The organism is Yoonia maritima, assembly GCF_003003285.1.
Classification (GTDB): Bacteria; Pseudomonadota; Alphaproteobacteria; order Rhodobacterales; family Rhodobacteraceae; genus Yoonia; species Yoonia maritima.
The window spans coordinates 336,318-393,067 of record NZ_PVTP01000002.1 but is presented as its reverse complement, the minus strand read 5'-3'; the positions used below and the strand labels follow the sequence as shown (position 1 = coordinate 393,067).

Here is a 56,750-nt window from a genome sequence, read left to right as displayed (position 1 = left end):
TACACGCAATCGAAGCCCCGATATCGATCCCGGCGACATCATAGCCAGTGCCAATGCGCGCCCTTAGATCGCCGCGTTGTTCCAGTGTGATGATTTCACCGATATCTGTGACAATCCCTGTAAACATGCGTTATTCCTTTATTTGTCTTATCATGACCTAGCCCTTGGAATGACGACAGGCAAGCATTGGCGCTTTATCCTTTTCGTCTCCGTTTGATGCTTACCACGCAGTGCGCAACCCGCTATAACGCGGATGATGAATACACAGCGTAATTTTTTGTTTCTACAAGGGCCGCATGGGCCATTTTTCAGACAGCTGGGGCGCATGCTCGTCGCTGCGGGTGCTGGCGTTCAGCGGGTTGGCTTCAACGCCGGAGATCGTGCATTTTGGTGGCACGCGGACGGATACATTCCTTTCACCGGTGACTTAGCGGCTTGGCCGGATGCATTTGCTGATATTTTGATGAGCAACAGCATTACCGATATCGTTGTTTATGGCGACACCCGACCACCCCACGCAATTGCCATACGCCAAGCCAAAGATGCTGGCATACGCGTGCACGTCTTTGAGGAAGGCTACCTGCGTCCTTATTGGGTCACATACGAACGGAATGGTAGCAACGGGTATTCGCAGTTAATGGCGCTATCTATTGCAAACATTCGGTCACGTCTTGCGCGAACAGGTGCTGATATTCCAGTTCCACCTGCCCATTGGGGGGATATGCGCCAACACATTTTCTATGGCGCGCTTTATCATTGGTTTATTTTGTTTCGGAACGGAAAATACCCACATTTTCGCCCACACCGTGCGCTGGCCATTCGACGTGAGGCGCTTCTTTATTCGAAGCGGCTGGCGTTGATGCCATACTTCGCAGCAGAGCGCGAAATCGCAACCCGCAGAATCAAAAAATCGAGCTACCCCTTCCACATCGCGTTGCTCCAACTTGAACATGATGCAAGTTTCCAGGCGCATTCTGACTTTGATGACATGGAATCCTTCTTGCGCGTCGTCATTGATGGCTTTGCCGACGGCGCGCGGCCACACCACCACCTTGTCTTTAAGGCCCACCCATTGGAAAATGGGCAGTCTCCAATACGACAAATGATCAAAGAAATGGCAGAAGGGCGCGGCATCAGCGACCGCGTGCACTATGTACGCGGCGGTAAGCTTGCGGCGCTATTGGATCAAGCACGCAGCGCAGTGACCGTGAATTCAACTGCCGGCCAACAAGCATTGTGGCGCGGCATTCCGTTAAAGGCATTTGGGACCGCCGTGTATAGCAAGCCCGAATTCGTTTCGGATCAACCGATCGCGGAATTCTTTGCAAACCCGACCCGCCCCGACACAGCAGCCTACCGCGACTATCGCCGTTTCTTACTTGAGACCAGTCAGATACCCGGTGGTTTTTATTCAGTCACAGGACGACGACAATTAATGCGGCATGTGGTTGACGCAATGCTTTCACCAGATGGACCCTACGATCTGACTGTACTTTCATCGCTGCAATCACAGCCTGCTGTTACAAAGTGATTATGAACAATGCCTAAGATCTCTCGTCAAAATCTATATGTCTATAATGGCGGTTTATTAACCAAAGGGCGGGTGCGCCGCATTGTCGAACTTGCGGGTTACGACATTCGTGTTGGTGTGCCCAAAGATGGTGATCTTGTTGGGGTCTGGGGGCACAGCCCCACCTCTCCGCGCGGTGAAATCGTTGCACAACTGAAAGATGCGCCAGTCCTGCGCGTCGAAGACACATTCTTACGTTCAGCTCGGCTTGGGCGTGACGGGGATGACCCGATTGGGTTGAACATCGATCAACGCGGTGTACATTTTGACCCAAGCACACCATCCGATCTTGAGCATATCTTGTCAGAGCATCCGCTGGACAACACTGCATTACTCGATCGTGCTCGGACCGGAATTGACACCTTAAAGGACGAACATCTTTCGAAATACAACAGCTTTGACCCGGTGCACCCAGCGCCCGAACCCGGCTATGTCTTGGTCATTGATCAAACACGCAAAGATGCATCGATCAAAGCAAGCGGAGCCGATAGCAACACCTTTCGCGAGATGTTGTTTTACGCGCAAACCGAACATCCCACATCCAAGATCATCATTAAGACGCACCCAGAAACGACCGCAGGCCACCGCGATGGGTATTTTGGAGAAAAGGATACCAACTATCGCATCTCACTCAGCGACGATCCGATATCGCCATGGGCGCTGCTGGAAGGTGCCATCGCTGTTTACACGGTCACATCACAGCTTGGATTTGAGGCCATCATCGCAGGCCATCGCCCGGTTGTCTTTGGGCAACCATTTTATATGGGTTGGGGGCTAAGCGATGATCGCAAGCCATTGCAACGCCGCCAACGCAACCTGACGCGAGCGCAGCTATTTGCGGGGGCCATGCTGCTCTACCCAACTTGGTACGATCCGTTCCACGATAGGCTCTGCAGCTTTGAAGAAGCCACCGCCACACTTGCCGCAGCCGCACGCGCATGGCGCGAAGACAACAACGGCTGGGTTGCCGCAGACATGCGCCTTTGGAAACGCGCGCCACTTCAGAAAATATTTGGCGACCAAAAACGCGTCATATTTACACGCGGTAAAAACGCAGCACGCAAAGCGACGAATGCAAACCGTCCCTTGTTGCGATGGGCGAATACAGGCGCAACCGACGCGACATTGGTCGAAGATGGGTTCTTACGGTCTCGCGGGCTAGGCGCTGATCTTGTTGCGCCGCTTAGCCTCGTACTTGACGATCTGGGCATTTACTATGACGCAACACGGCCAAGCCGGTTGGAAGCATTGATCAATGCGTCAGAAAACCTGCGCGACACCGAACGTGCGCGTGCGGCAGCATTGATCCAACGGATCATCGACGCGCATCTATCAAAATACAATCTGACGCGACCCGCACCGATTGACCTACCAAAAGGGCGCCGAATTTTAGTCCCCGGTCAGGTCGAAGATGATGCATCTATCAGAAAGGGCTGCACAAACATCGCCAGCAATGCGGCGTTGCTACAAGCCGCTCGCGAAGCCAACCCTGCCGCCATCATCGCCTATAAACCGCATCCCGATGTCGAAACGGGCCTGCGCCCTGGCGCACTACCCGACGCTATGAAATGGGCCGACATTATCTTAGCCGATACCGATCCAATTGCGGCGCTTGATCACGTCGACGAAGTCTGGACCATGACATCGCTCATCGGGTTCGAGGCATTGATGCGCGGCAAAAAGGTAACCTGCCTTGGCATGCCATTTTACGCAGGTTGGGGGCTAACAGATGACCGGTCGTTACCAATCGCACGTCGTACCGCACATGTCGATATCGTCGCGTTGGTACATGCCACGCTTATTGCGTATCCACGTTATTTTGACCCGATCACCGGCTTACCTTGCCCGGTCGAGGTGATCGTTGATCGGCTTGAAAACAACGACATTCCGCCCCCCGGCAGAATGAACCGTATCCTTGCAAAGGCACAGGGACTATTGGCCAGCTATGCGTTTTTGTGGCGCCGCTAAATCCGACGCCAGCTATGCATGATATCGGCACCTAACGGCTGCACCGCTTCAAGTGAAAGCCGTGGGGCGCAGGCCAGCCTTTCAACGCCCATCGCAGCAAGCGATGGTGTGCCTTCAGCCCCGATCGCCATTCCCGCTGTGAACACCACCAGCCGATCAACCAATCCAGCGTTCAACAGCGATGCGGCCAACATTCCGCCACCTTCGCAAAACACACGCGTAATCCCCTGATCTGATAGTGCTGCCATTGCAGCCTGTGGATCCACCTGCCCAGACGACACATCACAAGGCAGACTGACGGCACCCAAATCGGTCCACGGCTTGGGGTCGCTATTCTTACCGTGGCAAAGCCAAACCGGCACCTCGCGCGCGGTTTGCGCCAAACCACAATCCGCCGAAATTTTCATTCCACGCGATACTATGACGCGCACTGGCTGCCGGGTAATTCCAAGCCCACGTACCGTAAGTGTCGGATCATCGGCACGCACTGTCCCCGCGCCAACCATCACTGCATCATGGCGCGCGCGCATCATATGCACAGTGCGGCGTGCCTCTGGTCCGGTGATCCATTGGCTTTCGCCTGTCGCTGTCGCAATACGCCCATCAAGTGTCCCGGCAAGCTTTAGCGTCACATAAGGCCGGTTTTGGGTCACACGCGACAGAAAGCCAGCATGGTCATCGCCCGCTTGATCCGCAAGCACATCAGTTGTGACCTCAATCCCAGCATCTTGTAGCATCGCAATACCGCGGCCAGATACACGCGGATCGGGATCACCCAAGGCGACCACCACACGCGACACGCCCGCGTCAATCAACGCATGTGCGCAAGGTGGCGTTTTTCCATGGTGTGAACAGGGCTCAAGCGTAACATATGCCGTCGCACCGCGTGCCTTTTCACCGGCCTGTACAAGCGCAACCGTTTCAGCATGAGGGCGACCACCGTCAGCGGTGCGCCCCCGCCCGACGATCACGCCATCCTTAACAATGACACAACCAACGGCTGGGTTCGGCCACACACGACCCATTCCACGCCGCCCAAGATTCAGGGCAAGCGCCATAAAGCGGGCATCCGTCTCTATAGTCACTCGTCTGAAATACTATCTGGGCGCAGTTCGCTAACGAATTTATCGAAATCATCCGCGGCTTGGAAGTTTTTGTAAACACTCGCAAAGCGCACATAAGCCACGGTATCGATCCGCGCGAGGCTCTCCATGACGATTTCACCGATCGTACCCGACGGAATATCGGTTTCACCCATGCTTTCAAGCCGGCGCACGATACCGCTAATCATCTGATCGATGCGGTCCGGTTCAACCGGGCGTTTTTGCAAAGCAATACGAATAGAGCGTTCCAGTTTAGGTCGATCAAAATCTTCACGGCGGCCATTCGTTTTAATCACCACCAAATCGCGCAACTGTACACGTTCATACGTCGTAAACCGTCCGCCACAAGCTGGGCACAAACGGCGACGGCGAATGGCCGAATGATCTTCGGCAGGTCGTGAATCTTTTACTTGAGTGTCAACATTTCCGCAAAAAGGGCAACGCATGTCCGGTCCTTGTCAGCTACTGCTGGGGTCACGCCCCAAGTTATCCACAGGCACTATAGGAACCTACGCAGGTTTTGGGTAGAGGGCAATTTACGACGCAAGATAGAGGGGAAAATCGTGACACATCAGACTCACTCTTGTGTCTTGAACCACAGCCGATTCCGATCGTCCCATTCATACCCTGCGGCCTCTTTCGCTTCGTAAATTTCAGGTGTCCAAGCAAACGCTGTACTTCCGCGTTCGCAGTTAAGGTTTACCAACGTTTCGCCATCGCGTTTCACTTGAACTTCACCAAAATGCGGCGTCGGGTGATCTTCCTCTGTTTCGTCGTCAAACATACGATCAAAACCTGCAACGACGGTATAGCTATATTCATCATTCCTAAACGTCAGACTTTCCCATATCGCGCGCCCGACACCCGGCCATGGGGTATAATTGATCGTTTCTATAGGTTCGGACAATGCTAAATCTGGCAAACGACCTTGCAGCCCAAAGCTGTAGTATGCGCTGGTGTCATCAAAACAAACCGACAGAACATTTTGACTATTTTCAATATTGCAGGACATAAATTCTTTCTGCCCGATTGGGCAGCCAGCAAAGACAGGGCCCGACACAACGATCAACACCGCAATAGATGAAACGCGCATATTCCCCCGCTTATGTAGATAAATGTGCAACCACACGCCGTAGATGCGGTCGGTCACGATGTTCAAATAAATAAATCCCCTGCCACGTTCCCAAGGCAAGTCGCCCGTCACTCACTGGAATACTTAACTGAACGGGTAACAACGCTGCTTTGATATGTGCTGGCATATCATCCGGCCCTTCATAGGTGTGGGTCAAATAAGCCATCGATGGATCAGAGGTCGGCGGCACCAATCGGTGGAAAAAGTTTTGCATATCCACCCGCACTTCGGGGTCCGCATTTTCCTGAATAAGCAGGCTGGCCGAAGTGTGTTGCACGAAAAGTGTAAGTAGCCCAGTGCCCTGCACCCATTTGCTTACGTTGTTTGTAAATTCATAAAGCCCAGGGCCGTGTGTCTGTATTTGAAACGTTGTCTGCATCCACTGACATTGCGCGCTCAACGCATTGGGCGCAAGTCAGCCACCGCTAAAATCCAGCTTCACCTTGAACTGCATGGCAGGTTTCAAGCACATCGGTCTCCGCGTTATCTGTATCTGGGGAAATCGGCATCGCACATACATCCGCTGGCAACGACGGGGTTATCTCACTCAACAACGATGGGCTAATCTGCGCAAGCATACCAGGCATGGGTTCAACCGCGTATCCGTGCAGCGCGGAAGCAACACCAAAGGCCATGACAACAGCAAGCGGCGGGGCGTAGAAATGTCGCATCAGAATATCCTCTTTGATACGACGCAAATAATTCTCCGCAGGGCGCATTCAATCTGCTCAAACGGCCTTTGGGCTGCGCGCAGATGCACATCACGATTTATCGTATCCAGATCGTGCCGCTAGAATTTGCGATTGGTTTTTCTCGGCCCAATCAAGCAGCTGAGAAAACGGTGCCATAAACGACAGCCCGACATCTGTTAGACTGTATTCAACGCTGGGCGGCTTGGTATCATACACCTTGCGACGAACCATGCCATCACGTTCAAGGTCACGTAAGGACTGCGTCAGCATACGCTTAGAAATATCAGGCAAAGCCCGTCCAAGTGCGTTAAACCGCTGTGGTTCTTTTTCAAGTTCCAACAAGATCAGAGATGTCCACTTCGCGGCCACATGATCCAAAACCATCCGCACCGGACAATTATTAGGGTCAAAGCCCCGCGCCTTCCATTGCTCGATACGATCCGTCATCAAATCCCGCATGAAGGTTCCCTTTTTGTTACCTAGGCATGAAAAACTGCCTCCTTTTCAGGCTCACACGCAGTCTCTAAGTGAGACCTATACACGAATCGAAACCAAAGGAAAATCCAATGAGCACATATCTTGTAACGGGCGCATCAGGGCAGCTTGGCCAGCTTGTCGTCGATCACTTAGCCACACGCGTGCCTGCCGCCGACATCATTGCATTGGTACGTTCAGACGATCAGGCCGCAGCATTCGCGGCAAAAGGGATCGCAACCAGACTGGGCGACTATGATAATGCTGACAGCCTTACGGCGGCGCTTAAAGGCGTTGATCGGCTACTCCTGATTTCATCATCTGCTGTCGGTGAACGCGCACGTCAGCATGGTAACGTGATTGATGCGGCAAAGACCGCCAATGTGGGCTTTATCGCATACACATCCATTCTGAACGCGCAAAACAGCCCGATGGCATTAGCGTCAGAGCACAAAGAAACTGAAGCCGCGATCATCGCAAGCGGCCTGCCACACACGTTCCTACGGAATGGTTGGTACTCGGAAAACATCACAATGACCTTGGCACAAGACATCGAACTTGGTCAGCACTTTGGCGCGGCAGGCACAGGTAAATTCGCGACTGCCACACGGAACGATTACGCCGAAGCAGCCGCAGTCGTCTTAGCCGGAAGTCACGACGGAAAGGTACTGGAGCTTGCTGGTGACAACGCCTTTACCCTTGAAGAATATGCCGCGGCCGCGTCATCCGCCACGGGCAAATCAATCGACTACACCAACATGCCAGAAAAGGCATTCACCCAAGCATTGGTCGGCGCAGGGCTTCCCGAAGGCTTTGCCGCAATTCTTGCCGACAGTGATGCAAAGGCTGCCGATGGGGCGCTGTTCAATGACAGTAAAACACTATCCGCTCTCATCGGGCGACCGACAACCGCGATTGATGTGACACTCAAATCCATCGCTTAAGAAAATCTGGAAACGGTGCATCCTGCTGCGCACCGTTTCCACCTTGGCCTGCAGCGCGATTGTTGGTTATCTTTGGCAACACACAAGGAGACCACAATGTTCGCAAAAGAAAAGATGTCCTATAACGCGGTCCCCCTGCCCGACCAGCAAAGCCTGACCGACGCCCAAGCGCAAGAAAAGGCGCAAGAGTTCCGCGCGTTCATGGCCAAGCGCCACTCCATCCGCGACTTTTCTGACCGTCCGGTGCCCCGCGACATCATTGAAAACTGTATCATGACGGCGGGAAGCGCCCCTTCCGGTGCAAACCATCAGCCTTGGTTCTTTGCCGCTGTGTCTGATCCTGCGCTCAAGGCCCGCATCAGGGTAGAAGCAGAAGAAGAAGAGCGCAAATTCTATGATGGCGGAGCCAGCGACGAATGGATCAAAGCGCTTGAACCGATCGGCACCAACGCGGACAAACCGCACCTGACCACCGCGCCATGGCACATCGTGATATTTGCCCAGCGGTGGGGAGAGTTCGACGATGGGACACGATACAAAAACTACTACGTCCCCGAAAGCGTCGGCATTACGACAGGTTTCCTGATCACCGCGCTGCACAATGCGGGGCTATCGTGCCTGACGCATACGCCGAACCCGATGAAATTCCTGAACGCGGCCTTAGATCGGCCGGCTTCAGAAAAGCCGGTAATGATCCTCACCGTCGGCCACGCCGCCGAAACAGCGACGGTGCCGGAAGTAGCTAAATATAAGAAGCCGCTGGATAAGATTGCGCGTTTCTATTGACACAGGTCAGCGCCCACCCGTGCGATGAAGGCGCTTACAGGTGTTTGCAATCAGTCACGCGTCGGTTCTACACGTTCCCACCTGAAGGCCCAAACTCTTCAAATATCCTAGCAAAACGGAGGCATCTTCATAGCTATGAAGATTAACCGCAACTTCCTTCTCCTGCACAACTTCTGCAGTTGGAAATCTATTTAGCACAGCCTGATGATCATGCGTTTTAAAAAAAGGATCTCGAAAATAAAATCTTAGATGAGATTTCGCACCTTTGAACGCAAAGTAATTCTCGCCATCAATGCGTATTTGCAAAACCGAAAACGCTCCTTGCGAGGCAGGCCGCAAGGCGTACCCGCTACCCGAATATAAAGCTGTGAGCATCAAGAAAAACGCATTTTTTACATCAGCGGTCTCGAGACGAGCAGCTATCCGGTCTAGATGAGATATCTGTTTTTGGTTATGCATAAACAAAACGCCCCCGTTTCCGGAGGCGCCTTTCTAATCACTGATCCAAGAAACTCCGTAGCTTCCGGCTCCGGCTTGGGTGCTTCAGCTTCCGCAGTGCTTTTGCTTCGATCTGTCGGATACGTTCGCGCGTAACGCTGAACTGTTGCCCGACTTCTTCGAGCGTGTGGTCGGTGTTCATTCCGATACCAAAACGCATGCGAAGAACGCGTTCTTCGCGTGGGGTCAGTGATGCCAGAACCCGCGTTGTGGTTTCCTTCAGGTTTTCCTGAATGGCAGAATCCAGCGGCAGGATCGCGTTCTTGTCTTCGATGAAATCGCCAAGCTGTGAATCTTCCTCGTCGCCGATTGGCGTCTCCAAAGAAATCGGCTCTTTCGCGATCTTCATGACCTTGCGGACTTTTTCCAAAGGCATCTGCAGCTTTTCTGCCAATTCCTCTGGGGTTGGTTCGCGGCCGATTTCGTGCAGCATCTGACGACCAGTCCGAACCAGCTTGTTGATCGTTTCGATCATGTGCACTGGAATACGGATCGTACGCGCCTGATCCGCGATAGAACGCGTGATCGCCTGACGGATCCACCATGTGGCGTAGGTCGAGAATTTATAACCGCGGCGGTATTCGAATTTATCGACCGCCTTCATCAGGCCGATGTTACCTTCCTGGATCAGATCGAGGAACTGTAGGCCACGGTTTGTGTATTTCTTAGCGATTGAGATCACGAGGCGCAGGTTGGCTTCGACCATTTCTTTCTTGGCCTGACGCGCCTCTTTCTCACCTTTTTGAACTTGCTGTACGATACGGCGGAATTCAGTGATATCGACGCCGACATACTGACCGACTTGGGCCATATCGCCACGCAGTTCTTCGATCTTATCTGTCGATTTCTCGATCATCATTTGCCAGCCGCGGCCAGCCTTTTCGCTCATTTCTTCAAGCCAGTTCGGATCAAGTTCACGACCACGGTAGGCATCAATGAATTCGCGACGGTTAATCCGCGCTTGGTCAGCCAGCTTTACCATCGCGCTATCGATCGACATGATACGGCGGTTGATGCCGTACAATTGGTCAATCAGCGCTTCGATACGGTTGTTGTGCAGGTGAAGCGAATTCACCATGAGCACGATTTCAGACCGTAGCTTTTGATATTTCTTTTCTTGTTTCTCAGTAAATGATGAATCTTCATTCAGGGTCGCTGACATACGTGCGTCTTGCATGTCTGAAAGCTCTGCAAAGTCATGCGCGATGACTTCCAACGTTTCCAGAACGCGTGGCTTTAGCGCAGCTTCCATCGCAGCAAGCGACATGTTTGCCTGATCGTCTTCATCGTCGTCATCGTCTTTGGCAATCGGATTGCCATCGGCATCAAGCTCTTGTGCTTTTTCAGCCTTTTCACCTGTGTCAGCGACAGGGGCCGCAACAACGGTTTCTTCCTCATCGCCCATTTGGTTGCCAAATGTGGTCTCAAGGTCGATGACATCGCGTAGCAAAATGTCTTCGGACAAAAGTTCGTCGCGCCAGATCGTAATCGCTTGGAAAGTCAGCGGGCTTTCGCATAGCCCGAGGATCATCGTGTTACGGCCAGCTTCGATCCGCTTTGCGATGGCGATCTCGCCTTCACGGCTTAGCAACTCAACACTGCCCATCTCGCGCAGGTACATGCGGACAGGGTCATCTGTCCGGTCGAGCTTTTCAGCTTCGGCGCCACCAAGAACAACATCGCGCGAACCGGCCACAGTCGCGACTTCGGTCCCGCCTTGGTTTTCGTCGGTCTCTTCTGATTCTTCTTCTTCGGTGACCTGAATGCCCATTTCGGACAGCATCGACATCACATCTTCGATTTGATCTGACGATACCTGCTCTGGGGGCAAGACAGCGTTCAACTGGTCGTAAGTGATATAGCCCCGCTCACGCGCGTCGGCGATCATTTTTTTGACCGCGGCTTGGCTCATATCAAGGCTGATATCACCATCTTGGTCAGCGTTTTTACGATCGTCGTTGTCTTTCGCAGCCATCAAGGGGCCCTTTCAAAGTCATCTTTTCCGGGCCGAAGTGATTCGGCCGATTCGGTTAGCGTCGAATCAACCCTGCATCGCAGTGATTCGCAAGCAGGTCACGCCTTGTTTTCAAAGTATGTTGCCATTCATGATTCTGGCGTGTCCGGTCCATCGGCATAACCAATCTGTTTCAGCAGCCGATCCAAGGCACTTAGCTCGTCTTTCTTAAGACGCGAACCATTTTTCCGCACGGCATATTCTGCCTTGTCATCATTGTCTCCTCGCTCTGCGCGCTCAACTGCTGCGGTCGCTTGCGCCAACCGCCAGGTCAGCCCTTCATCGGCAACACCAGAGAGATCCTCTACGGCATCTTCGATTTCACGCGCATGCCCTAACCGCGCATTCAGTTTTGCAAACTCCTCTGCCAGACAAAGGCGCGCTATCGCATCATCTCCCGCACGCCGAATTGCTGGGCTAATAGCCACATGGCTGTGGGTCATCAGGTTTTCAAGTACCATGGGGCCCAAAGCATCGACAATAACGCCACGCAAATCATCTGCACCAAGGTGCCGCAATAAGCAGCTCTGCACATCGCCATGTGTTTGATCGCGACAATCCAGTTCCTCCAATGCGCTCTCAAATTCGATCGCGACTTTCGGGTTTGCGACTAAGGTCGCGAGGATCACAGCTTCACGTAGGTATTCTTCTTTCGCCGCTCCTGTCCCAAGCGCCGAGTTTTTACTTGTTGAAACGGGGCTAATATCGCGCTTCCACGCTGCTTGATTTCCCGGGGCCCATTTACGTTGCTGCGGCCTGGCACCACCACCCGAACGCTTGCGTTTACTAAACAGCTCCCAGCGCATCTCTTTGATAGCTTCGCCGTAATGCGCGCGGATCGATGGGTCGGAGATCAGTTTGATCTTTTCGCGTAGCGCTTTATCCAACGCAGCCTTCCGTTCGGGACTGTCGTAGGTCTTCCCTTCGGTTTCGCGCTGCCACAATAGCTGCACCATAGGGATCGCTTGATCGATCAGCTTTTGCATTGCCCCTGCCCCTTGTGACTTGATCAGGTCATCGGGGTCCATTCCGTCAGGCATCAATGCAAAACGCAAAGATTGGCCCGCTTCGAGCAATGGCAGCGCAATATCGATCACACGCATTGCGGCACGCAACCCGGCAGTATCACCATCAAGCGCAATGATCGGCTCGGGCGCAATGCGCCACAGCATCTGCAATTGATTTTCGGTGATTGCTGTCCCTAACGGCGCGACCGTTGCTTCAAACCCTGCCTCTGACAGGGCGATAACATCCATATACCCCTCAGCCACGATCAACGGCTTGCCCTTGCCGGCAGCCTCGCGTGCGGGGCCGTGATTATACAGACTACGCCCCTTGTCGAACAAAGGCGTCTCGGGCGAGTTGTAGTATTTCGCGGGCTGGTTCGGGTCCATCGCCCGCCCGCCAAAGCCAATCGCACGCCCCCGCGCATCACGGATCGGGAACATGATCCGATCTCGGAACCGGTTATACAAACCATTCCCACGGTCACTTTTCGCAGCCAACCCAGCATCGATAATAAGCTTTTGCTCAATCCCCTTGCCGCTCAGATGCTCGAGCACCCCATTGTGCGCCGGCGCAAAACCAATATTCCAACGTGCCTGCGCCTCAACGCTTAGGCCGCGACGCTCAAGGTAGTCACGTGCAGCGGCGGCAACACCCGTCTGCAATTGCAAACGGTGAAACTGGACGGCTTGCTCCATGATATCCACCAGAATGGTGCGATGATCCGCCTTTTGCTGCGCTTGCGGATCGCGCTCTGGCATCGGCATACCGGCTTCGCCGGCAAGAATCCGTACAGCCTCCATAAAGTCGACATTCTCGGTCTCGCGCACAAACGAGATCGCGTCACCCTTTGCGTGACAACCAAAGCAGTAATAATACCCCTTACGATCATCGACGTGAAAGCTGGCAGATTTTTCTTGGTGAAACGGACACGGTGCCCAAAGATCACCCTTGCCCTGATTGGACTTGCGGGTGTCCCACATAACCTTACGCCCAACGACTTGCCCCAAGGACAGTCGCGTACGCAATTCATCAAGGAAACCCGGCGGAAGACTCATACTCGCTTTATCGCGCAGTTCACGACAAAGGCCAATGCGTTCTTATTAGTCAGATCATCATTCCAGTGCCGTCAACACGCCCCAAGAACGAATCGAATACGTTTTTCGTCACCATTTCCACAAGACAACAAAGGCTAAACGAATTCATATCGCGGCAGATTCTCGCTTACACTACAGTTCCGCTATTTTCGCCAATCGAAACAATAACCGAACTTCACCACCTTTAGCCACGATATCCCCCAACATTTCACACATGTCAAAATTGTCCGCCCCAATTTCGCCACGCCACATTTGCGCCAAACAATAAGCGTTATGCACCTTCAAAGTTATGTCGTATATAAAACTTGGTGCTTTGCCACGAGGATAGACCATGCCCATGATGTTTACACAGAATACGCGCTCTTTTGGCGCCTCCAAGTCGCAAGACAGCCTTCGGAAACGCTTCGCGGCGGACGAAGATGGATCAATTTTGATAATGACAATCCTGCTGTTGGTTGCAATGCTCATTATGGGCGGCATGGCAGTTGACTTTATGCGTTTTGAATCCCGTCGCGCAGAAATCCAAGGTGTTGCCGACCGCGCGGTCCTGTCCGCAGCAAGCATGAGGCAAGAATTAGACTCTGCAGACGTCATAACAGACTTTTTTGAAAAAGCTGGGTATGCCGACGCACTCGATGGTGAACCGATAATAAACAACACGGGATCGTCAAAGTCTGTGCAGGTCAACGCCATCGTTGATGTAGACACTTACTTCCTAAAGCTCGCTGGGATTGATGTGCTAGCTGCTGCGGCATCTTCACGAGCAATCGAAGGCGTCGGTGACATCGAAATTTCACTGGTCCTCGACATCTCGGGTTCTATGGACAATCGCGTTATTGTTGGCCAAGAGTTTGTGAACGCCGGTTCTAACGGCTGCAGCTGGAAAAAGGCGAATTGGTATCCTGGATACGGAAACGGGTGCTTTGTTACAGTCTATGGTGACCGTAAAATTGACCTTCTACGTTCTGCTGCGACAGATTTTGTGACCACAGTACTCGAAGCAAACGGCGATCCAGACGATCCAGATACTACATACCGACCTATCGTTTCTGTCTCTTTGGTAAACTATTCTGCAAATGTGAGCGTAGGCGACGAACTGTTTGACGCGATCAACGTAGCGGTCACAACAAGTCAGGACCCTGAAGACCCAGAGTCGACCTTCATCAATCCTAGCCGCTGCATTGATTTTGATTACACCGATTTCCAATCGGCAGAATTCGACACTTCACGCGCTTATCGTCAAACGCAGTATTTTGATGTCTATTCTAACAGCAACGTCGAAGTCCCAATTCAAACAACGTGCCCGAACAAAGATTACGAAGGTATCATTCCTTTCGCGGACCAGCCAGACGCAATCACAGATGCAATTTCAAAGTTGCAACCGACACTCAACACATCCATTCACTTGGGTATGAAATGGGGCGTCTCACTATTGGACCCCTCAATGCAAGACATCATTGAAGATGTTGACAGCGTTCACGAAGAGTTCCGCGGCACGCGTCCTCTAAATTATGCCGAAGATAGTGGAGTCAACACGCTGAAATACGTTATCCTGATGACTGACGGCGAGAACGTAGATACAATCCGACTAGTTGACGACACCTACGATGAATACGAAGAACATGTGCGCTTCCGTGACTACACGTTCAATTACTGGTGGTACAACGTTAACGATGATCTGAAATCCGATTATCTAAACAACAGTGGCTACTTCGTCGGTAGTCGCCTGACTGAAACTGCTTATACTTCGTCGCAAGCAGACACCCTGCTAAGCCAAATATGCACCAAAGCGAAAGAAGCCGATATTATCGTATATTCTATTGCCATGGGCGCAACTTCGCACGGTGAAGATGAAATGGAAGCATGTGCATCAGAACCTAAGTCACGTTACTACAACGAAACAGCGGGTAACGCGATTGACGAAATCTTTGAAGGGATTGCGGAGCAGATTACTGACCTAAGGCTGAACCTATAATGTCATCTAGTCTTACATCACTTTTCAAACGTTTAGTAAGCGACGAAAGTGGGGTTGTAACAGTTGAATTTGTTATAATCTTCCCAATATTCTTCGGCTTCTTTATGATGACGATTGAATCAGGGATCATTGCAATTCGTGATGTGATGCTTGAACGCGGCCTGGACGTAACGATACGTGACATCCGCATTGGTACATTGATGGACCCAGATGCGCCGACGCTCCGTAAAAACATTTGCAATGCTGCAAGACTGATACCTGATTGCGAGAACCAACTGCAAATAGCGATGTATGTGAAGGATCCGGAAAGCTGGACCCCGCTCCCCAACGACGTGAACTGCATTGATCGGAGCGTGAGTAACCGGCCAGCAACAGATTTCACGCATGGCGACGGGAACCAATTGGTCGTTGTGCGCGCTTGTGCACGGGTGAACGTCTTTTTTCCGACATCAGGAATAGGAAAAGCAATTGTCGAAAATGGGAGTGCTGCATCTGGCAATTCATACGCTCTCGTTGCGACATCATCTTATGTTGTAGAGCCACGTGATGATTAAATTACTCAATGACCTCAGACGCGACGAAGACGGTATAGCATCGGTAGAACTCGTCTTGTCGATACCGATACTAGTTTGGGCATTACTATCAACGCACGTTTATTTCGATGCTTTCAAAGCCGAGTCCCTAAGCACCCGTGCAAATTTAACCGTTTCAGACATGTTTAGCCGAGAAGCCGAAGTCAACGATGACTACATAACGGGTGCCCATTCGCTACTCGAACAGCTATCAGATGGCGGCGGTGCCCCCAGTTTACGGATCACAAGCTATTACTTCGATGCTGGGAACCCAGATACATCATCGGATGATGAATACGTTCTAGTGTGGTCACAGGAACGTGGAGACGAATACGTTCCCCACACTCAAGCGTCACTGGATGCAGTTTCACACCGTATACCAATCATGTCCAATAACGATAAGTCGTTTCTGGTTGAAACGCACATTTCGTACACTGCTCCATTTTCGATTGGAATCGGCCCGTTTATTCCAACCAAGTTAGAGGGAATTGAGTTTTCCCACTTCACCCCCATCCGCTCCCGGTTTGAAGGCGAATTATGCTATGTCAATAGCGTAGGCCTTAGATCCTGTGCACCCGTAGACGACGACTAGTGGTCAGCAATCCGCAGCGCTATTTGCTCTGCCATGAATTTGGCCTGACCTGCTGAGGTCACGCCACCGACACCAACCCGGCGCCCAAAGCGCCACCAAAGCCCCGGTGCCCAAGCCCGGGGCTTTTTGGCTTTTAGCTTCAACGTGAAGCCATTCGATGGTTTGAACGCAAATGCGCCGCGATCTACTGCGATAATTTCGTCCATACGTGCAAGCACAAGGCCATTTGAATCGCGAATTTCAGTATCTGTAAGCTCAATCACGCTTAGCGTCGCCCGCCGCATTTTTTCGGCAAGCCACAACGCCCCTGCGCCGAACCCAAGCATAAAGACTAACCAAACCGTCGCAGGTGGCTGCACCAACGCGGTATAGATCACCATCGTACCCAGCGCGAAAAGCACCCCAAAAGCAAAGGTGCGGCGTAGCGCTGACGCCTGAACTATGGCGTAAACACCGTTTTCGTCGGATTGGAACATGTCGCACCTCATTTGCGTTTTTACCGACCTACCCCACGTTTGCACGAATGCCTAGACTTAGGCTAGCTTGCGCTTTTTAGTAAGTGCTGCATAAAGTACGCCAAATGCGACTTATGCCATTCTTCATATTTGCCCTCGCGGCCTGCACCGAGTTTCCAGCACTTGACGGCAGTATCAGTGACACAGCACGCGATGCTCCCTACCCTACGGTGTCATCGCTTCCAGATATCACCTCAAACAACGTCCCAAATGACGTACAGATGGCCACTCGCGTGGCTGCCTTGCAAGCCCGCGCAGAACGTCTGCGTCGGATCAATATCGCTGCGTTGCAGTAGCCCGCCCTATTCGCTAGTAGGGCGTTGATAAAACGAACCACGAATGGACCCAGACATGATGACACCACTACGCCTTGGAATCGCGGGTCTTGGCACCGTAGGTGTTGGCATCGTAAAAATTGTCCAACAACACGCTGATTTACTGGAAAAGCGTGCCGGACGTCCAATCGTCATTAGCGCTGTATCGGCACGATCAAAGTTCAAAAACCGCAACGTTGATCTGTCAGCTTACGCATGGGAAGATGACCCAATCAATCTTGCGAAACGCGACGACATCGATGTGTTTGTCGAAGTCATGGGCGGCCATGAAGGCCCGGCCAAGGACGCAACCGCCGCTGCGATTATCGCCGGCAAGGATATCGTAACCGCAAACAAAGCACTGCTTGCGATTCATGGGCAAGCTTTGGCTGAGTCCGCAGAAGCTGCTGATCGCGTGATCCGGTTTGAAGCCGCTGTTGCAGGAGGGATTCCTGTGGTGAAATCCCTAACCGAAGGGTTGGCAGGGAACGAAATTACACGCGTCATGGGTGTGATGAACGGAAGCTGCAACTACATCCTCACACGGATGGAAAACGCTGGCCTAAGCTATGAAGACGTATTCGAAGAAGCTAACAGCCTTGGTTACCTAGAGGCCGATCCAGAACTAGACGTTGGCGGTATCGATGCAGGTCATAAGTTGGCGCTGCTTGCGTCCATCGCATTTGGCACACAGGTTGATTTTGATGCGGTGGAACTTGAAGGTATCGGCGCGATTACCATCGACGATATCCATCAAGCCGCAGACATGGGATACAAAATCAAACTGTTAGGGGTCGCGCAGATGACCGGTCGTGGGCTTGAACAGCGCATGTCCCCTTGTCTTGTTCCTGATACTTCGCCGCTTGGGCAACTTGAAGGCGGCACCAACATGGTCGTTCTCGAAGGTGATGCTGTTGGACAGATTGTTCTGCGTGGCGCTGGCGCTGGCGAAGGACCAACCGCAAGCGCCGTGATGGGCGATGTCATGGATATCGCGCGTGGCTTGCGGATTTCAACGTTTGGCCAGCCCGCAAACACCTTACGTCAAGCACGCGCCGCACGCGCAGCGGTGCCTGCACCGTATTACCTACGCCTTCAGTTACTTGATAAGCCGGGCGCCTTAGCAAAGGTCGCCCATGCCCTGGGTGAAGCAGGCATTTCAATTGATCGTATGCGCCAATATGGCCACCATGATACTGCTGCGCCAGTGTTGATCGTCACGCATAAAACAACGCGCACAGCGCTCGAAGATGCCTTGGCTGACTTCACGAACACCGGGGTCGTCTCTGGCGCGCCCGTCGCAATTCGCATCGAAGAAGTCTGATAATACGCGACAAATTGCCTAAATTTCAGCATCAGGATTATTACGCAATTCTGATGCGAATGGGTTAGCGCAAACAGTATTGCAGCATGCGAACGGACACGCTTTAGGGGAACTAACCATAAAAGGACCTCCCACCGTGACCAAAGCTGCCGACTTTAACGACCGCTCACTTTCACTTGGACTTGCCCGTGTTTCCGAGGCTGCGGCCATCGCCTGCACCCCGCTGATCGGGCGGGGCGACGAAAAAGCCGCCGACCAAGCCGCTGTTGACGCAATGCGCACCCAGTTGAACAAACTAGACATTGCAGGTGTCGTCGTGATCGGCGAAGGCGAACGCGACGAGGCACCGATGCTTTTCATCGGTGAAGAGGTTGGTTCTGGCAACGGACCCGGTGTCGACATTGCGCTTGATCCACTTGAAGGCACGACATTAACGGCCAAAGACATGCCAAACGCGCTGGCGGTCATCGCGATGGGACCGCGCGGATCAATGCTGCACGCACCCGACGTTTACATGGATAAACTTGCGATTGGGCCGGGATACGCCGAAGGTGTTGTCACGCTCGAAATGTCCCCCACAGAACGTGTCGCAGCATTGGCCGCGGCCAAAGGTTGTACAGCGCGCGACATCACAGTTTGCGTGCTTGAACGTCCTCGCCACGAAGACATGATTGCAGAATTGCGTGAAACGGGTGCGGCTATCCGGCTGATCACAGATGGTGACGTCGCTGGCGTAATGCACTGCGCAGAGCCCGCAATTACCGGAATTGATATGTATATGGGATCAGGCGGCGCACCCGAAGGTGTTCTAGCAGCGGCTGCGCTGAAATGCATGGGCGGACAAATTCTGGGTCGCCTATTGTTCCGCAATGACGACGAACGCGGCCGCGCGACCAAAGCAGGCATCACAGATTTCAACCGCGTATATACCCGCGATGATCTGGTTACTGGCGATGTCATATTTGCGGCGACCGGCGTCACAGACGGATCGCTTGTAAGCGGAATCAAACGCGAAGTTGGCTATGTCACGGCCGAAACAATTTTGATGCGCTCTAAAACTGGGTCAGTGCGTCGCATGATTTACCGCAACCCAGTTTCTTAACCGCGCCTTCGGCGAGAGTATTTCATACAAAGCGAGGAATAGGGCGTGGCACCAGCTGCGCCCTTTCTCTATTGTGCTGAACTATGACACAGACACAACATAAAGCGTTCCTTAATGTAACCGAATCTGCGACAGGCCGGCGCTGGGTTGGCCCAAGCATCGAAGAAGACCGCCTGTCCGAAGCGATGGCACAAACAACCGGCTTGCCCGCACCGATTTGCCGCACGCTTGTCCGGCGTGGCGTGGCCGAGGATGGCACCGAAGCATTCCTTTCACCAACATTGCGCGACCTTCTGCCCGATCCGCGTGATATGCGCGACATGGAAAAAGCAGCGGCACGTTTTCTAACAGCCGTAAGTGCCCGTGAACGCATCGCCATTTTCGCTGATTACGATGTCGACGGTGGCACATCAGCCGCCCTTTTAATCAATTGGCTACGCGATATGGGGTTAGAGACCACGCTATATATCCCTGACCGCATTGACGAGGGTTACGGCCCAAATGATGAAGCTATGGCGATGCTTGCCGCCAACCACAGCCTGATCGTTTGTGTCGATTGTGGAACGCTTTCTCATGGGCCGATCGCTGCGGCGAAGGGCGCTGACGTGATTGTATTGGATCACCACCTTGGTGGGGAAACACTGCCCGATGCCGTCGCGATCGTGAACCCAAATCGGCAAGACGAAAGCGGTGATTTAGGGCACCTTTGCGCGGCGGCCGTGGTTTTTTTGATGCTGGTCGAAGCAAACCGGCAGCTACGCGACGTAGGCACAAAAGGCCCCGACCTTATGTCGATGTTAGATTTGGTTGCCTTGGCAACTGTTGCAGACGTTGCGCCCTTGATTGGGGTAAACCGCGCATTTGTTCGTCAGGGCCTAACCGTGATGGGTCGCCGGCAACGTATTGGGCTTACTGCACTTGCCGATGTGGCTGGACTAGACCAAGCACCGACGAGCTATCACCTTGGCTTTTTGTTGGGGCCGCGCGTGAATGCTGGCGGTCGTATCGGGCAGGCCGATCTTGGCGCGCGTCTACTGGCCTGTGACAACCGCCACGAAGCCGAAGCCATGGCCGCGAAGCTTGATCAACTGAACACAGAACGCCGTGAAGTAGAAGCGCAAGTGCGTGATCTTGCGATTGAACAAGCCACCGAACGCGGCCTTGACGGTCCGTTAGTTTGGGCCGCGGGCGAAGGTTGGCATCCGGGTGTGGTTGGGATTGTCGCATCGCGCCTGAAAGAAGCAACCAATCGCCCCGCGATCGTGATCGGGTTGGACGGTGACGAAGGAAAAGGATCTGGTCGCTCTGTATCGGGAATCGATTTAGGCGCAGCGATTCAACGCACCGCATCTGAGGGACTGCTTACAAAAGGCGGCGGGCATAAAATGGCCGCAGGCCTAACCGTTGCGCGCGATCAGCTTGAATCTGCAATGGAACGATTAGGCGAACTATTAGCCAAACAAGGCGCAGCCGACATCGGTCCTGCTGATCTGCGATTGGATGGCATCCTGATGCCGGGTGCTGCGACCGTGGAATTGGTCGAACACATTGAAAAAGCAGGGCCATTCGGCGCCGGCGCCCCTGCCCCGCGCTTTGCTTTTCCCGATGTTCAGATTCTTTTCGCGAAACAAGTTGGTGCTAACCACCTCAAAGTCACTTTTGGTGATGGTTTAGGTGCGCGGATCGATTCTATTTGCTTTGGTGGCATGGATGGGCCGCTTGGCCTTATGCTGATGGGACACAACGGTGCCCGCTTCCACTTAGCAGGCCGCCTAGAGGTAAACACTTGGCGCGGGCGCCAATCCGTTCAGCTGCGCCTTGAAGACGCTGCACCTTCTTATTGAGAGGTTTCTGCGTAAAATCCTAAAATAATTAAAAATAGGACTTGCGCCCTTCGGTCGGTTTTTCTAAAAGCGCCACACACCAAGTGCGGTCCCTTCGTCTATCGGTTAGGACGCCAGGTTTTCAACCTGGAAAGAGGGGTTCAATTCCCCTAGGGACTGCCATGGTGTTTCCCAACGAAACAGAATATATGCGAAAATCGCATGGGTCTGATTTTTTATGAATTCCTACGACATTTCCTTCACTATAGGACTTGCGCCCTTCGTTAGGTTTTTCTAAAAGCCCCACACCAAGTGCGGTCCCTTCGTCTATCGGTTAGGACGCCAGGTTTTCAACCTGGAAAGAGGGGTTCAATTCCCCTAGGGACTGCCATGGTATTTCACTGAAAAGCGATATCCGTCCACGACGGCCTTGGTAGATAATCCATGTGATTTGAAATTCAGTATTTTCCCACCGCGATCCACGCACTAGGTTCTGATGTGAAGCCATCACAAAGGAACCGAACCATGGCCCCAAGATATCTACATACAATGGTGCGCGTGAAAGATCTCGATAAGACGATCGCGTTTTTCGAACTGCTTGGACTAAAAGAAACACGCCGCCACGATAGTGAGGCTGGCCGCTTCTCACTCATCTTCATGGCCGCCGAAGGACAAGAGGAATGCCCCGTAGAATTGACCTACAACTGGGACGGTGATGATGGCCTACCATCAGATGGTCGTCACTTTGGCCACCTCGCATATGCTGTCGATAATATCTACGAAACCTGTCAGGTGCTCATGGACAACGGCGTGACAATCAACCGCCCGCCGCGTGATGGGCATATGGCGTTTGTGCGCTCGCCTGATAATATCTCGATCGAACTGCTACAGGCGGGTGACAGCCTGCCAGCAGCGGAACCATGGGCAAGCATGGAAAACATAGGCCATTGGTAAAATCCGCCCTCATCGCCGGGCTTTGCGTCTTTGCAAACCCGGCTGAGGCATGCCGCCTCGCGCTTGTGCTTGCTATTGATGTGTCGTCGTCCGTTGACGCGACCGAAGATCAACAACAACGCGCGGGGCTAGCAGCGGCGTTAGTTGCGCCGGATGTGCAAATCGCGTTTCTAAGCAACCCCGACCCGGTTGCATTGTTCGTGTTCGAATGGAGCGGTCGCTACAACCAAGACGAAATTGCCCCATGGACCTTAATTCGGTCCCCGAACGACCTGTTGAACGCCGCAGAGACAATACTAGCGAGCGAGCGCAACCATGATGATTTTCCGACGGCGATGGGCTATGCCTTGGGGCACGCGGCGATACAGTTGCAGCAAATGCCTCAATGCCTATTTCGCACAATTGATGTCGCTGGCGACGGGATCAACAACGAAGGCTTCGGTCCCGCAGCAGCTTATAGCGCATTCCCCTTTGACGGCGTGACCGTCAATGGACTTGTGATCGCATCAACGGATGATACAACGTCAGGCCCGCTGTTCTTTTATCAATCTCAGGTCATTCGCGGCCCCGGTGCTTTCGTTGAAATAGCGCAAGGGTTTGATGATTACGAAGACGCGATGCGACGCAAGCTTATCCGCGAAGTCACTCCACAGGTGATTGGAAGCAACTTTTCATCCACTGGCCAATCCGAATGAAATTGGTCGCGCTCATCGCATTATGCATACCCAGCATGGCAGACGCGGCCTGCCGCCAAGCACTTGCGCTAGGTCTAGATGTTTCAGGCTCTGTGGACACTGCAGAGTATCGACTTCAGCTTGATGGTCTTGCAACAGCCTTAAACAGTGAAGCCGTGCAAGAACTACTTTTTCTTCAACCTGCTGCGCCGATTAGCATCGCAGTCTACGAATGGAGCGGCCCCGAAGATCAAAAGCTGATTTTACCGTGGACCACCCTGACCGGACCACAAGATTTAAACAAAACAGTGACCACGTTGATAACCCATCAGCGCAGCGAAGCTGCGCCAACGACTGCGATTGGCTCTGCGCTTCTCACTGGGTTTGCACTTCTTAGCCAACAATCGCATTGCTGGAAACGCACGTTGGATGTGTCGGGGGATGGGCCCGCAAACACCGGGCCACGCCCCCAAGATATTGCCAACACAGCAATGCCTGACGGGGTGATCGTCAACGGCTTAGTGATTGATGCGTCCAACGACGCGGAACTTGCCACATATTACCGATCATATGTCATTCGTGGCCCGGGCTCTTTTGTCGAAGTTGCAGGTAGCTTTGACGATTATGCCGCGGCGATGGAACGAAAACTGCTCCGCGAATTACAAAGCATCGCTACCGGCGCCTTAGAGTAATACGAGGGACGACGGACCGGCGGCGCCCCTCAAAAACACACCAATCGTTACAATCAAAACCGTCAACAAGGCGCGTCAGTAGATATATCGAATCTGCTCTGTCCAATACCGCTCAACCCGGCGCAGGGATGCGGTGATATCCTCCAGCCCCTCATGATCCAGAACATCGCGATCAACCAGACCATCCGCATGTGTCGTAAAAAGCTTAGAAACGATCCCACGCACGTTGCGCCCTTTTTCAGACAGTCGAACACGCACAGACCGCCTGTCAATCTCGCTACGCTGGTGGTGCATGTACCCCAGTTCGACCAATTTCTTTAGATTATAGGAAACGTTCGACCCTTGATAATAACCGCGCGTCTTTAGTTCCCCTGCAGTGACCTCATTGTCGCCCACATTGAACAACAGTAGCGCCTGCACTGCGTTGATCTCTAGAATTGCGACACGCTCAAACTCATCTTTGATAACATCCAGCAATAATCGATGCAGCCGTTCCACCAAGGTCAGCGCATCGAGGTAACTTGCCATAAAACTGGCACTGCGCGCCGCCGATAACCCCGACGGATTCGGCCCATCAATATCCGTATGAATACTCATCTTTTTACTCCGTCTTTGACTTAAGGACAGAGCTAACGTGAAATTAGAAACATTCAGTTAAATGATAAAATTGAACATAAAATACGCATTTTATGCTGGTCGTGTGACCCCATGTGCGCCTTGCTTAATGTGCGCGATCAATGCCGTGTATTCATCAGGTACTGCTAACTGTCCACCGACCCAGCCATAGATGTCGTGATCATTTTCAGTCAGCAATGCGTCATACAGGGCCAGTTCCTGGTCCGTCATGTCGCCAAGATGCGCATCAGCATAGGCGGATAGGACCAGGTCCATTTCCTTGATCCCGCGCCGCATTGACCGCATCCGCATCCGTTTAATCATGGCTTCGCGTGTTTCGGTCATTGCTGTTCCTTAATTGCTGTGCGCAGACGCTTTTCCAACTGCCCAAGCTTTTTACCTGACTGGGCGATCTGCGACCGCAAAAGCCGCATTTCGGCCAAAAGATCAAGCAGATCCGACGAAATCTCCACACCTTCTTCTGGCGCTTCGGGGCCTTCGCCCTCTCCGGTAAGCAGCCAGCTTAGCGAAACCCCCAACATGCCGGACAGCATTTGCAATCGATTGGCGCGGGGTTCTTTGGTGTCGTTTTCCCAACCCTCAATGACCGAAGGCTTCACGCCCAAACGGCTCGCCAGCGTCTTTTGCGTAAGCCCAGATGCTTCGCGTGCTCCTGCAAGCCGGTCTCCGAACGTTGCGGCGTCTTCGCCAAACCAATCGCCTTCAGTCTCGGTCATCTTTGATATCCTTGTTGCTTGCGTTTGCGGATTACCCCATCCTATGACAGGCATAGCCGTAATTTACCACCGGATGACAAACATGACCTTTCTATCAGCGACCCTCGACCGCGTTAAGCCGTCACCAACAATTGCAGTAACCACCAAAGCCGCCGAGCTGAAAGCTGCCGGTCGCGATGTCATCGGGTTGGGTGCGGGCGAACCAGATTTTGATACCCCGCAAAACATCAAAGACGCTGGGATCGCTGCAATTAATGCCGGCAAGACGAAATACACTGCCGTCGATGGCATCCCCGAACTGAAAGAGGCGGTATGCGCCAAGTTTAAGCGCGACAATGATCTGACCTACACACCAGCCCAAGTGACTGTCGGCACAGGTGGCAAGCAGGTTTTGTATAATGCATTCATGGCGACCCTGAACCAAGGCGACGAAGTCATCATCCCCGCCCCCTATTGGGTCAGCTACCCCGATATGGTGCTACTTGCTGGCGGTGAGCCAGTTGCGGTTGCTGCCTCCTTAGAAACAAACTTCAAAATCACAGCTGCACAGCTAGAGGCCGCAATCACGCCCAAGACAAAGTGGTTCTTGTTTAATTCCCCTTCTAACCCCACAGGTGCAGGGTATTCATGGGAAGAGCTAAAGGCGCTCACCGACGTATTGATGCACCACCCCCATGTTTGGGTTATGACTGACGATATGTACGAACATCTTGCATATGACGACTTTAAGTTCTGCACCCCTGCCCAAGTTGAACCGGGTCTTTATGACCGGACGCTCACAGTGAACGGCGTGTCCAAGGCCTATGCCATGACCGGTTGGCGCATCGGCTACGCTGCAGGCCCAGAAACACTGATCAAGGCAATGCGCAAAGTTCAGTCACAGTCCACGTCAAACCCATGTTCGGTCAGCCAGTATGCTGCGGTCGAAGCCCTGAATGGCCCGCAGGATTTTCTTGCGCCCAACAACGAAATGTTCGTGCGTCGCCGGGATTTGGTTGTCGACATGTTGAATGCCGCAGAAGGCATCATCTGCCCAAAACCAGAAGGCGCGTTTTATGTGTACCCGTCCATCGCGGACTGCATCGGCAAGACATCGGCCGCTGGCACGTTGATCGATAATGACGAAACCTTTGCGACCGCCTTGCTTGAAGAAACAGGCGTGGCAGTGGTCTTTGGCGCAGCCTTTGGTTTGTCACCGAATTTCCGGGTCAGCTATGCGACATCGGACGAGTCACTCAAAGAAGCCTGCACCCGCATCCAAAACTTCTGCAAGGGGCTATCATGAACGATCTGCCCCCTTATTACTTTCGGGTCCGTGATAACGGGGCTGCCGTGTTTCGGCTTGATGTCGAAAACCGGCAGCGTCGTATCGAAATGGATCAAATCGCGATCATCAATACCAACCGGGGCGACTATAAACCCCAAAGCGGTTACACGCTGACCGATGATGATATTGCCGCCATCGAAGAATGGCTTGCCGCGCGCACGAAACTGAACGCCCACCGCGATATTGATGACATTCACCGTGCGATTGATCAGATGAATATCACGACCCAATGGGTCCAATCCAAAGCCACCGACGCGCAGTTAGAAGACATCACTGACCGTTTCTTGCTCGCAATGCATGATCTGCGCAGCGTATTGGTCCGCAAAAAAGCGGACCGCATGACAAAATCGAACGGCGAATAGGCTGCGCTAGACGCCTTGCGGCAGTGGTCGCCCTTCGTGCCAAGCGATAATGTTATCTAGCGCCATCTGCCCCATCGCTTCGCGAACCTCAAGCGCTGCGGTCCCAAGATGCGGCAGCAGGACAACGTTTTCCATCGCGCGGAATGCGTCTGGGACAATCGGTTCTTTCACAAACACATCTAGGCCCGCGCCGGCGATCTGGCCGGCCTGAAGCGCCGCGATCAGCGCGTCTTCGTCAACGACATCACCACGCGCAATATTCACGAAAATACCGCGTGGCTTCATCGCAGCAAGCGCTGTGGCGTCAATCAGGTTCGTGTTGCTACCGCCACCGGGAACCGTGACAACAACGATATCCGCCTGCCCCATCAGGTCTGCCAGCGTGTCCACCTGCGTTGCTGGGAAATCCACGTCTTTGCGTGATCGGTTGAAATAGATCACTGGCATCTCGAAACCATAATGACAGCGGCGCGCAACAGCCTGACCGATACGGCCCATGCCAACAATGCCAACGGTCTTACCGGTCACATGTGTTCCCAACATCTCGGTCGGGCCCCAACCCGTCCATTTGTCGGCGCGCACAAGGCGCTCACCCTCACCTGCGCGACGACAAGTTGACAGTATCAAGGTCATACCAATATCGGCAGTCGCGTCGGTTACGACATTTGGCGTGTTCGACACTGCAACACCAGCGGCCTTGGCTGCATCGGCATCAATATGATTATAGCCGACACCAAAATTCGCGAGCACGCCACAACGCAAGTCACCCTCAAAGGCCTCTGCGCTAAACTGATCGCCAAGCGTCGTCAGGATCGCGTCATATTCCTTTAGGGCAGTATTCGCTTCTGACGCGGTCAAACCTTCGGACATATCACGCACAGTCACATCATATCTTGCACGCGCTGCGGCAATATTCGCCTCGGGAAATGCCCGAGTGAGTAGTAGCTTTTTCAATGCAGTCTTCCTCCCACAGGTACAGTTTGATCAGGACCGACCAAAACGACCTCACCTTTTTCGTCCGGCATCCCAAGAACAAGCACCTCGGACATGAATTTGCCGATCTGGCGCGACGGAAAATTCACCACGGCCAGCACCTGTTTGCCGACCAGTGTTTCTGCGGCGTAATGCGCTGTAATCTGGGCAGATGTTTTCTTTTCGCCGATCTCATCACCGAAATCGATCCATAGCTTGATCGCTGGCTTGCGTGCTTCTGGATATGGCTCCGCGCGCATCACCGTACCGACGCGCACATCGACCTTTAGAAAGTCGTCAAAACTTATCTCACTCATTCGCAAGCTCACGAGACCGGGCAGCAGCCGCAGCGACGGCACGACGCATCAAAGCCCCAAGGCCTGTTTCATCATCCATCAAGACCTCAAGCGCTGCTTGGGTCGTACCATTCGGCGAGGTCACGTTAACGCGCAACTGTGTGGGGTCTTCGTCCGCGTTTTCAGCAAGATCACCAGCACCGCCAACAGTCGCCTTGGCAAGCTCCATCGCAAGCTCAGCAGGCAGGCCCTCTGCCTCTCCGGCAGCGGCCAAGGTTTCAATCATGTGAAAGACATAAGCGGGACCAGAGCCTGACACAGCCGTAACCGCATCCATCTGACCTTCGTTATCAAGACGCACAGTTTGGCCGATTGACCACAATAGCGCCTCGGCCAAATCCATATCGTCTGGCATGGCTTTAGCGTTGCCAATCAGTGCAGTAATGCCGTGGCCAATTGCTGCTGGCGTATTTGGCATCGCGCGAATGATTGGTGTTTTATCACCCAGCATTTCTTCGAAAGTACGTATCGGGGTTCCGGCTGCGACCGAAATAACCAAGGTTTTCCCGTCGCCTAGCGATTTCACATCGGGCAATGCGTCGGCCATCATCTGGGGTTTCACGGCGACCAAGGCGATTGCAGGATCTTTCGGAAGATCACCGCCCATATTCACGCCTTGTGATTTCAGCCAGTCAGATGGGTTCGGTTCGATGACCCAAACTGATTTTGGCGGCAAGCCGTTGCGCAACCAACCGGCAAGCATCGCCGACCCCATTTTACCGCAACCCAGAAGAACAAGACCGCGCGTAGCGACGTCATTCATGTCCATAATATGCACCTTCTTGATAGAGTGGTGCAAGATTACGCAAAGTCAGGCGGGCTTTAAACCCACCTTACACTTTATTTTAGGCGCGGCCGTATGCGCCGCCAATGGCGATCTGCACCGCTTCGGCGGCTGAACGCTCTGCCCAAGTCACCAATTGGATCGCTGGATAGTACTGTTCGCACGCGCTCACGGCGGCTTTGATCATGGTGTCAATTTGATCTGGGCCAGCCATCTGATCACCAGCAAGCATCAGGCCATAACGATAAACCATCAGCTTTTGCTCGTCCCACCATGTGAACGACCCAGCCCAACAACGATCATTGATCGTGTTAAGCGCCTCGTACAGGGCGGGCATCCGATCGGCTGGTGGCTCCATTTCATAGGTACAGATCAAACGCAGCGTTTCATCATATGCGGACCACGCCAATGTCACGGAATAAGTGCGCCACTGACCTTCGACAACCATTGCGATTTGATCATCGTGAATGCGGTCGAATTCCCATTCATGATGCTCTGCGATGTGCTCCACCAAATCAATCGGGTGAAGATCCTCTGCCTCGAGATACTGTTCGGACAATGCCATATGCTCGGCCTCGCTACTTTGGCGCATGGGTCATGGCAGTGCCCAAGCGCTAGGTGCCTGCTCTAGGGACTGTGTTATTTACGTTCCGCCCCTACTACATATCGTGCGGTCATTCAGGGGATTCTGTAAAGCAGTTTCTTGGGGATAAGTCAGAGACGCGAAAAGTTTTCTGGGGATAATTGCGTTTTCCATCGGCAGAACACAAAGTGCGTTGCAGATATAGGAGCCTCCCAATGAATATTGATCTACTTAAACGCCTTTGCGAAATGCCGGGTGTTCCGGGAAACGAAGACCGCGTACGTGATCTTATTTCGACCGAAATCGAAGGGCTGTTTGATGAAGTCACAGTCGACCCAATGGGGTCACTGCTGTGCAAGCGGAATGCCACCGGAACCGACCCGCTAAAAATCATGCTACTTTGCCACATGGATGAAATTGGCTTTCTGGTCAGCCACATCAGCGACAAAGGCTATCTTTATCTGCAACCTGTTGGTGGCTTTGACCCGCGCAACCTTTTCTCGCGCCGTGTATTGGTCTGCACAGACGATGGGGACTATAAGGGGGTAATGAACCCAGGCGGCAAACCCGTCCACATCGCATCCCCCGAAGATCGCAAAAAGGTGCCGGAACTCGGCGAATTCTTTGTCGACCTTGGAATGGGAGAAAAGGCCCGTGATGTTGTTAAGGTCGGTGATTTCGTTGTGATGGACGAGCCGTTTTTAGAAATGGGCGACAAATTTGTATCCAAAGCATTGGACAACCGTATCGCTTGCTGGCTCGGCATCGAAGCGATACGGCAACTTGGCGACAAAGGCCATGACGCAGAAATCCACGTGGCATTTACCTGCCAAGAAGAAGTCGGCCTGCGTGGCGCGCGCACCGCATCTTATGCCATCAAACCTGATATCGGCATCGGCATCGATACAACGCTTGCCTGTGACACCCCCGGCATCCCAGAAAAAGACGCAACGACTCAGCAAGGCAAAGGCTTCGGGCTTCATGTCCGCGACAGCTCATTCATTGCAGACAAGGCCTTAGTAAAAGAAGTTGAGTCATTAGCGATCAAGAATGACATCCCCTACCAGCGCACCATGCTAGCGGCTGGCGGCCAAGACGGCGCCGCCGCACAGCAAGCAGCTGCAGGTGCACGTGCCGTCGGCATCGTCGTAGGAACACGCTATATCCATACTGTGACCGAAATGGTCGAAAAAGGCGACTTGCAAGCCGCGTTGGATATCATTGTCGCCTACCTCAGCGAATTTTGAACCGCCTGACGATCACAACCGAATTGGTCCGCGCAGTGATCGCGGACCAGTTTCCACAATGGGCCGCTCTGCCCATACGCCCGGTCGCAAGCTCTGGCTGGGACAATTTCACATTTCACCTTGGCGACGACATGTCGATCCGGCTGCCAAGCGCCGCACGCTACGAACCGCAGGTCGCTAAAGAGCAAAAGTGGCTGCCCCGCCTCGCCCCACATCTTCCCGTGCCAATATCAGCGCCCATCGCGATGGGCATCCCATCCGCAGCATACCCCTATTATTGGAGTGTCATGCGCTGGTTGCCCGGCGCATCCGCAGATCAAGCAGCCCCTGAAAATCAGTCAAACATTGCACGCGATTTGGCCCGTTTTCTAACAGCGTTGCAATCCATTCCAAACCAAGGTGGCCCGCAACCAGGGCCACAGAACTTTTATCGCGGCGGCCTCCTCAAGACTTATGATGACGATGTGCGACGTTGCCTAAATATGCTCAAAGGACGTTTCAACACCGCACACATCACGGATATATGGGACACAGCCTGCGCAACTCACTGGGAATCCCCACCCGTTTGGGTCCACGGAGACATAGCCCCAAGCAACTTTTTGATCGCAGAAGATCGCCTCGCTGCGGTCATCGACTTTGGCGGATGCGGTGTTGGTGATCCTGCGTGTGATCTGGTCATCGCATGGACTTATTTCGCGGGAGATGCCCAACGGGTATTCCGCGAAACGGTAAATATGAACGCAGATACCTGGGCGCGCGCAAAGGGTTGGGCGATTTGGAAAGCGCTGCTAGTGACCTGCGATAAAGGCGGCGACACCGAACACCTTAATCACCTCTTGATTGAAATGAGCGCTACCAGCAAAAAGTTATAAGCTCATAACGCCCAGCAATGGAACCCAGCCTTTCAAAACCAATGACTTTCCCAAAACCATAGCAAGTGCGGTCAGCGCAGCGGGTCGGACGAAAACATAAAGAACAAGCCAGAACCCCAGAAACACGATTCCCCAATAATAAAGGCTATCGACATGATCGCCATACCCCATTGGGCTTAATAACACAGTGATTGAAGGGGACGGGTTCACAGTTACGCCACTTAGACCAATAGCACCTATACAAAAAAGTATAAGACCGGCGATGGATGAAACGAGACTGGAAAGATAACTCATCACAAAACCGCCAAGTGGGAGAATAGTTGGTTAACTGCTATTTCTCAGCCAATATAAACGAAATTTTAGTATGTGGTCAAATCTAAAAATTGAAAATAAACAACCCAAGGGATGTCAAACATTTACACCCTTAACTGCAACACTAACAGCTTTTGCACGGCATTTTCTCACCAATGCTATAAAGGGATGCGTTCCACCCTGCGGTGAACCGTAGAACATTGCCGCAAACAGCAAAGCAATAAGAATAATATCGATCATAGCATCTCTCCACAATTCCACCACGAGTTGTGCAATTTAAGTACATCTCGCAGTTAAACCGAATAAGGGGAAAAATGCCCGCAAAATGGCAGACTTGGGGTAACTCAGCGAAAATCCGCCAATAACGTAACGGCACAAACTGCGCCCCAATAGTTCACGCACATGAAAAATTGAGGAAAGCCAGCGCGTGCCCGCCTTCCATTTCGAGGTCCAGAATTACTTCGCCTCAAGCGCCGCGATACGCGCAGCAAGCGCTTCGTTTTCTTCGCGGGCCTTTTGGGCCATCGCACGCACCGCGTCGAATTCTTCGCGCGTTACGAAATCGCGGTCAGCCAACCAGCGATCCATCATAGAAGACATCGCTGTCGACGCTTCGTCCTTGGCCCCTTGCGCAACACCCATGGCATTGGTCATCAGCTGGCTCAGGTCATCAAAAATCTTGTTCTTGCTTTGCATAGCACTCTCCGTTCGCGGTTACGTTCTATATGGGCCTTGGGACCTCTGCGCACAAGCGTTGTAGCTGGTTGACTTCGCCGCAGCACCAAGAGAGGAATAGCGCATGTTTGCAGCGATCCCCTTCCCCGATATTTCGCCCGAGATCATCTCGATAAACCTCTTTGGTATGGAACTGGCGCTGCGCTGGTACGCCATGGGTTATATCGTTGGTATCGCGATTGGCTGGCAGCTGATCAAACTGGCGCTACGCCGTCCGCAGCTGTGGCGTAACGGTCCGCCAATGCAGGAAAACCAGCTTGAGGATCTTCTGACGTATATCGTCATTGGTGTGATCGCTGGCGGGCGTCTGGGCTATATCTTGTTCTATAAGCCCAGTGAGTTCCTGTCCAACCCACTTGATATCATCAAGATTTGGGAAGGCGGGCTTTCATTCCACGGCGGGTTCCTTGGTGTTATCCTTGCCGTGATCCTATTCAGTCGCCGCAAAAAGGTTCCACTGTCTGATCTTGCCGACATCATTGCAGTCGCCGCAACGCCCGCGATCCTGCTGGTGCGTTGTGCTAACTTTATCAACGCCGAACTCTGGGGACGCCCCACAGATTTACCTTGGGGCGTGATCTTCCCGGGCCAAGCCGCGCAATCATGTGCAACGCTCCTAGCGGACTGCACACGCCACCCGTCGCAGCTTTATGAAGCAGGGCTCGAAGGCCTGCTTCTTGGCACGCTCCTGATCCTGCTCGCCTTCCGCTTTAACGGGCTGAAGAAGCCTTGGCTGCTGACCGGGACATTCTTTGCCGGATATGGCTTTGCCCGCTTCCTTGTTGAATTCGTGCGCCAGCCAGACGCGCAATTCCAAAGTGTCGGAAATGAGCTTGGGCTTGCCTTCCACTATAATGGTTATGGGCTGACAATGGGACAGACGCTGACCTTACCGATGATCATCATTGGCCTGACCGTCGTGGCAATGGCGTGGCGCCGATGACACCGCTTGCGCAGCAGCTTATTGCACGGATCGGACGCACTGGGCCGATCACGCTTGGCGACTATATGGCCGAATGCCTCCTGCACCCCGACTACGGTTACTACGCCACCCGCGACCCATTGGGCGCAAAAGGCGATTTCATCACCGCGCCCGAAATCAGCCAGATGTTCGGCGAACTCATTGGGCTTTCACTAGCCCAAAGCTGGCTCGATCAAGGGGCACCCACACAGATTGCACTCGCAGAACTTGGGCCCGGGCGCGGCACGCTGATGGCCGACATCTTGCGCGCGACCAAATCCGTTCCGGGTTTTCATGCGGCTTTGACTGTACATTTTGTCGAAGCCTCCCCGGCCTTGCGCAAAGCCCAAGCCAGCGCCGTCTCCGAAGCTGTCTGGCATGATGATGTCACGACCTTGCCTGATCTACCTTTGTGGCTGGTCGCGAATGAATTCTTTGACGCGCTCCCGATTAGGCAGTTTGTCCGTGAAGGCACGGGATGGCGTGAACGGATGGTTGGCGTCAGTGATGACACCCTCACCTTTGGCCTGTCAGCTGCGGCACCTCTGGCCATGCTGGAACACCGGATCGCCGACACCAAAGACGGCGACCTAATAGAACATTGCGCCACCCTGCCCGGCGTCATGCAGCATATCAGCCATAAGATCGCAGATCACGGCGGCACGGCGCTGATCATCGACTACGGCGACTGGCAGTCATTGGGCGATACGTTGCAAGCACTGTCTTCCCACAAAAAAGCCGATCCACTAGCCGAACCCGGCACTGCTGATCTGACGGCACATGTGGATTTCGCAGAAATCGCGAGCTATGCCGCCCCTGCCAAATTCAGCCGCCTGACACCACAAGGTGTATTCCTTGAACGACTGGGGATCACACAACGCGCGCAAAAGCTGGCGACCCGCTTACAGGGCGCTGCACTTGAAACGCACGTAAAAGCACATCGGCGCTTGACCCACCCTGCCGAAATGGGCGACCTTTTCAAAGTGATCAGTATCTATCCTGTTTCGGCAACCCCGCCCCCCGGATTGGAACCATGACTCTCGACATCATCACCAGCCCCGACCTAGACGGCACAACGCACGGATTCTTTACGCGTCGTGGCGGCGCATCATCCGGCGTGTTCGCAGGATTGAACTGCGGTTACGGCAGCTCTGACCAGCATGATATCGTCAGCATCAACCGCGCACGCGTCGCCCAGGCAATGCACGTCGCACCCGATCACTTGGTTGGCGTACACCAGATACACTCTGCCGACGCGGTCATCGCCGATGGCCCGCAAGACCAACACCCCAAAGCAGACGCGATTGTCACCGCGACCAAAGGTATGGCGCTGTCGGTTTTAACCGCAGACTGCCAACCTGTTCTTTTTGCCGATAGCAAAGCAGGCGTCATCGGTGCTGCTCACGCAGGATGGAAGGGCGCCCTAAACGGCGTGCTTGCAGACACGGTCAGCAAAATGGAATCCCTTGGCGCATCAGCAGCCAATATCACAGCAGTCATCGGTCCGTGCATTAGCCAGCGCGCCTATGAGGTCGGACCCGACTTTATGGATCAATTCACCGCGCAGGATCCAAAACTTGATCGCTTTTTTGTCGCCGGAAGCGATGATCGGTTTCACTTTGATCTACCGGGTTTTGGCCTGATGAAACTGCATGAATGCGGCATCACACAGGCAAGCTGGACACACAATTGCACCTATAGCGATCCTGATCGGTTTTATAGCTACCGACGTACAGTCCACCAAAAAGAAGCCGACTATGGCCGTTTGATCGCCGCGATCTCACTTTAACCATAAGGTAAAACATCATCAATACGCCCAATAAATGCCTGAATTACAGCTAATGCTCGGCAATTAGGCTCACATCCGTGGGCCTCGCAGATCACGAGGGACGATGATGAAGCAACGTTGGCAAGCCGCGGTAACAACCGCAATACTCAGCTACAATAGCGTACTTCCTTGGCAGCGCGGAAAACCAAGGCAACTTATGATTGCACGCAGAACTTAGCCTATGTTCGCTTTGGACATGGCGAAATTCGGCCAAGTAAAATCAATTTTTTTGACATTTCGTCTTCACTCCACTTTGATCAAGAAATCAAAATTTCCAATCAAATTTGCACCTTAAGTGCAAAAGTTTGATCGAACCCCGATAGGCATCCACATGAACCCACCCCTTAACACTGGGGCCGACCCCACAATTGGCACGACCAACACCGAAGCGGCGCGGCGGAGCAGATATGCCGCAAGCAATATTCCGACACGTAAATACGAAATCAGCTATCTTCTCCCTAACGGAGACATTGCCGAAATGTCGCGTATTGCACCAGCTTTGCCTGCATTTGAAAATGCTTTCGGGGCGTTAGGACGGGGTGCGATGGTCGTCACTAGCAATGGCCCTATGACGATTGAGGATCTGCTGCCAGGTGATCGCGTACGTCTTGCCAATGGTGAATTCGAAACATTGTTATGGCGCGGCGCAATGCTGATCCAGCCGGATGACACGAACACCAACAGTGAAAACAACTGCCTCACGCGCATAACCGCAGAGTCATTAGGCCCATCACGCCCATCACCAGATTTGATTCTCGGCCCGACCGCACATATCCTTCACCGCGCGACGGGTGTCCGTACCTTGACCGGGAAACGGGCCGCTTTTATTCCCGTCCGCGATTTCATCGACGGCAGCCAGTTCATTGAACTTCGCCCAGCGCAGCCAGTGAATGTCTTCCAACTTGGATTTTCGCGTCAGGAAAGCATCTTGGTCAATGGCATCGAAATAGAAAGCATGCACCCCGGTACGTTCTTCGCGCTTGGTCTGCGCGGTGAAATGCTTGTGCAATATTTGTCTTTGTTTCCGCACAAAATTGATCTGGATGATTTTGGCGAAATGCGAAACCCGCGCCTTCGCTTACGTGATCTGGAACTGCTTGAATAGTTGCTTCCAAAAACGCCACATCAGCAACACTGATGCGACCGCCAATCCAACGACAAGCCCCATCCAAAGCCCGGCGGCGCCATACCCGAACCAAAACGCCAGCACATAACTTGCTGGTAGGCCGATCACCCAATAGCTGATCGTTGCCATGACCATCGGGACAGCAGTGTCCTGAAGGCCACGCAATAGACCAAGCGCAAGCACCTGTGCGGCATCGACGATTTGAAACAAGGCAGCAATCACAACCAGCTGCGCCCCGACAGACACCAGCGTCAACCGAGCAGGTTCATCAGGGTCAACAAACAGTGACACCAAAAATTCTGGGAACAGCATAAACAATGCTGAAGTGACCAACGCGAACAATCCGGACATGCAAATCGCAGTGATTCCACCGCGGCGTAGCGATACAGGGTCTTTACGACCAAGAGCCCGCCCCGCCCGCACAGTCGCGGCTTGGCTAAAGCCGATGTGCACCATGAATGTCAGGCTCGCCAATTGAATAGCGATGCCATGCGCCGCCAGTTCAATCGCACCAATCCAGCCCATCATGACCGCGCTTGCACTGAACAATCCGCCCTCGGCCAACGACGTTAAGCCAATCGGCCAGCCAAGCCGGAACACGCGGTTTAAAATCTCGCGGTCACTACGCAGGAAATTCTTGAACAGTTGATACTGTGGCAAGACGCGTAACGTATATCCCACCAGAATAGCGACCGAAACAATCGTCACCGTAACAGACGCAATCGCAGCGCCACGAATACCCAATTCGGGTGCGCCCCAATTGCCGAATATCAGCGCATAGTTAACGAACCCATTCATGACGGCAGTCCCTACCGTCGCCCATAGCAGCACTGAGATATGTTCAAGTGCTGACAAAAACGACTTTAGCGTCATCACGATCAGAGCCGGGATCATCTGCCAAATTGTGATCTGTAGATAATAATGGGCCAACTGCGCCACATCTGCATCTTGCCCAATCGCAATCAGAATATCTTTCGCCCAGAAAAACGGGACAGTCACTGCAAGCCCGTAAAAGATCGACAGCCATAGCCCCATGCGGGTCACACGGCGAACTTGGGTCTCATCCCCTTCTTCTGCTGCAGATGCAACCAACGGGGTAACGGCCTGTGCAAACCCAGCGCCAACAATAAACACCACGAACAGCATCGTGCCCGCGATGGTTGATGCTGCAAGCGCAGTCACATTATACCAACCAAGCATAATCGTATCGGTCATGTGGATCGCAAACTGCGCCACATTGCTTAGGATTAATGGCAAACCAAGCTTGGCCACCGCCCGGATATGTTCAGGGTATGATTGTGCGATACGTTCCATATGCAAAGGCTTATGGGGGATTTTACCGCCCGTCCATAGACATCAATGCGCCTCGCGTGACATGTTGACTGAAAACCGGAGACAACGATGGGAAGCGACTATGAACGAATAATTTCCGACGCGCAGCCATTCTATAAACAGCTTACTGCCAACAACACCAAGGATTGGTGGACGCAAAATAGGGCGACCTATGACGACCAACTGAAACCAGCCGCGCTTGCGTTACTTGATGATATGATCACCCCGCTGTCTGAACTTACAGACGCCCCGATAAAGACAAAACTGTTCCGCCCGCATCGTGATGTCCGGTTTTCAAAGGACAAGACACCTTACAAGCCACACCTGCACATGATGTGGCAAATCGAATCCGGCGCTCCTCAAAACCCCATCTTTTTCTTTGGTGTTGGTGCCGATTATGTGACCGCTGGTGCGGGCATGATGGGATTTGAAAAAGCAATGATCACCAATTGGCGCGAGATGCTTGATCTAGATACTGACCGTATGCTTGCCATTCTCACGGGGCTTGAAACCGCCGGTTTTGCATTTCGGGAACCGGCGTTGAAACGCGTTCCGCCCCCTTATGACAAAGGTCATGCAGCGGCATCGTTTTTACGCATGAAAGCTGTCGTTGCCAGCCGGCCAGTTACGCCGGACACACCGTTAAATCAAATCCTGACCGATACGTTCACAAATTTGTGGCCGCTCAACAATCTTTTGATTTCAATTGCCGAAGCTTGATCCGGGTGGATTAAAATCCACCCTACGATGCACTACGCTCTAACCACCCTTGGTAATGCACAACGGGCGCACCCGTGAATGGGGCCATAAGTGATACATCAAAATGAAAGCGTCCGTCTTTTTCATACTCACGCGATACGCTTTTGGGCAGCGCAAACTGTGGCAATGGGATCGGCCCAACACGTCCAGCTATCACTGGGAAATGCAGTTGGTCCTCGTCAACGTACAACCCAAGCGTAAACGTGAATGGTCCGAACCTCTCGGTCATCTTACCCTTATGTCGGCCTAGATAAGATCTGAATTTTTGCCCATCAAAACTTCGCTCCCAGCGTTCACCACCGTTATAAGGCGTCATCATCACGCTCACCGGGATATCTGAAGCATCTGTAGGAAAACGAAATAGCGCCCCTAAAAGGCGCGCCCATGTAGATTGTCCGCGTGTGACGGCACCACGGCCAACCCAGCGTCGCGGCCCGTATATTGCGTGAAGCTCTTGAACCGCGGCTGGTAGATCCTGGTTTCCCGCCTCAAGATGGCGGGCAAACAAAGGCTGCACTTGTTGAGTTAACGTTTCAGTCGATACCGCTAAATCAGCCATGCCATCGCGTATCGCATCCAATGAAATGATCGCGACGGCTGGCCTTGCCCCTTTTGGTATCGTGGCAGGCGCACGCAGCACCACGCGAGCAGCGACTGCGGGAATGTACGGCCCCTCGCCCTTGGTCGCGACCATTCGCCATGTCCGGCGTTCCCATCCCACGCTTGACCGCACTGTGACCGCAACCGACATACCGCCCGCATCCGTCCCAAACGGATAAAGCAGCTTTGCCAGCCATAGCAGCAAACTGATCAGCCACTCTGGTATTGGAAATCTCCAAAAGCCGCGCAGCCAAGAAAGGACGGCCAACGACCAGTTCATCACCCCAAGCTCTAGCCCCGCGCGAAACAGCACAGAACGCGCCCCAAAGGCCTGCGCAAATAATCTGTGATCGGGAACCTCAATCATCCAGCCTGACCGCACAATCCCCTTGCCTATGTCGAAACGCGCAGGGCGCGACCAACTGCGCATTGGGACATTAGCGCCATCTATCGGCACATCAAAATCGGCACCGCATTGATGCAGAATACTCGCTACGACAGACCGTCCACGTGGGGCGCGGTTTCCCGGTAGGATTCCAGTATTGATCGTATCAACTTCATCCGCACCTTTGATGAGTTCAGCCACGGCCGACGACGAAATCGCCGGCACACTCGACACACCGGACAGCACGAACACGCCGGCAGCCTTTGCCGCTTCGTCCAATGCGGCAATTCCGGCGCAAAAGGCAGGATCATCCGCCAGATCAAGATAATTCACGCCCTGCGCGATGCAGGCCTTTGCAAACGAATATGGGTCATCACCATATGCGTGAAACGGACCTGCGGCATCAACAACTGCATCAGGTTTCAGTGCCCAAAGCGGTGTCAAATCACCAGAGCGATCCACGGCCAAATGCCCAGCGCCGAACTGAGCAGCCAGTGCCTCTGCCTTTTCAACAGAACGCCCAGCCACGATAACCTCGTGATTATCACGGGTGAGCAAATCAACCAGCTTTGCCCCGAACACGCCGTAGCCACCAAGGACGATAATTCTCACGACAACAACCTCGCGCGGAATTTCGGGTCGGGCAAGGTACACATATCCCCGCGTCCAAACAGAGCATAGCGGTTACGGGCGACACGGGCGTATAGCCAATTGCGGATTGGACGCGGGATCACCCGCAAAGCCACGAACAATCGGCCCCACCCGTCAAAGCGTTGTCCAACCCGGATCAACGCATCAAAATCGCGCCAAACGGTCCCATTTTCAATAAACAACCAAGTATCCGGATCTAACGGATCAAGCCCATTGTCACGCATCAACGCCGCCCCGGTATCAGATTGGATCGGGGCGATCTTAATCTCGCCCGACTTATCAAGCCGATGGATCATACGTGCACCCCAACTGCAAAGGGCACAAGTGGCATCCATGACGGCGACTAGCTGATTTGTTTGTATCATTCGGCGTCCACTTCACTAACCTTATTGAGTGAAGTGACGCCAATAGCAATGGGCCGCGAATCTAGTCACGGGTAGCGAAATCTTGATTGGCAATGGCCTCTCTGCGGGACAATGGGTGTGTTCGCTACAAATGAACCAATGTCGGCTTTGAGGCAGCCGCCAACAAACAGTCGTATCGGGAAGCCAAAAATCGAAAAGGACATAGAGCAAATTATGTTAAGTAGTTTCCAATGTACTTAATATTTTAGAAGCGTACATCGCGGTGAAAGAATGAGGCGAAAAGGGGGTGTTAATGGCTGTCGATTACTTCGGAAGATATTTTACTGATGAAGGTTTCAAGTTTACTGAGCTTATAAATGATGATTTTTTCCAACCTGTTCGATTGCTGTTTCAAAATCGCCACTACGTTTCAGCTTCAAAACTCTTATTTGTTGCCATCGATTCCATAGGCTTCATCGAGTATGGGGATGAAAGACATAATACGTTCATCAAGTGGTTAGACACATATTCCGATATTCAGAAGCTAGGAATCACCTCCGCAGAATTGTGGGAACATCGAAATTCACTTCTGCATATGAGCAACTTAAACTCTCGAAAAGTAGAATCTGGCCATACTAGGATGCTGGTGGGCTATGTTGGTGAAATGCCTGCCGAAGTCGAGCTTGATACCAATAAAACAGGATACTACGAGATTCCCAGATTGATAAAAACTATAGGAGAAGCCTGCGGAGAGTGGTGTCTTACCTATGACAAAGAGCGCGACAAAATCCACAAATTTGTAGAACGGTACGACCTGATAGCTTCAGATGCTAGAATGTTAGAAATTCCCTTAGAAAGGTAGGTTAGCATAGGGATATTGGGACGAAATAAGACACCAATAATTTTGCAAACGACCACTTTTGAAATTTAACGCATCAGCCCTTATCGTTCCACAAAGGCTCGTTTTGACATAGTCGTAATAGCGGACACCCGTGCATCAAGCTGCATCCATTAATACGGGCTCTAAGCTGACCTTGGTAGCGATCAAGGCCTAAACACTTCGACGTTATGGTACGCATCACCCCAACACATCCCGCCAAGAATGCTTGGGCGCGAACCCGACCATCTGCTTGGCTTTGTCATTGGCATAAAACGTCTCGTCCGGGCGCATCTTCCGTTTGACGGGAACACCTTCATAAAACTGCGCGATGACTTCGTCGGATGTGATCCCAACTGACATGTCGTCGTTGGCGACGTTAAAGACCTCATACCCCAGCCCATCCGTTTTTAGGCAGCAATCAACCATATGCCCCAGATCGCGCGCGTCGATATAGGCAAAGATGTTACGGCGGCGCAGCGCGGGGTTTTCCATAAAGGCTGGGAAGTTCGTCGCGTATTCATGCGGCTCGATCACGTTGTTGATCCGCAGCCCATAGATGTCGATGCCTGAACGGGCCTGAAACGACTTGGCCGTCATCTCATTGCAGACCTTAGACATGGCATAACTGTCGTGCGGCACGGTGGGGTGATCTTCGTCGACGGGCACGAAATCGGGTTTCACCTCACCATCAGCAAAACAAACGGCATAGGTGGTTTCGGAACTTGCGAAAATGACCTTGGGGATACCCAGCTTCACGGCAGCTTCGATCACATTGTATGTGGTGATTGTGTTCTGGCGAAAGCATTCGCCGTCCGTGCCGATCATCACGCGGGGTACAGCCGCGAAATGCACGACGGCATCGTATTTCGGCACACCGGTTCCCGCATCCAATTCATGAAAATCAGTAAACTGTGACATGGCCCCAATGACTTGTCCCGCATCTGTCAAGTCAATCAGCAGCTCAGATACATCCAAACCCGACGGGGTCATATCCGCATTTACGACCGTATGGCCCTGCCCTTGCAAATAGGTAATCGCATGTTTGCCAGCCTTGCCGCTGCCGCCCGTAAAAAAGATACGCATGGTTTGTCTCCGTTTTCGACCACCGTAGCTTAGTTTCGACGAACCACAACGGTCAGCCTCCTAAAAGGAGCGGCATCCAAAATAATTTAAATCGGGTGAAACTATTGTGAACGACCTTCGTGATTACTAGGCAGCGTAATAAATGCGTAGCCTAAACCAGCTTTTAACAAATCTTACCCCCGTACACCGCGGAACATTATCAAGCGAGATCACTAACAATGCCAACTTCGTTCAAAGTCTTTTCTCTAGGGCAACTTCCGATCTGGGACCCGCAAGAGGGAAACACCACGTTGCAACAGTCTGCGGTGACTAATTCTTTGGGAACCTATGGCTCGTCAGAGGCCCCTTTATTTCGGGATATCAAAAACTTTGATCCTGCAGGAAATGGCTTCGGTGGAGGCTCGGCGACTTCCTACGATATAGACAATAACTCCTCAAACGATCAATTTAGCATTGATGGCGGCCCAACCCAAACGTTTGATGCTATTATGGTGTTCAACGCTGTCATTACGTACAAAGATGGAACCACCGCAACGATCACTGCCAACGTTATGCAAGACGTCAACGGCAACTCATATTGGGTCCCAGAGACCATTGAGAACGCGGATCAGGAAGCAATCAATGCGCAGGCTATTCGCTCACTTGAATTGGTGTCACCAATATACGCGAATAATAATGCAGGTCAGGGCTATAACATGGCCGCTGACCGGGCTGATAGCGATCCGCTTTGCTTTACGCGCGGCACATGCATTGCCTGCCCAAGTGGGCCACGAATGATCGAACACATCGCAGAGGGCGATCAAGTAATGACGATGGATCATGGTATCCAGACGGTCAGATGGATCGGCCGACGTACTTACGCCGCAGTTGGTCGCCTCGCACCCATTAAAATCAAGGCTGGCACACTGAACGCCATCGTGGATATAGAGGTCAGCCCACAGCACCGTATTCTGCTGCAAGGCCCAGAGGCCGAACTATTATTTGGAACAAGCGAAGTCTTAGTTCCCGCCAAACACCTCGTGAATGACGACACCATCACCGTGCGACGCGGTGGCGAAGTCGAATACATACACTTACTCTTTGATCACCACGAAATCATCTGGGCGGATGGCGTCGCCGCGGAAACGCTATTTCTAGGTGAAACAGGCAAACGCGCACTAGATGCCGAACAATTAAAGGAACTGCACACAATATTCCCTGAGCTAAGCGACTTGAAAGCCAGTACCATGAAGACGGCGCGCCTAGTCGTAAAGGGGTATGAAACCGCAGCCCTGATTGCCGCAAACAGCGACAACCAGACATCAGCGCCCATCGCTCAGGCCATCTAAGAAGACCTGCCAGAAACACGTTACGACTGCTCCGATTTATTCGGCTAGGCCGCGCCTACGCACATTCCGTGATTGCTCCATCCGCGACAGGCTGCCATATTAGCCCAAACCAAAAGAATGAGCAGTACCATGGCCGATGATCTTCTCTCTGGGGGCGCTTCCCCTGACGACTACAATGCATCCTCTATCGAAGTGCTTGAGGATATGGAGCACGTGCGCCTACGTCCCGGCATGTATATCGGGGGAAAGGACGAACGCGCGCTGCACCACATGGTCGCAGAAATCATCGACAACTCCATGGACGAAGCGGTCGCCGGACACGCCACATGGATCGAGGTCGAGCTGCACGAAAACGGTCACGTCACTGTACGCGACAACGGGCGCGGTATTCCGATTGGGGCGCACCCCAAAGACCCGACCAAATCCGCGGTCGAGATCATCTTTTGTACGCTGAACGCGGGCGGTAAGTTCTCGGGCGACAGCTACCAGACCTCTGGCGGCCTGCACGGCGTTGGCTCTTCGGTGGTGAACGCCCTGTCCGATCACCTGCGTGTCGAAGTCGCACAGAACAAAGAACTCTACGCGATGGAGTTTTCGCGCGGTGTCCCCAAAGGGAAACTTGCGAAAATCGGCGCAGCGCCAAACCGGCGCGGAACTGCGGTGACATTCCACCCTGACGAAGAAATCTTTGGCAAACTGACGCTGAAACCCAAAACGCTATTCAGAATGGCGCGGTCAAAGGCATACTTGTTCTCCGGCGTTGAAATCCGCTGGAAGACGGGAATCAACGATGGCGACACCCCACTCGAAGCCACATTCAAATTCCCCGGCGGCTTGGCCGACTACCTGACCGAAACCATGTCAGGCGCGACGACCTATTCTGAAAAACCCTTTGCAGGCACCGTGTCGTTCCAAGACAAATTCAACGTCCCCGGCAAGGTCGAATGGGCGATCAACTGGACCCCTGCCCGCGACGGCTTCATTCAGTCCTACTGTAACACCGTCCCCACCCCCGAAGGCGGCACGCACGAGGCCGGCTTCTGGTCCGCGATCCTTAAGGGGATCAAAGCCTACGGTGATCTGGTCGGCAACAAAAAAGCCGGGACAATCACGCGCGAAGACCTGACCACAGGTGCCGGCGCACTTGTGTCCTGCTTTATCCGCGAACCGGAATTCGTCGGGCAGACAAAGGACCGTCTCGCCACAACTGACGCCCAGCGAATGGTCGATGCTGCCGTGCGTGACCACTTTGACAACTGGCTCGCCGCGGATACCAAATCCGCAGGCGCGATCCTTGATTTCCTTGTGCTGCGTGCCGAAGAACGTCTTCGCCGCAAACAAGAAAAAGAAACATCGCGTAAATCCGCGACCAAGAAACTGCGTCTGCCGGGTAAACTGACCGACTGTACGTCCAAAGACCGCGTCGGCACCGAGCTGTTCATCGTCGAGGGTGACTCGGCTGGTGGTTCTGGTAAAGGCGCGCGTGATCGTAAGACACAGGCGCTGCTACCGCTCAAAGGTAAAATCCTTAACGTCTTGGGGGCTGCATCGAACAAACTGTCGTCCAACCAAGAAATCAACGACCTCTGCGAGGCATTGGGCGTTGGCATGGGGACGAAATTCAACGTTGATGATCTACGCTACGACAAGATCATCATCATGACCGATGCGGACGTCGATGGGGCGCATATCGCGGCGCTGTTGATGACGTTCTTCTTTACCCAGATGCGGCCGCTGATCGACCAAGGGCACCTCTATCTGGCCTGCCCACCGCTCTACCGGCTGACCCAAGGCGCGCGGCGCGTCTATGTGGCCGACGACGCCGAAAAAGACGCGATGATGGAAAAGGGCCTAGGCGGCAAAGGCAAGATCGACGTGCAGCGGTTTAAGGGTCTGGGTGAGATGGACGCAAAAGACCTCAAAGAAACCACGATGGACCCGGCCACCCGCAAACTCATCCGCGTCACCGTCCACGACGACGAACCCGGCGATACAGCCGATCTGGTCGAGCGTCTGATGGGTAAGAAACCAGAACTGCGGTTCCAGTACATTCAAGAAAACGCGCAGTTTGTGGAGGAGTTGGATGTTTAGGGGTGATCCATCACCTTAAAAGCAAGCCCAAAAACCATATGGCAAAGCTGTCTTTTACCGAACATAATACACAGTCCAACATAGATCGTTCGGTGTTTCGCGATGCGGTACTATTCCTGCTCAATCGTATGAATACTGAACTAATGCTATTGTCAAAATCGTCCAAACTTCTGACCGGGTCGCAATTCAGAGTTGCTACAGCACTATGTATGACTGCATGTCAAACCGGTACAAACATTTCGCGTTTAGTCGATCCGATATCGTTGTGCAGCAAAGATGCGCTGCCGCTTGCCCGGACCTTCTATGAAAGTTGTTTGAATGCCTGCTGGCATCTAGCTGATGACGGACAACATGCCTCCAAATCGGAACTCTATACCGTCTATAAGTCCTACAAAACTCAGAAACAGCACTACAGCTTAGGTAAGACCTCAGGCTTCATAGAACGTGAACCAAAAATGGATCGCAACTTGCCAATAGTTCAAAGGGCGATAAATACTTTCGAACCTAATGGCAGTTCATCAAAAGTAAAAAAATGTTTCGACATCACGCGAGCTCAGATGTTGAATGAAGTAGGCGAAGTATCCAGATTTTCTGCAATTTTGTTGGAAGGTTGCGAAAATATGAACTGGGAGAATGCGTCAGAAATAGCCCACGGTTCATTCTACGGCTTCGAACTATTGCAAGCCAAAAACCGAAGTTCAGTGGATCCATTCGCACATATTGAAAACTTCATCGTGACAAATGCTTCATATGTTGTAGTGGCATGTGCCGATGCTGTTGCGCGAATGGCAAGAGCAAAGGTCACCAATTTATCCAATGCCAAGCACGTAAGTGATGCTGCAAAGCTATTCTATCAAGAAGAAATTCCGGAATTAGCTGAAAAAATAGAAACGCTGTCGTAACTGAATCCTAGGTTGCATACTTGCCTGTGCCGTGGGTTTCAGAAACATTTGTGACTACACAGGCATACAACCTTGTACCATCACGAATACCAATACAGGGCAGCGCTTGGACCTCGGGGTGGGTGCGAAGCGCCCTCCCCATGGGGGAGGTCCGGGCGCTGCCCGGCGATGCCAGGCGGGACGTGGATCAGACCAAACCACTCCATCGCACGCGCCGTTAACCCGGCCAACGCCCCACACATGTCCGACGCTTTGCCGACGCAAATCCGACGTGATGCCGACAGCCCAAAAACCCTTAAAACAAAGGCGTTAACCTATGATTCGCAGCCCCGCCCCGTAGGGTGGGTTTCAACCCACCGCACGCTGACAAAAGCAGCCCTACTCTTCGCGCTGTAGCAGCTCAATGTAATCAGTCAGCAGCAATAGCTTGGTCGGTACAGGCGTTCCCAACCCGTTTTCCTCGACAATCACGGTCGCGCCCAGATCGCCTGCGCCGAACTCCGGCATCGCCACGCTAAAGTGCGCGTCGCGTTGTAGCCCGTCGATGGTGCTCATGACTTGGTCCCGTGGAAACACCCCACCATTGCGCGACGCGATCGTCGTCAGGTCCGGCGGCACAGTATCCAACCCACGCGCATAAGGCCCATCGCCCTGTGCATTCGCACCATGGCAGCCTGCACATTCGGTTGCGAAAATCTCTGCCCCTGTTTCAGGTTCCTCGACACAGGCGGCCAGCGTAAGCGCCGCAAACATCATCAAGTACCGCATGTATATCTCCCTATTTTCATCACGTTAGCAGTATTGCTACGGATGACATTGATCTAGATCATCTCTAACACGCCAGCGGTCAGACGCACCTGTCGGTCCATCCGCGCGGCAAGTTCAAGGTTATGTGTCGCAATGACCGCCGCCAGCCCGGTGTCGCGCACCAACGTCATCAGCGCGTCAAACACTTGGTCCGATGTATCAGGGTCAAGGTTCCCTGTCGGCTCATCCGCGAGCAAAAGCGCGGGTTCATTCGCAAGCGACCGACAAAACGCCACCCGCTGCTGTTCCCCACCCGATAGCGCCGCCGGACGATGCGAGGCCCGCTCTGCGATGCCAACCTTGCCCAGCAAATCCATCGCCCGCGCATGCGCGGCCTTTTCAGTTACCCCATTGGCTAACTGTGGCAGCACGATGTTTTCAAGCGCGGTAAACTCAGGCAGCAAGTGGTGGAATTGATAGATAAATCCAACCGTACCGCGGCGCACGGCAGTCCGTTTGCGATCCGACAGATTGGTCATATCCGTCCCACCAATCGTCACCGTCCCTGTGTCCGGCGTATCCAGCAGCCCGGCAATATGCAGCAGCGTTGACTTACCCGCCCCCGACGGCGCGACCAATCCAACGACCTCGCCCGGCTTCACGGATAGCGAAACACCTTGCAGCACACGGACTTCGTTCGGTTTTCCCGCGTTATAGGTTTTGGTCAGCTCTGCGACCTCAAGCGTGAAATCATTCATAGCGCAGCGCCTCGACTGGGTTCATCCGGGCGGCACGGCGCGCCGGGAAAATAGTGATAATCCAAGACAGCCCCAGCGACAGCGACACTGATTTTAAAACGTCAGATAGGTGGAGTTCAGCAGGCACAGCATAGATTCCACGGATCGAAGGATCCCAAACGCCCCCGCCCGAGACAAAGTTCACGAAGCTGAAAATCTGGTCGATGTAGATGGCAAACAGGCAGCCAAGCACAACGCCGCAAAGAGTCCCGACAGTCCCGATCCCGGCACCACAGATAAAGAACACACGCATGATCGACCCTTCGGTCAGCCCCATGGTCCGCAAAATTCCAACATCACGCCCTTTGTTTTTAACGAGCATAATTAGACCACTAATGATGTTCATCGACGCCACCAGCACAAGGATCGACAGGATGATGAACATCACGTTGTCTTCAATGGTCAGCGCGCGCAGATAGCGGCGCACGCGGTCTTCCCAGCTAAAAGCCCACATGCCAGCCCCTGCTGCATCCGCGATGGGTTGCTTGAGCCCTTCTGACAGGGTGATGTCGTCGAGCTGAACCGCAAGCTCATCCGCGACGCCATCGCGATTAAAGATAAACTGTGCGACATCCAGAGGCAGATAGGCACGTACCTCATCAATCTGATAGCGCCCGGTCGAAAAGATATAGACGACATCGTAGGCGTTGCGCCGTGTGGATTGCCCCATGGGCGTCGCCGCCCCAGAGCGTGTCGTGATCTCGATCCGGTCGCCAATGGTCACCCCAAGGTTCGCAGCCAGTTCAGAGCCAAGCGCGATCCCGTTGGGCAGATCGTCGATGTTGCCATAGCTACGGTCGCTTTCAACGATGGCGTCAGAAACCTTAAGGTCTTCAAGCCTGATTCCATAGATATCAGCCAGTCCCAGCCGTCCAGATGCATTCGCCATCGCCTGCCCGCGTACCAGCGGAAACACGTCAGTGACATGGTCCTGCTCAAGGATACGCGCCGAGACGGCTTCGTAATTGTCGATGGTCCCACCCGGCTGTTGCACTGTGACATGCGCATAGGCACCCGCGATGGTATCAACGAATTCAGCGCGAAATCCTGACCGCACAGCAAGCGTCGCAATCAAGGCGAAAACGGCCAAGGTGACCCCGATAAGACTGATCCAAGTCATCACGCTGATGCCGCCTTCGGCACGTTTGGCACGGATGTATCGCCAAGCGATCATCCATTCGAATTTGGCAAATGGGCGAGTAGACGTCATGAAATCTCTTTTTCTAGGTGCCGTGCGCGATACGGCTTAACCGTGGTTACCAGTGTTCAAAAGCGGGGTAAGGTCGCGCCCTGCTGAGGCTGCCTTACTCTGCGCTGCCCACAATAGACCACGACGTAACATCTCGTGCGCAGGGCCGCCAGAGATGACGTTCGCCTGATGCCCCAGCGCATTATAATAAACGCGCCCAAGCCCCCATTCACGGGTCCATGCAACGGGCATATCAACAGCACCATTCGGGCTGTGGTACCACGTCACGACATCCGTTCGGGTGGTCGCCAAGACGTTATTGGCCGGATCGACATGCAAATAATACTGTTCAGTTGCCACGTCAAAATCGTCGATACCCGCGACAAGTGGATCATCAGATGTAATCGTCACCCGATGTTTGACACCGTCACCACCCGGATGCGCGACCCAATTAGCCCCAGTGATAAATTGCCAAAGCGGCGCAGCACGAAACGCATCACACATACCACCGTGGCAGCCAGCGATGCCCGTTCCATGCACCACCGCTTCCGAGACATTGGTCGCGGCCTCGCGGGAAAGATCGCCCATCGTCCAGACGGGTACGATCAGGTCATAGGTTTTGAGCGTGTCACCATCGTCGAAGCAATCAAGGCTACCAGCCAGAACGGTTTCGATGCCCGCGTCTTGCAAAATTGCGTCAAAAATCGCTGCGACTTTATCGGGCTCATGACCATCCCAGCCGCCCCAAGTAATCAACGCTTTGGTCATCGCTTTGCTCCTGCAAGTGGCCGAATATGGCTTTGTTGTTCAACATGTGGCTCCGGCTTACGGACCGGCGGATCGGCCTTAACGCGTAACGCAGGCGCTGGTCTTGCGGGTTTCCGTTTGGGCCGAGCACGGCGAAACGGCATAGTGAGCATACCCAATACTGCGCCAAGAACGGCCCAGCCCCCCACAAACCCAGTACCCGCGGCAGCGGCACCCGCGGTGCTAACGGGAACGGCAGGGATGAAATCCTGCCAAACCGCCTGAAAGGTTTCGGTGTCTGTCATGCGATGAGGCATGAGCATCCGTTCAATCGGCGACGCGTCGCGCAGCGCAATGAGGTTGTCGCTTAGTCGCGTATGCCGTGAAATGGTTCGCCGCCACATGGCCTCTTGCCCTTGCATCAAGGGAACCGCCGCCATCGCTTCCAACATTTCTTCGCGGCCAAGCCCCTCTTGCAAAGCGGTCGTGTCAAACTCTTTTACTTGGCGTGACAGTTCATCCACCTGCCCACCAAGTCGTTGAAGATACTGCTGCGAAAACTCTGGGAATTGGGACAGACCGGCAGCCCCAGCAACCCCGCCTGCAAGGCAAAGCACCCGGATCATATCCGGCATCCCGTCAAATCAGTCTGTGTCATCTGCTGCCTCAACACATGTTATTTTCGGGCAGCATAACAGAGATTTCGCGACCCGTTAACGTATCTTGAAAAAATGGGCGCTGATCCGCAAGGACCGCGCCCATTCCAACACATCAAAGTACTGTGTTCGCTTATGCGATACCTTCGTAGATCTTTGTGATCTTTGCGATAGCCTCTGCTGCGGGCATCTCGGTAGCTTCGCCCGTCCGGCGGCAGGTGACTTCGACGACACCGTTTTTGATGCCACGCGGTCCAATCGTGATCCGCCAAGGCAGACCAATCATGTCCATGGTGCCGAACTTGGCACCAGCACGTTCATCACGGTCATCATAGAGCGGCTCTAGTCCCGCAGCGGTGAACTGTTTGTACAGGTCCTCGCAAGCTGCATCGCAGGCCGCATCGCCGGTACGCATGTTCAAGATACCAACGTGGAAAGGGGTGACGCCTTCGGGCCAGATGATACCTTTGTCATCGTGGCTCGCCTCGATGATCGCACCCAAAAGGCGGGACACACCAATACCGTGCGATCCCATGTGGACAGGCACTTTGCCGCCTTTGCCATCATCGACCAGCGCACCCATTGCATCAGAATACTTAGTCCCAAAGTAGAAAATTTGGCCAACTTCAATGCCACGTGCGGTACGACGACGCTCCTCAGGAACGTCAGCAAAGACTGCTTCGTCATGGGTTTCATCGGTACGGGCGTAACGACTGGTGAATTCGTCCATGACAGCAGCACAAGCAGCCTTATCATCATAATCGATCTCGCGATCACCGAATTTCAAATCGGTAATTTCGCTGTCGTAGAACACCTCTGATTCACCAGTATCCGCCAGAACAAGGAATTCATGCGTATCGTCGCCTCCGATGGGACCGGAATCAGCACGCATTGGGATCGCCTGAAGGCCCATACGTTCGTAGGTGCGCAGATAGCTAACAAGGTGACGGTTATATGCGTGCAGCGCCTCCTCTTTGGTCAGGTCAAAGTTATAACCATCTTTCATGTAGAATTCGCGGCCACGCATCACGCCAAAGCGCGGGCGGACTTCGTCGCGGAATTTCCACTGGATTTGGTACAGCGTCAGCGGCAAGTCTTTGTAGCTGGTAACATGCGAACGGAAAATGTCAGTCACCAGTTCCTCGGCTGTTGGCGTGAACAGCAACTCACGGCCACCGCGGTCTTTGATGCGCAGCATTTCTTCGCCGTAGGCATCATAGCGGCCACTTTCGCGCCACAGGTCCGCCGACTGGATCGTTGGCATCTGTATGGCGATGTGGCCCGCGCGCGCCTGTTCTTCGTGCACGATGTTTTCGATCTTGCGCAGCACTTTGAAACCAAGCGGCAACCACGAGTAGATGCCCGCGCTGGCCTGTTTGATCATGCCTGCCTGCAACATATAGCGGTGGCTGACGATCTGCGCCTCGCGGGGCGTTTCTTTGAGAACAGGGAGGAAATAGCGGCTCATGCGCATCGGATCGACCTTCTTGGAAATTCGGTTAGGACGGGTGTAATCCGCGCACGCGGCCCTCGCAAGCGCTGACATGTGCCCAAATGGCCAGCAATCGCCTGATAATTTGCCTACTACCCTTGCACAGGCCTGCGCCATACCGCATCTAATTAGGTAAGTAACAAGGGGTGATAGATGGCGCTGCCAGTTCAACAACAAGCAAAATACTGGGGAATCGTGACTGTTGTCATGCTCGTCGTGCTTTGGTTTTTGGGTGATGTGATCCTTCCTTTTGTGTTGGGTGGCGCGATTGCATACTGTTTTGATCCCATTGCGGACCGGCTCGAGGCGGCTGGGTTTAGCCGCACCGCTTCGGTCACAATCATCACTTTGATTGCCGTAGTACTGTTCATCCTATTGATCCTGCTCGTGATCCCGACGTTGATCTCGCAAACGACGCAGCTCATCGACACAGCCCCCCAATTATTTGACCGACTGCGATCGACGCTGACCGAACGGTTTCCGTCGCTTGTCGATTCTGAAAGCACCGTACACAAACAGCTATTGGCGATTGGCGAAGCCATCCAGTCAAAGGGTGGAGAGTTACTTAATGGCGTACTTAGCTCTGCTCTTGGTTTATTGAATGTTGTTGTTTTGCTGGTCATCGTGCCTGTCGTCGCATTCTATCTGTTGCTTGATTGGGACAAGATGACAGCCCGTATCGACGATCTATTGCCACGCGATCACGTCGAAACGGTGCGTATGCTTGCGCGTCAGATCGACAGCACATTAGCATCGTTCATTCGCGGCCAAGGTACGGTTTGTTTGGTCTTGGGCACCTATTACGCTGTCGCGTTGATGATTGCGGGCCTCAAATTTGGACTAATTGTCGGGTTTATCGCCGGGCTTGTGACCTTCATTCCCTATGTCGGTGCACTGGTGGGTGGTGTACTTGCCGTTGGGCTGGCGCTGTTCCAGTTCTGGGGTGGAACCGAAGTCATTGATGGTGAAACAATCATACAAACAACCAATTGGCTCCGGATTGGTATTGTTGCTGGCATCTTCTTCTTAGGTCAGTTCTTAGAAGGCAATATTCTAACGCCAAAGCTGGTTGGTGGCTCGGTTGGGCTGCACCCTGTTTGGCTACTATTTGCGTTGTCAGTCTTCGGATCATTGTTTGGATTTGTTGGGATGCTGGTCGCTGTGCCTGTTGCCGCAGTCATTGGTGTACTGACACGTTATGGGATAGAACACTACAAAGGCGGACGCCTTTATCGCGGACTATCAACGGACGAATAATCATGGCTGATCAACTTACATTCAACTGGCCAACAGGTGTTGCGCTGGGGCCGAACGATTTTTTCGTGTCCGGCGCGAATGCACAAGCATTTGCAATGCTAACCGCCCCGCAGTCGTGGCCCGATCGCAAGCTGGTCGTCGTGGGCCCCAAAGGATGCGGCAAAAGCCATCTCGCCCGGATTTTTCAGTTTCAAACGGATGCGTTGACAGTCGATGCCGGATCGCTTGCGCCTGACTTTCAAACTGATGCTAAATTCGTGATTGTCGAAGATATGGAAATTCTGCCCCAAGCGTCAGAGGAGGCAATGTTCCATCTTCACAACCACCTACGCAACACTGGCGGTACGTTGTTGATGACGGCACAAACCGCCCCTACCCGTTGGTCAATTGCCTTGCCTGACCTAGCCAGCCGGATGCAGGCCACTACCGTAACGCAGATCGACAACCCAGATGACGCGCTATTGTCGGCGTTGATCATGAAGCTATTTGCAGATCGCCAGATGATGCCAAAACCTGCTCTCGTACAATATTTGATGACGCGTATTGAACGATCATTCGCAGCAGCAGCGGACATTGTGAACCAACTTGATGATGCTGCGCTTACCAGCGGTCGTAAGATCAACAAGGCGCTGGCTGCTGACTTGCTGGACAACTAGTCTCCGTATCGCGATAATTGTCACAAAGTCGCAATAGTTGCGGCACATAAGGCAATTATGAACACAACAAACTTTCTTGAAGGGGCGTTTCCTGCCCCGACCGAACTAGACATTGATCTGGCGACACCTGCGCGTTTTGTAAACCGCGAACTCAGTTGGCTTGGGTTCAACTGGCGCGTCTTAGAAGAGGCCGAAAACACCCGTGTTCCATTACTTGAGCGACTGCGGTTCTTGTCCATTTCGGCTGCAAATTTGGATGAATTTTTTAGTGTTCGTGTTGCTGGGCTACGTGAATTGGCGAACGCCGGGAATGTAACACCCGGCCTTGACGGGTTAACGCCAGCTGAACAATTGCTGTTGATCGACGCCGACGCACGCCGCCTGATGGCCAGTCAACAAACGGTATTCACCGTCCTACAAACCGAGATGGCAACGCAAGACATTCACCTGCTCACCCGGAATGATCTAAGCACCGGCGACATCGCCTACCTCGAAGATGTATTTCTTGAACAAGTCTTTCCCGTTCTTTCACCGCTCGCGATTGATCCCGCGCACCCGTTCCCATTCATTCCGAACGAAGGATTTGCGCTTGCCCTACAACTGGAACGCAGCAGTGATAAACGCAGTTTGCGTGCGCTGCTACCTGTCCCTGCACAGATCGACCGTTTCATCGCGCTTCCCACAGATCAGGGGAATCGGTTTCTACCGTTGGAAGAATTGCTTTTGTTACACATTGGGCAGCTTTTTCCCGGTTATAAAGTAAAAGGTAGCTGTGCCTTCAAAGTATTGCGTGACAGTGATCTTGAGGTTGAAGACGAAGCCGAAGATCTGGTGCGCGAATTCGAAGTCGCGCTTAAACGCCGCCGTCGTGGCGAGGTCGTGCGACTAAAGATTTCTGCCGAAGCACCCGCTGCGCTACAAACGCTTATCATGTCAGAACTCCACGTCACATCAGAGGCGGTGGTCGAAGTTGATGGCATGATCGGCATTGCGGATCTTAGCGAACTGGTTCTTGATTCGCGCCCCGATCTGTTGTGGCCTTCGTTCTCGCCGCGAGTTCCGGAACGTGTGCAAGACCACGATGGCGATATGTTCGCGGCGATCCGGCAAAAGGACATGCTACTGCACCACCCGTACGAAACATTTGATATGGTGGTCCGGTTTCTACAACAGGCGGCGCGCGACCCTGATGTCGTCGCCATCAAACAAACGCTTTACCGAACTTCCAAGCGATCCCCTATTGTTGAGGCGCTGTGCGAAGCCGCTGAAGACGGAAAATCTGTGACCGCTTTGGTTGAGCTAAAAGCCCGCTTTGATGAGGCAGCCAATATCCGGCAGTCGCGCCGTCTCGAACGCGCTGGGGCGCATGTGGTGTATGGGTTCTTGAACTATAAAACACACGCGAAAATCAGCACTGTCGTCCGCCGCGAGGGCGACAAACTGGTCACATACACGCACTTTGGAACCGGCAATTATCACCCGATCACAGCACGGATTTATACCGACCTGAGCCTGTTCACTTGCGACGCAAAGCTGGGCCGTGATGCAACCAAAGTCTTTAACTACCTGTCTGGATATGCTCAGCCAGAGACGCTTGAAAACCTTGCGATTTCGCCGCTAAGCCTGAAACAAACCTTGCTTGATCGCATCGCAGCCGAGGCCGATAACGCGCGCGAAGGCAAACCCGCAATGATCTGGGCAAAGATGAACTCTTTGATCGAATCTGACGTCATCGATGCGCTTTATGAAGCATCGCAGGCAGGCGTCAAAATCAGCCTCGTGATCCGTGGGATATGCGGCCTTCGCCCCGGTGTGAAAGGACTGTCTGAGAATATCAGGGTTAAATCGATCGTCGGGCGTTTCTTGGAACACTCGCGGATCGTGTGTTTCGGCAATGGCTCTGAACTGCCTTCGAAAAAGGCCAAGGTTTATATCAGCTCTGCCGATTGGATGGGCCGCAACCTGAACCGACGTGTTGAAACTCTGGTCGAAATCAAGAACGCCACCGTCAAGGCACAGATCGTTAGTCAGGTTATGGCTGCGAATATGGCTGACGTCGCGCAAAGCTGGGTGATGGCGGCAGACGGCAGTTTCAGCCGTGCGATCATACCCGAAGGCGAGTTCGCCTTTAATTGCCACCGTTTCTTTATGGAAAACCCGTCTTTGTCTGGTCGCGGGTCAGCAGGTGCATCTGACGTCCCGAGGTTGACGCATACC

Annotated in this window: 59 protein-coding genes and 2 tRNA genes (2 of these 61 cut by a window edge); 31 read left to right on the top strand and 30 right to left on the bottom strand. The window is 53.2% G+C overall.

The features are described 5' to 3' along the window. On the bottom strand, positions 1-127 hold the beginning of the coding sequence (locus tag CLV80_RS04575) for a riboflavin synthase (protein ID WP_106355293.1). 470 nt of this gene lie to the left of the window's left edge; 127 of the gene's 597 nt are visible here — the first part of the coding sequence; its start codon is at positions 125-127; its stop codon lies beyond the left edge, outside the window. A gap of 129 nt (positions 128-256) precedes the next feature. Between CLV80_RS04575 and CLV80_RS04570 the strand changes: the two genes are divergently transcribed. Both CLV80_RS04570 and CLV80_RS04565 read left to right on the top strand, forming a co-directional pair. Next, the gene (locus tag CLV80_RS04570; protein ID WP_106355373.1) at positions 257-1,531 is read left to right on the top strand and encodes a capsule polysaccharide biogenesis protein; all 1,275 of its coding nucleotides are present in this window, start codon (positions 257-259) and stop codon (positions 1,529-1,531) included. 9 nt (positions 1,532-1,540) lie between these two features. Beyond that, complete coding sequence (locus CLV80_RS04565) at positions 1,541-3,538, top strand: capsule polysaccharide biogenesis protein (protein WP_106355291.1); 1,998 nt, start codon at positions 1,541-1,543, stop codon at positions 3,536-3,538. Here the strand turns inward: CLV80_RS04565 and ribD are convergent. The 6 genes from ribD to CLV80_RS04535 all read right to left on the bottom strand — a co-directional run bounded on the left by ribD (position 3,535) and on the right by CLV80_RS04535 (position 6,924). Beyond that, positions 3,535-4,623 (bottom strand): bifunctional diaminohydroxyphosphoribosylaminopyrimidine deaminase/5-amino-6-(5-phosphoribosylamino)uracil reductase RibD, encoded by a 1,089-nt coding sequence (ribD, locus tag CLV80_RS04560; RefSeq protein ID WP_279338291.1) that lies wholly within the window; start codon positions 4,621-4,623, stop codon positions 3,535-3,537. The two genes, CLV80_RS04565 and ribD, sit on opposite strands and share 4 nt — an antisense overlap. After that, on the bottom strand, positions 4,620-5,087 hold the full coding sequence (gene nrdR / locus CLV80_RS04555) for a transcriptional regulator NrdR (protein ID WP_106355287.1): 468 nt from the start codon (positions 5,085-5,087) through the stop codon (positions 4,620-4,622). The genes ribD and nrdR overlap by 4 nt, the downstream gene beginning before the upstream one ends. 131 nt (positions 5,088-5,218) lie before the next feature. Continuing rightward, entirely contained in the window at positions 5,219-5,734 is a 516-nt protein-coding gene (locus CLV80_RS04550; protein ID WP_106355285.1) for a hypothetical protein, read from the bottom strand. A gap of 10 nt (positions 5,735-5,744) precedes the next feature. Beyond that, entirely contained in the window at positions 5,745-6,152 is a 408-nt protein-coding gene (locus CLV80_RS04545) for a secondary thiamine-phosphate synthase enzyme YjbQ (protein ID WP_106355282.1), read from the bottom strand. 46 nt (positions 6,153-6,198) lie between these two features. Continuing rightward, a complete protein-coding gene (locus CLV80_RS04540) occupies positions 6,199-6,444 on the bottom strand; it encodes a hypothetical protein (protein ID WP_133169749.1) in 246 nt (81 codons plus the stop codon). Positions 6,445-6,534: 90 nt separating this feature from the next. Continuing rightward, positions 6,535-6,924, bottom strand: a complete 390-nt coding sequence (locus CLV80_RS04535) for a winged helix-turn-helix transcriptional regulator (RefSeq protein ID WP_106355278.1) — start codon at positions 6,922-6,924, stop codon at positions 6,535-6,537. A 107-nt stretch (positions 6,925-7,031) separates the two neighbouring features. On the opposite strand from CLV80_RS04535, the gene CLV80_RS04530 reads away from it, so the two are divergent. Together CLV80_RS04530 and CLV80_RS04525 are read left to right on the top strand one after the other, a co-directional pair. Beyond that, positions 7,032-7,883: an SDR family oxidoreductase gene (locus CLV80_RS04530; protein WP_106355276.1), complete on the top strand. Its 852-nt coding sequence runs from the start codon at positions 7,032-7,034 to the stop codon at positions 7,881-7,883. A 96-nt stretch (positions 7,884-7,979) separates the two neighbouring features. After that, positions 7,980-8,669: a nitroreductase family protein gene (locus CLV80_RS04525; RefSeq protein ID WP_106355274.1), complete on the top strand. Its 690-nt coding sequence runs from the start codon at positions 7,980-7,982 to the stop codon at positions 8,667-8,669. A 496-nt stretch (positions 8,670-9,165) separates the two neighbouring features. On the opposite strand, the gene rpoD is transcribed toward CLV80_RS04525, so the two are convergent. Then, on the bottom strand, positions 9,166-11,142 hold the full coding sequence (gene rpoD, locus CLV80_RS04515) for an RNA polymerase sigma factor RpoD (RefSeq protein WP_106355269.1): 1,977 nt from the start codon (positions 11,140-11,142) through the stop codon (positions 9,166-9,168). A 128-nt stretch (positions 11,143-11,270) separates the two neighbouring features. Beyond that, on the bottom strand, positions 11,271-13,244 hold the full coding sequence (dnaG, locus tag CLV80_RS04510; protein ID WP_106355266.1) for a DNA primase: 1,974 nt from the start codon (positions 13,242-13,244) through the stop codon (positions 11,271-11,273). Positions 13,245-13,614: 370 nt separating this feature from the next. On the opposite strand from dnaG, the gene CLV80_RS04500 reads away from it, so the two are divergent. After that, positions 13,615-15,258, top strand: a complete 1,644-nt coding sequence (locus tag CLV80_RS04500) for a TadE/TadG family type IV pilus assembly protein (RefSeq protein ID WP_106355262.1) — start codon at positions 13,615-13,617, stop codon at positions 15,256-15,258. Continuing rightward, complete coding sequence (locus CLV80_RS04495; RefSeq protein ID WP_106355260.1) at positions 15,258-15,812, top strand: TadE/TadG family type IV pilus assembly protein; 555 nt, start codon at positions 15,258-15,260, stop codon at positions 15,810-15,812. The genes CLV80_RS04500 and CLV80_RS04495 overlap by 1 nt, the downstream gene beginning before the upstream one ends. Before the next feature lie 606 nt (positions 15,813-16,418). Here the strand turns inward: CLV80_RS04495 and CLV80_RS04485 are convergent. Further along, entirely contained in the window at positions 16,419-16,898 is a 480-nt protein-coding gene (locus CLV80_RS04485; protein ID WP_106355256.1) for a hypothetical protein, read from the bottom strand. A 104-nt stretch (positions 16,899-17,002) separates the two neighbouring features. Here CLV80_RS04485 and CLV80_RS04480 point away from each other — a divergent pair, with 104 nt between their 5' ends. The 9 genes from CLV80_RS04480 to CLV80_RS04440 all read left to right on the top strand — a co-directional run bounded on the left by CLV80_RS04480 (position 17,003) and on the right by CLV80_RS04440 (position 23,820). Beyond that, positions 17,003-17,233 (top strand): hypothetical protein, encoded by a 231-nt coding sequence (locus CLV80_RS04480; RefSeq protein ID WP_207766508.1) that lies wholly within the window; start codon positions 17,003-17,005, stop codon positions 17,231-17,233. A gap of 55 nt (positions 17,234-17,288) precedes the next feature. Then, positions 17,289-18,575, top strand: a complete 1,287-nt coding sequence (locus CLV80_RS04475) for a homoserine dehydrogenase (protein ID WP_106355371.1) — start codon at positions 17,289-17,291, stop codon at positions 18,573-18,575. 136 nt (positions 18,576-18,711) lie between these two features. Then, entirely contained in the window at positions 18,712-19,677 is a 966-nt protein-coding gene (gene glpX / locus CLV80_RS04470) for a class II fructose-bisphosphatase (RefSeq protein WP_106355252.1), read from the top strand. Positions 19,678-19,760: 83 nt separating this feature from the next. Next, the gene (recJ, locus tag CLV80_RS04465; RefSeq protein WP_106355250.1) at positions 19,761-21,521 is read left to right on the top strand and encodes a single-stranded-DNA-specific exonuclease RecJ; all 1,761 of its coding nucleotides are present in this window, start codon (positions 19,761-19,763) and stop codon (positions 21,519-21,521) included. Between the two features lie 87 nt (positions 21,522-21,608). Then, positions 21,609-21,683 (top strand) — tRNA-Glu (locus CLV80_RS04460). 133 nt (positions 21,684-21,816) lie between these two features. Then, positions 21,817-21,891: transfer RNA gene (locus tag CLV80_RS04455), tRNA-Glu, on the top strand. 134 nt (positions 21,892-22,025) lie between these two features. Continuing rightward, positions 22,026-22,454: a VOC family protein gene (locus CLV80_RS04450; protein WP_106355248.1), complete on the top strand. Its 429-nt coding sequence runs from the start codon at positions 22,026-22,028 to the stop codon at positions 22,452-22,454. Then, positions 22,448-23,149 (top strand): DUF1194 domain-containing protein, encoded by a 702-nt coding sequence (locus tag CLV80_RS04445; protein WP_106355247.1) that lies wholly within the window; start codon positions 22,448-22,450, stop codon positions 23,147-23,149. The genes CLV80_RS04450 and CLV80_RS04445 overlap by 7 nt, the downstream gene beginning before the upstream one ends. 35 nt (positions 23,150-23,184) lie before the next feature. Further along, positions 23,185-23,820, top strand: a complete 636-nt coding sequence (locus CLV80_RS04440; protein WP_243394409.1) for a DUF1194 domain-containing protein — start codon at positions 23,185-23,187, stop codon at positions 23,818-23,820. 75 nt (positions 23,821-23,895) lie between these two features. Here CLV80_RS04440 and CLV80_RS04435 read toward each other — a convergent pair whose 3' ends face one another. The 3 genes from CLV80_RS04435 to CLV80_RS04425 form a co-directional block, all read right to left on the bottom strand. After that, entirely contained in the window at positions 23,896-24,417 is a 522-nt protein-coding gene (locus tag CLV80_RS04435) for a MarR family winged helix-turn-helix transcriptional regulator (protein WP_106355243.1), read from the bottom strand. Between the two features lie 90 nt (positions 24,418-24,507). Next, a complete protein-coding gene (locus tag CLV80_RS04430) occupies positions 24,508-24,780 on the bottom strand; it encodes a succinate dehydrogenase assembly factor 2 (protein ID WP_106355241.1) in 273 nt (90 codons plus the stop codon). Beyond that, positions 24,777-25,172: a helix-turn-helix domain-containing protein gene (locus CLV80_RS04425; RefSeq protein ID WP_106355239.1), complete on the bottom strand. Its 396-nt coding sequence runs from the start codon at positions 25,170-25,172 to the stop codon at positions 24,777-24,779. Before CLV80_RS04425 ends, CLV80_RS04430 begins: the two co-directional genes overlap by 4 nt. 82 nt (positions 25,173-25,254) lie before the next feature. On the opposite strand from CLV80_RS04425, the gene CLV80_RS04420 reads away from it, so the two are divergent. Next, positions 25,255-26,457 carry a pyridoxal phosphate-dependent aminotransferase gene (locus tag CLV80_RS04420; protein WP_106355369.1) on the top strand — a complete coding sequence of 401 codons (1,203 nt, stop codon included), beginning with the start codon at positions 25,255-25,257 and terminating at the stop codon, positions 26,455-26,457. Beyond that, positions 26,454-26,861: a hypothetical protein gene (locus tag CLV80_RS04415; RefSeq protein WP_207766504.1), complete on the top strand. Its 408-nt coding sequence runs from the start codon at positions 26,454-26,456 to the stop codon at positions 26,859-26,861. The genes CLV80_RS04420 and CLV80_RS04415 overlap by 4 nt, the downstream gene beginning before the upstream one ends. A 6-nt stretch (positions 26,862-26,867) precedes the next feature. Here the strand turns inward: CLV80_RS04415 and CLV80_RS04410 are convergent, their stop codons facing one another. From CLV80_RS04410 to CLV80_RS04395, 4 genes are all read right to left on the bottom strand, one after another. Then, positions 26,868-27,815 (bottom strand): 2-hydroxyacid dehydrogenase, encoded by a 948-nt coding sequence (locus tag CLV80_RS04410; protein ID WP_106355235.1) that lies wholly within the window; start codon positions 27,813-27,815, stop codon positions 26,868-26,870. Next, positions 27,812-28,150, bottom strand: a complete 339-nt coding sequence (locus CLV80_RS04405; RefSeq protein WP_106355233.1) for a tRNA-binding protein — start codon at positions 28,148-28,150, stop codon at positions 27,812-27,814. The genes CLV80_RS04410 and CLV80_RS04405 overlap by 4 nt, the downstream gene beginning before the upstream one ends. Beyond that, positions 28,143-28,958, bottom strand: a complete 816-nt coding sequence (proC, locus tag CLV80_RS04400; RefSeq protein ID WP_106355231.1) for a pyrroline-5-carboxylate reductase — start codon at positions 28,956-28,958, stop codon at positions 28,143-28,145. Before proC ends, CLV80_RS04405 begins: the two co-directional genes overlap by 8 nt. A 76-nt stretch (positions 28,959-29,034) precedes the next feature. Continuing rightward, complete coding sequence (locus tag CLV80_RS04395) at positions 29,035-29,538, bottom strand: type III secretion system chaperone family protein (protein ID WP_106355229.1); 504 nt, start codon at positions 29,536-29,538, stop codon at positions 29,035-29,037. Between the two features lie 233 nt (positions 29,539-29,771). On the opposite strand from CLV80_RS04395, the gene CLV80_RS04390 reads away from it, so the two are divergent. Together CLV80_RS04390 and CLV80_RS04385 are read left to right on the top strand one after the other, a co-directional pair. Further along, a complete protein-coding gene (locus CLV80_RS04390; protein WP_106355227.1) occupies positions 29,772-30,803 on the top strand; it encodes a M42 family metallopeptidase in 1,032 nt (343 codons plus the stop codon). Then, positions 30,800-31,675 (top strand): aminoglycoside phosphotransferase family protein, encoded by an 876-nt coding sequence (locus tag CLV80_RS04385; RefSeq protein WP_207766503.1) that lies wholly within the window; start codon positions 30,800-30,802, stop codon positions 31,673-31,675. Before CLV80_RS04390 ends, CLV80_RS04385 begins: the two co-directional genes overlap by 4 nt. Here CLV80_RS04385 and CLV80_RS18280 read toward each other — a convergent pair. From CLV80_RS18280 to CLV80_RS04380, 3 genes are all read right to left on the bottom strand, one after another. Continuing rightward, entirely contained in the window at positions 31,670-31,969 is a 300-nt protein-coding gene (locus CLV80_RS18280; protein WP_133169747.1) for a hypothetical protein, read from the bottom strand. The two genes, CLV80_RS04385 and CLV80_RS18280, sit on opposite strands and share 6 nt — an antisense overlap. 114 nt (positions 31,970-32,083) lie before the next feature. Further along, on the bottom strand, positions 32,084-32,227 hold the full coding sequence (locus CLV80_RS18380) for a hypothetical protein (RefSeq protein WP_165793317.1): 144 nt from the start codon (positions 32,225-32,227) through the stop codon (positions 32,084-32,086). Positions 32,228-32,443: 216 nt separating this feature from the next. After that, the gene (locus tag CLV80_RS04380) at positions 32,444-32,683 is read right to left on the bottom strand and encodes an accessory factor UbiK family protein (protein WP_106355225.1); all 240 of its coding nucleotides are present in this window, start codon (positions 32,681-32,683) and stop codon (positions 32,444-32,446) included. A gap of 103 nt (positions 32,684-32,786) precedes the next feature. On the opposite strand from CLV80_RS04380, the gene lgt reads away from it, so the two are divergent. The 4 genes from lgt (at position 32,787) to CLV80_RS04360 (ending at position 36,616) form a co-directional block, all read left to right on the top strand. Beyond that, the gene (gene lgt, locus CLV80_RS04375) at positions 32,787-33,665 is read left to right on the top strand and encodes a prolipoprotein diacylglyceryl transferase (RefSeq protein WP_106355223.1); all 879 of its coding nucleotides are present in this window, start codon (positions 32,787-32,789) and stop codon (positions 33,663-33,665) included. Then, complete coding sequence (locus CLV80_RS04370) at positions 33,662-34,720, top strand: class I SAM-dependent methyltransferase (RefSeq protein ID WP_106355221.1); 1,059 nt, start codon at positions 33,662-33,664, stop codon at positions 34,718-34,720. The genes lgt and CLV80_RS04370 overlap by 4 nt, the downstream gene beginning before the upstream one ends. Continuing rightward, positions 34,717-35,472: a peptidoglycan editing factor PgeF gene (pgeF, locus tag CLV80_RS04365; protein ID WP_106355218.1), complete on the top strand. Its 756-nt coding sequence runs from the start codon at positions 34,717-34,719 to the stop codon at positions 35,470-35,472. Before CLV80_RS04370 ends, pgeF begins: the two co-directional genes overlap by 4 nt. 370 nt (positions 35,473-35,842) lie before the next feature. Continuing rightward, complete coding sequence (locus CLV80_RS04360; protein ID WP_106355216.1) at positions 35,843-36,616, top strand: Hint domain-containing protein; 774 nt, start codon at positions 35,843-35,845, stop codon at positions 36,614-36,616. Here the strand turns inward: CLV80_RS04360 and CLV80_RS04355 are convergent. Continuing rightward, complete coding sequence (locus CLV80_RS04355; RefSeq protein ID WP_106355214.1) at positions 36,590-37,951, bottom strand: MATE family efflux transporter; 1,362 nt, start codon at positions 37,949-37,951, stop codon at positions 36,590-36,592. The genes CLV80_RS04360 and CLV80_RS04355 overlap by 27 nt on opposite strands. 87 nt (positions 37,952-38,038) lie before the next feature. On the opposite strand from CLV80_RS04355, the gene CLV80_RS04350 reads away from it, so the two are divergent. Next, positions 38,039-38,689, top strand: coding sequence for a DUF2461 domain-containing protein (locus CLV80_RS04350; RefSeq protein WP_106355212.1), 651 nt, complete (start codon positions 38,039-38,041; stop codon positions 38,687-38,689). 22 nt (positions 38,690-38,711) lie between these two features. Here CLV80_RS04350 and CLV80_RS04345 read toward each other — a convergent pair whose 3' ends face one another. After that, complete coding sequence (locus CLV80_RS04345; protein WP_106355210.1) at positions 38,712-40,325, bottom strand: saccharopine dehydrogenase family protein; 1,614 nt, start codon at positions 40,323-40,325, stop codon at positions 38,712-38,714. Further along, a complete protein-coding gene (locus CLV80_RS04340; protein WP_106355208.1) occupies positions 40,322-40,729 on the bottom strand; it encodes a thiol-disulfide oxidoreductase DCC family protein in 408 nt (135 codons plus the stop codon). The genes CLV80_RS04345 and CLV80_RS04340 overlap by 4 nt, the downstream gene beginning before the upstream one ends. Positions 40,730-41,021: 292 nt before the next feature. Here CLV80_RS04340 and CLV80_RS04335 point away from each other — a divergent pair, with 292 nt between their 5' ends. Further along, positions 41,022-41,570, top strand: coding sequence for a hypothetical protein (locus CLV80_RS04335; protein ID WP_106355206.1), 549 nt, complete (start codon positions 41,022-41,024; stop codon positions 41,568-41,570). A 216-nt stretch (positions 41,571-41,786) separates the two neighbouring features. On the opposite strand, the gene CLV80_RS04330 is transcribed toward CLV80_RS04335, so the two are convergent. Beyond that, complete coding sequence (locus CLV80_RS04330) at positions 41,787-42,671, bottom strand: NAD-dependent epimerase/dehydratase family protein (RefSeq protein WP_106355204.1); 885 nt, start codon at positions 42,669-42,671, stop codon at positions 41,787-41,789. 488 nt (positions 42,672-43,159) lie between these two features. Between CLV80_RS04330 and CLV80_RS04325 the strand changes: the two genes are divergently transcribed. The 3 genes from CLV80_RS04325 (at position 43,160) to CLV80_RS04315 (ending at position 46,992) form a co-directional block, all read left to right on the top strand. Then, positions 43,160-43,999, top strand: a complete 840-nt coding sequence (locus CLV80_RS04325; protein WP_243394408.1) for a Hint domain-containing protein — start codon at positions 43,160-43,162, stop codon at positions 43,997-43,999. 129 nt (positions 44,000-44,128) lie between these two features. Next, positions 44,129-46,090 (top strand): DNA topoisomerase IV subunit B, encoded by a 1,962-nt coding sequence (gene parE, locus CLV80_RS04320; protein WP_106355201.1) that lies wholly within the window; start codon positions 44,129-44,131, stop codon positions 46,088-46,090. A gap of 2 nt (positions 46,091-46,092) precedes the next feature. Beyond that, the gene (locus CLV80_RS04315) at positions 46,093-46,992 is read left to right on the top strand and encodes a DUF5677 domain-containing protein (protein ID WP_106355199.1); all 900 of its coding nucleotides are present in this window, start codon (positions 46,093-46,095) and stop codon (positions 46,990-46,992) included. 378 nt (positions 46,993-47,370) lie between these two features. Here CLV80_RS04315 and CLV80_RS04305 read toward each other — a convergent pair whose 3' ends face one another. The 6 genes from CLV80_RS04305 to proS form a co-directional block, all read right to left on the bottom strand. Next, positions 47,371-47,760: a c-type cytochrome gene (locus tag CLV80_RS04305; protein WP_106355194.1), complete on the bottom strand. Its 390-nt coding sequence runs from the start codon at positions 47,758-47,760 to the stop codon at positions 47,371-47,373. 53 nt (positions 47,761-47,813) lie between these two features. Next, positions 47,814-48,497: an ABC transporter ATP-binding protein gene (locus CLV80_RS04300; RefSeq protein ID WP_106355192.1), complete on the bottom strand. Its 684-nt coding sequence runs from the start codon at positions 48,495-48,497 to the stop codon at positions 47,814-47,816. After that, entirely contained in the window at positions 48,490-49,746 is a 1,257-nt protein-coding gene (locus CLV80_RS04295; RefSeq protein WP_106355190.1) for an ABC transporter permease, read from the bottom strand. Before CLV80_RS04295 ends, CLV80_RS04300 begins: the two co-directional genes overlap by 8 nt. Before the next feature lie 36 nt (positions 49,747-49,782). Continuing rightward, a complete protein-coding gene (locus tag CLV80_RS04290; protein WP_106355188.1) occupies positions 49,783-50,493 on the bottom strand; it encodes a ThuA domain-containing protein in 711 nt (236 codons plus the stop codon). After that, positions 50,490-51,107 (bottom strand): DUF2937 family protein, encoded by a 618-nt coding sequence (locus tag CLV80_RS04285; protein ID WP_243394406.1) that lies wholly within the window; start codon positions 51,105-51,107, stop codon positions 50,490-50,492. The genes CLV80_RS04290 and CLV80_RS04285 overlap by 4 nt, the downstream gene beginning before the upstream one ends. Before the next feature lie 154 nt (positions 51,108-51,261). Beyond that, positions 51,262-52,602 (bottom strand): proline--tRNA ligase, encoded by a 1,341-nt coding sequence (gene proS / locus CLV80_RS04280; RefSeq protein WP_106355184.1) that lies wholly within the window; start codon positions 52,600-52,602, stop codon positions 51,262-51,264. Between the two features lie 171 nt (positions 52,603-52,773). Here proS and CLV80_RS04275 point away from each other — a divergent pair, with 171 nt between their 5' ends. The 3 genes in view from CLV80_RS04275 to CLV80_RS04265 are tightly spaced (at most 57 nt apart) and all read left to right on the top strand, a layout consistent with a single transcriptional unit that may run on beyond the window. Further along, a complete protein-coding gene (locus CLV80_RS04275) occupies positions 52,774-53,877 on the top strand; it encodes an AI-2E family transporter (RefSeq protein ID WP_106355182.1) in 1,104 nt (367 codons plus the stop codon). A gap of 2 nt (positions 53,878-53,879) precedes the next feature. Beyond that, a complete protein-coding gene (locus CLV80_RS04270; protein WP_106355180.1) occupies positions 53,880-54,533 on the top strand; it encodes a P-loop NTPase family protein in 654 nt (217 codons plus the stop codon). 57 nt (positions 54,534-54,590) lie between these two features. Further along, positions 54,591-56,750, top strand: partial view of an RNA degradosome polyphosphate kinase gene (locus CLV80_RS04265; RefSeq protein WP_106355178.1) — the 5' portion only. The gene runs 9 nt beyond the window's last position; the window shows 2,160 of its 2,169 coding nt (coding positions 1-2,160); its start codon is at positions 54,591-54,593; its stop codon lies beyond the right edge, outside the window.

Excerpts from the sequence above, each read along its gene's own strand:
- CLV80_RS04570 (WP_106355373.1), top strand. The coding sequence starts at position 257 with ATGAATACACAGCGTAATTTTTTGTTTCTACAAGGGCCGCATGGGCCA.
- CLV80_RS04565 (WP_106355291.1), top strand. The coding sequence starts at position 1,541 with ATGCCTAAGATCTCTCGTCAAAATCTATATGTCTATAATGGCGGTTTA.
- nrdR (WP_106355287.1), bottom strand. The coding sequence starts at position 5,087 with ATGCGTTGCCCTTTTTGCGGAAATGTTGACACTCAAGTAAAAGATTCA.
- CLV80_RS04550 (WP_106355285.1), bottom strand. The coding sequence starts at position 5,734 with ATGCGCGTTTCATCTATTGCGGTGTTGATCGTTGTGTCGGGCCCTGTC.
- CLV80_RS04545 (WP_106355282.1), bottom strand. The coding sequence starts at position 6,152 with ATGCAGACAACGTTTCAAATACAGACACACGGCCCTGGGCTTTATGAA.
- CLV80_RS04540 (WP_133169749.1), bottom strand. The coding sequence starts at position 6,444 with ATGCGACATTTCTACGCCCCGCCGCTTGCTGTTGTCATGGCCTTTGGT.
- CLV80_RS04535 (WP_106355278.1), bottom strand. The coding sequence starts at position 6,924 with ATGCGGGATTTGATGACGGATCGTATCGAGCAATGGAAGGCGCGGGGC.
- CLV80_RS04530 (WP_106355276.1), top strand. The coding sequence starts at position 7,032 with ATGAGCACATATCTTGTAACGGGCGCATCAGGGCAGCTTGGCCAGCTT.
- CLV80_RS04525 (WP_106355274.1), top strand. The coding sequence starts at position 7,980 with ATGTTCGCAAAAGAAAAGATGTCCTATAACGCGGTCCCCCTGCCCGAC.
- rpoD (WP_106355269.1), bottom strand. The coding sequence starts at position 11,142 with ATGGCTGCGAAAGACAACGACGATCGTAAAAACGCTGACCAAGATGGT.
- dnaG (WP_106355266.1), bottom strand. The coding sequence starts at position 13,244 with ATGAGTCTTCCGCCGGGTTTCCTTGATGAATTGCGTACGCGACTGTCC.
- CLV80_RS04500 (WP_106355262.1), top strand. The coding sequence starts at position 13,615 with ATGCCCATGATGTTTACACAGAATACGCGCTCTTTTGGCGCCTCCAAG.
- CLV80_RS04495 (WP_106355260.1), top strand. The coding sequence starts at position 15,258 with ATGTCATCTAGTCTTACATCACTTTTCAAACGTTTAGTAAGCGACGAA.
- CLV80_RS04485 (WP_106355256.1), bottom strand. The coding sequence starts at position 16,898 with ATGTTCCAATCCGACGAAAACGGTGTTTACGCCATAGTTCAGGCGTCA.
- CLV80_RS04480 (WP_207766508.1), top strand. The coding sequence starts at position 17,003 with ATGCGACTTATGCCATTCTTCATATTTGCCCTCGCGGCCTGCACCGAG.
- CLV80_RS04475 (WP_106355371.1), top strand. The coding sequence starts at position 17,289 with ATGATGACACCACTACGCCTTGGAATCGCGGGTCTTGGCACCGTAGGT.
- recJ (WP_106355250.1), top strand. The coding sequence starts at position 19,761 with ATGACACAGACACAACATAAAGCGTTCCTTAATGTAACCGAATCTGCG.
- CLV80_RS04450 (WP_106355248.1), top strand. The coding sequence starts at position 22,026 with ATGGCCCCAAGATATCTACATACAATGGTGCGCGTGAAAGATCTCGAT.
- CLV80_RS04440 (WP_243394409.1), top strand. The coding sequence starts at position 23,185 with ATGGCAGACGCGGCCTGCCGCCAAGCACTTGCGCTAGGTCTAGATGTT.
- CLV80_RS04435 (WP_106355243.1), bottom strand. The coding sequence starts at position 24,417 with ATGAGTATTCATACGGATATTGATGGGCCGAATCCGTCGGGGTTATCG.
- CLV80_RS04430 (WP_106355241.1), bottom strand. The coding sequence starts at position 24,780 with ATGACCGAAACACGCGAAGCCATGATTAAACGGATGCGGATGCGGTCA.
- CLV80_RS04425 (WP_106355239.1), bottom strand. The coding sequence starts at position 25,172 with ATGACCGAGACTGAAGGCGATTGGTTTGGCGAAGACGCCGCAACGTTC.
- CLV80_RS04420 (WP_106355369.1), top strand. The coding sequence starts at position 25,255 with ATGACCTTTCTATCAGCGACCCTCGACCGCGTTAAGCCGTCACCAACA.
- CLV80_RS04415 (WP_207766504.1), top strand. The coding sequence starts at position 26,454 with ATGAACGATCTGCCCCCTTATTACTTTCGGGTCCGTGATAACGGGGCT.
- CLV80_RS04405 (WP_106355233.1), bottom strand. The coding sequence starts at position 28,150 with ATGAGTGAGATAAGTTTTGACGACTTTCTAAAGGTCGATGTGCGCGTC.
- proC (WP_106355231.1), bottom strand. The coding sequence starts at position 28,958 with ATGGACATGAATGACGTCGCTACGCGCGGTCTTGTTCTTCTGGGTTGC.
- CLV80_RS04395 (WP_106355229.1), bottom strand. The coding sequence starts at position 29,538 with ATGGCATTGTCCGAACAGTATCTCGAGGCAGAGGATCTTCACCCGATT.
- CLV80_RS04390 (WP_106355227.1), top strand. The coding sequence starts at position 29,772 with ATGAATATTGATCTACTTAAACGCCTTTGCGAAATGCCGGGTGTTCCG.
- CLV80_RS18280 (WP_133169747.1), bottom strand. The coding sequence starts at position 31,969 with ATGAGTTATCTTTCCAGTCTCGTTTCATCCATCGCCGGTCTTATACTT.
- CLV80_RS18380 (WP_165793317.1), bottom strand. The coding sequence starts at position 32,227 with ATGATCGATATTATTCTTATTGCTTTGCTGTTTGCGGCAATGTTCTAC.
- CLV80_RS04380 (WP_106355225.1), bottom strand. The coding sequence starts at position 32,683 with ATGCAAAGCAAGAACAAGATTTTTGATGACCTGAGCCAGCTGATGACC.
- lgt (WP_106355223.1), top strand. The coding sequence starts at position 32,787 with ATGTTTGCAGCGATCCCCTTCCCCGATATTTCGCCCGAGATCATCTCG.
- CLV80_RS04370 (WP_106355221.1), top strand. The coding sequence starts at position 33,662 with ATGACACCGCTTGCGCAGCAGCTTATTGCACGGATCGGACGCACTGGG.
- pgeF (WP_106355218.1), top strand. The coding sequence starts at position 34,717 with ATGACTCTCGACATCATCACCAGCCCCGACCTAGACGGCACAACGCAC.
- CLV80_RS04360 (WP_106355216.1), top strand. The coding sequence starts at position 35,843 with ATGAACCCACCCCTTAACACTGGGGCCGACCCCACAATTGGCACGACC.
- CLV80_RS04355 (WP_106355214.1), bottom strand. The coding sequence starts at position 37,951 with ATGGAACGTATCGCACAATCATACCCTGAACATATCCGGGCGGTGGCC.
- CLV80_RS04350 (WP_106355212.1), top strand. The coding sequence starts at position 38,039 with ATGGGAAGCGACTATGAACGAATAATTTCCGACGCGCAGCCATTCTAT.
- CLV80_RS04340 (WP_106355208.1), bottom strand. The coding sequence starts at position 40,729 with ATGATACAAACAAATCAGCTAGTCGCCGTCATGGATGCCACTTGTGCC.
- CLV80_RS04335 (WP_106355206.1), top strand. The coding sequence starts at position 41,022 with ATGGCTGTCGATTACTTCGGAAGATATTTTACTGATGAAGGTTTCAAG.
- CLV80_RS04330 (WP_106355204.1), bottom strand. The coding sequence starts at position 42,671 with ATGCGTATCTTTTTTACGGGCGGCAGCGGCAAGGCTGGCAAACATGCG.
- CLV80_RS04325 (WP_243394408.1), top strand. The coding sequence starts at position 43,160 with ATGGTGTTCAACGCTGTCATTACGTACAAAGATGGAACCACCGCAACG.
- parE (WP_106355201.1), top strand. The coding sequence starts at position 44,129 with ATGGCCGATGATCTTCTCTCTGGGGGCGCTTCCCCTGACGACTACAAT.
- CLV80_RS04305 (WP_106355194.1), bottom strand. The coding sequence starts at position 47,760 with ATGCGGTACTTGATGATGTTTGCGGCGCTTACGCTGGCCGCCTGTGTC.
- CLV80_RS04300 (WP_106355192.1), bottom strand. The coding sequence starts at position 48,497 with ATGAATGATTTCACGCTTGAGGTCGCAGAGCTGACCAAAACCTATAAC.
- CLV80_RS04295 (WP_106355190.1), bottom strand. The coding sequence starts at position 49,746 with ATGACGTCTACTCGCCCATTTGCCAAATTCGAATGGATGATCGCTTGG.
- CLV80_RS04290 (WP_106355188.1), bottom strand. The coding sequence starts at position 50,493 with ATGACCAAAGCGTTGATTACTTGGGGCGGCTGGGATGGTCATGAGCCC.
- CLV80_RS04285 (WP_243394406.1), bottom strand. The coding sequence starts at position 51,107 with ATGCCGGATATGATCCGGGTGCTTTGCCTTGCAGGCGGGGTTGCTGGG.
- proS (WP_106355184.1), bottom strand. The coding sequence starts at position 52,602 with ATGCGCATGAGCCGCTATTTCCTCCCTGTTCTCAAAGAAACGCCCCGC.
- CLV80_RS04275 (WP_106355182.1), top strand. The coding sequence starts at position 52,774 with ATGGCGCTGCCAGTTCAACAACAAGCAAAATACTGGGGAATCGTGACT.
- CLV80_RS04270 (WP_106355180.1), top strand. The coding sequence starts at position 53,880 with ATGGCTGATCAACTTACATTCAACTGGCCAACAGGTGTTGCGCTGGGG.